52 protein-coding genes and 1 other annotated feature (1 of these 53 running past the window's edge) are annotated in these 57671 nt (G+C 44.5%); of the genes, 21 read left to right on the top strand and 31 right to left on the bottom strand.

The window, feature by feature from the left end; all coding sequences use genetic code 11:
* The 4 genes from R7E00_RS18035 to yjjX form a co-directional block, all read left to right on the top strand.
* Window positions 1–1220, top strand: the 3' portion of a protein-coding gene (locus tag R7E00_RS18035) for a lytic transglycosylase F (protein WP_315974890.1). Its footprint begins 262 nt before the window's first position; 1220 of the gene's 1482 nt are visible here — the last part of the coding sequence; the start codon falls outside the window, past its left edge; it ends in the stop codon at window positions 1218–1220.
* A gap of 325 nt (window positions 1221–1545) precedes the next feature.
* Window positions 1546–1872: a ribosome hibernation-promoting factor, HPF/YfiA family gene (gene hpf / locus R7E00_RS18030; RefSeq protein WP_005381889.1), complete on the top strand. Its 327-nt coding sequence runs from the start codon at window positions 1546–1548 to the stop codon at window positions 1870–1872.
* Window positions 1873–1980: 108 nt separating this feature from the next.
* Window positions 1981–2102, top strand: a sequence feature (Phe leader region).
* A 12-nt stretch (window positions 2103–2114) separates the two neighbouring features.
* On the top strand, window positions 2115–3293 hold the full coding sequence (gene pheA / locus R7E00_RS18025) for a prephenate dehydratase (RefSeq protein ID WP_017636154.1): 1179 nt from the start codon (window positions 2115–2117) through the stop codon (window positions 3291–3293).
* A gap of 24 nt (window positions 3294–3317) precedes the next feature.
* Window positions 3318–3851: an inosine/xanthosine triphosphatase gene (gene yjjX / locus R7E00_RS18020; RefSeq protein ID WP_025768441.1), complete on the top strand. Its 534-nt coding sequence runs from the start codon at window positions 3318–3320 to the stop codon at window positions 3849–3851.
* Window positions 3852–3961: 110 nt separating this feature from the next.
* Here the strand turns inward: yjjX and trpR are convergent, their stop codons facing one another.
* The gene (gene trpR, locus R7E00_RS18015) at window positions 3962–4270 is read right to left on the bottom strand and encodes a trp operon repressor (protein ID WP_005381892.1); all 309 of its coding nucleotides are present in this window, start codon (window positions 4268–4270) and stop codon (window positions 3962–3964) included.
* A gap of 13 nt (window positions 4271–4283) precedes the next feature.
* Window positions 4284–6230, bottom strand: a complete 1947-nt coding sequence (gene sltY / locus R7E00_RS18010; protein ID WP_031812891.1) for a murein transglycosylase — start codon at window positions 6228–6230, stop codon at window positions 4284–4286.
* A gap of 364 nt (window positions 6231–6594) precedes the next feature.
* Between sltY and ettA the strand changes: the two genes are divergently transcribed.
* The 3 genes from ettA (at window position 6595) to R7E00_RS17995 (ending at window position 9893) form a co-directional block, all read left to right on the top strand.
* Window positions 6595–8262: an energy-dependent translational throttle protein EttA gene (gene ettA / locus R7E00_RS18005; RefSeq protein WP_005381894.1), complete on the top strand. Its 1668-nt coding sequence runs from the start codon at window positions 6595–6597 to the stop codon at window positions 8260–8262.
* 230 nt (window positions 8263–8492) lie between these two features.
* Entirely contained in the window at window positions 8493–8852 is a 360-nt protein-coding gene (locus R7E00_RS18000) for a PilZ domain-containing protein (RefSeq protein WP_033906113.1), read from the top strand.
* A 39-nt stretch (window positions 8853–8891) separates the two neighbouring features.
* Entirely contained in the window at window positions 8892–9893 is a 1002-nt protein-coding gene (locus R7E00_RS17995) for a M23 family metallopeptidase (protein ID WP_005381900.1), read from the top strand.
* Between the two features lie 77 nt (window positions 9894–9970).
* On the opposite strand, the gene tyrA is transcribed toward R7E00_RS17995, so the two are convergent.
* The 3 genes from tyrA to nagZ all read right to left on the bottom strand — a co-directional run bounded on the left by tyrA (window position 9971) and on the right by nagZ (window position 13387).
* On the bottom strand, window positions 9971–11098 hold the full coding sequence (gene tyrA, locus R7E00_RS17990; protein ID WP_005381901.1) for a bifunctional chorismate mutase/prephenate dehydrogenase: 1128 nt from the start codon (window positions 11096–11098) through the stop codon (window positions 9971–9973).
* Window positions 11099–11119: 21 nt separating this feature from the next.
* Window positions 11120–12196: a 3-deoxy-7-phosphoheptulonate synthase gene (locus R7E00_RS17985; protein WP_005381904.1), complete on the bottom strand. Its 1077-nt coding sequence runs from the start codon at window positions 12194–12196 to the stop codon at window positions 11120–11122.
* Between the two features lie 207 nt (window positions 12197–12403).
* On the bottom strand, window positions 12404–13387 hold the full coding sequence (gene nagZ / locus R7E00_RS17980) for a beta-N-acetylhexosaminidase (protein ID WP_005381905.1): 984 nt from the start codon (window positions 13385–13387) through the stop codon (window positions 12404–12406).
* 99 nt (window positions 13388–13486) lie between these two features.
* On the opposite strand from nagZ, the gene R7E00_RS17975 reads away from it, so the two are divergent.
* The gene (locus tag R7E00_RS17975) at window positions 13487–14599 is read left to right on the top strand and encodes an anhydro-N-acetylmuramic acid kinase (RefSeq protein ID WP_262606250.1); all 1113 of its coding nucleotides are present in this window, start codon (window positions 13487–13489) and stop codon (window positions 14597–14599) included.
* 36 nt (window positions 14600–14635) lie between these two features.
* Window positions 14636–15565, top strand: a complete 930-nt coding sequence (gene murQ, locus R7E00_RS17970; RefSeq protein ID WP_047103912.1) for an N-acetylmuramic acid 6-phosphate etherase — start codon at window positions 14636–14638, stop codon at window positions 15563–15565.
* A gap of 51 nt (window positions 15566–15616) precedes the next feature.
* Here murQ and R7E00_RS17965 read toward each other — a convergent pair whose 3' ends face one another.
* Window positions 15617–15889 carry a hypothetical protein gene (locus R7E00_RS17965; RefSeq protein ID WP_005381911.1) on the bottom strand — a complete coding sequence of 91 codons (273 nt, stop codon included), beginning with the start codon at window positions 15887–15889 and terminating at the stop codon, window positions 15617–15619.
* Between the two features lie 114 nt (window positions 15890–16003).
* Window positions 16004–16345: a DUF2799 domain-containing protein gene (locus R7E00_RS17960; protein ID WP_005381912.1), complete on the bottom strand. Its 342-nt coding sequence runs from the start codon at window positions 16343–16345 to the stop codon at window positions 16004–16006.
* A 280-nt stretch (window positions 16346–16625) separates the two neighbouring features.
* Between R7E00_RS17960 and R7E00_RS17955 the strand changes: the two genes are divergently transcribed.
* The 4 genes from R7E00_RS17955 (at window position 16626) to R7E00_RS17940 (ending at window position 21279) form a co-directional block, all read left to right on the top strand.
* Complete coding sequence (locus R7E00_RS17955; protein WP_005381914.1) at window positions 16626–18110, top strand: carbon starvation protein A; 1485 nt, start codon at window positions 16626–16628, stop codon at window positions 18108–18110.
* A 193-nt stretch (window positions 18111–18303) separates the two neighbouring features.
* Complete coding sequence (locus R7E00_RS17950) at window positions 18304–19974, top strand: sensor histidine kinase (protein WP_005381915.1); 1671 nt, start codon at window positions 18304–18306, stop codon at window positions 19972–19974.
* A 31-nt stretch (window positions 19975–20005) separates the two neighbouring features.
* A complete protein-coding gene (gene btsR / locus R7E00_RS17945; RefSeq protein WP_005381917.1) occupies window positions 20006–20734 on the top strand; it encodes a two-component system response regulator BtsR in 729 nt (242 codons plus the stop codon).
* A 71-nt stretch (window positions 20735–20805) separates the two neighbouring features.
* Complete coding sequence (locus R7E00_RS17940) at window positions 20806–21279, top strand: low molecular weight phosphatase family protein (protein WP_033906110.1); 474 nt, start codon at window positions 20806–20808, stop codon at window positions 21277–21279.
* Window positions 21280–21325: 46 nt separating this feature from the next.
* Here the strand turns inward: R7E00_RS17940 and ispH are convergent, their stop codons facing one another.
* From ispH to murJ, 6 genes are all read right to left on the bottom strand, one after another.
* On the bottom strand, window positions 21326–22291 hold the full coding sequence (ispH, locus tag R7E00_RS17935) for a 4-hydroxy-3-methylbut-2-enyl diphosphate reductase (RefSeq protein ID WP_005381920.1): 966 nt from the start codon (window positions 22289–22291) through the stop codon (window positions 21326–21328).
* Window positions 22292–22315: 24 nt separating this feature from the next.
* A complete protein-coding gene (gene fkpB, locus R7E00_RS17930) occupies window positions 22316–22747 on the bottom strand; it encodes an FKBP-type peptidyl-prolyl cis-trans isomerase (protein WP_005381922.1) in 432 nt (143 codons plus the stop codon).
* 144 nt (window positions 22748–22891) lie between these two features.
* The gene (gene lspA, locus R7E00_RS17925; protein WP_005385948.1) at window positions 22892–23398 is read right to left on the bottom strand and encodes a signal peptidase II; all 507 of its coding nucleotides are present in this window, start codon (window positions 23396–23398) and stop codon (window positions 22892–22894) included.
* Between the two features lie 73 nt (window positions 23399–23471).
* On the bottom strand, window positions 23472–26300 hold the full coding sequence (gene ileS, locus R7E00_RS17920; RefSeq protein ID WP_017821497.1) for an isoleucine--tRNA ligase: 2829 nt from the start codon (window positions 26298–26300) through the stop codon (window positions 23472–23474).
* Between the two features lie 64 nt (window positions 26301–26364).
* Window positions 26365–27300, bottom strand: coding sequence for a bifunctional riboflavin kinase/FAD synthetase (gene ribF, locus R7E00_RS17915; RefSeq protein WP_005381933.1), 936 nt, complete (start codon window positions 27298–27300; stop codon window positions 26365–26367).
* Window positions 27301–27369: 69 nt separating this feature from the next.
* Window positions 27370–28932 (bottom strand): murein biosynthesis integral membrane protein MurJ, encoded by a 1563-nt coding sequence (gene murJ, locus R7E00_RS17910; protein WP_005381936.1) that lies wholly within the window; start codon window positions 28930–28932, stop codon window positions 27370–27372.
* Window positions 28933–29237: 305 nt separating this feature from the next.
* Between murJ and rpsT the strand changes: the two genes are divergently transcribed.
* Window positions 29238–29498 carry a 30S ribosomal protein S20 gene (gene rpsT, locus R7E00_RS17905; RefSeq protein ID WP_005381938.1) on the top strand — a complete coding sequence of 87 codons (261 nt, stop codon included), beginning with the start codon at window positions 29238–29240 and terminating at the stop codon, window positions 29496–29498.
* Between the two features lie 304 nt (window positions 29499–29802).
* Here the strand turns inward: rpsT and R7E00_RS17900 are convergent, their stop codons facing one another.
* Together R7E00_RS17900 and nhaR are read right to left on the bottom strand one after the other, a co-directional pair.
* On the bottom strand, window positions 29803–30111 hold the full coding sequence (locus tag R7E00_RS17900) for an ArsR/SmtB family transcription factor (protein ID WP_005381940.1): 309 nt from the start codon (window positions 30109–30111) through the stop codon (window positions 29803–29805).
* Window positions 30112–30399: 288 nt separating this feature from the next.
* Complete coding sequence (nhaR, locus tag R7E00_RS17895) at window positions 30400–31290, bottom strand: transcriptional activator NhaR (protein ID WP_005381942.1); 891 nt, start codon at window positions 31288–31290, stop codon at window positions 30400–30402.
* A gap of 386 nt (window positions 31291–31676) precedes the next feature.
* Between nhaR and R7E00_RS17890 the strand changes: the two genes are divergently transcribed.
* The gene (locus R7E00_RS17890) at window positions 31677–32822 is read left to right on the top strand and encodes a Na/Pi symporter (protein ID WP_025768431.1); all 1146 of its coding nucleotides are present in this window, start codon (window positions 31677–31679) and stop codon (window positions 32820–32822) included.
* Between the two features lie 147 nt (window positions 32823–32969).
* Window positions 32970–34112 carry a flavohemoglobin expression-modulating QEGLA motif protein gene (locus R7E00_RS17885; RefSeq protein WP_025768430.1) on the top strand — a complete coding sequence of 381 codons (1143 nt, stop codon included), beginning with the start codon at window positions 32970–32972 and terminating at the stop codon, window positions 34110–34112.
* Between the two features lie 70 nt (window positions 34113–34182).
* Here R7E00_RS17885 and R7E00_RS17880 read toward each other — a convergent pair whose 3' ends face one another.
* The 5 genes from R7E00_RS17880 to rppH form a co-directional block, all read right to left on the bottom strand.
* Window positions 34183–35034, bottom strand: a complete 852-nt coding sequence (locus R7E00_RS17880; protein ID WP_025768429.1) for a thymidylate synthase — start codon at window positions 35032–35034, stop codon at window positions 34183–34185.
* A 9-nt stretch (window positions 35035–35043) separates the two neighbouring features.
* Window positions 35044–35865 (bottom strand): prolipoprotein diacylglyceryl transferase, encoded by an 822-nt coding sequence (gene lgt, locus R7E00_RS17875; protein WP_005381948.1) that lies wholly within the window; start codon window positions 35863–35865, stop codon window positions 35044–35046.
* 87 nt (window positions 35866–35952) lie between these two features.
* The gene (locus R7E00_RS17870) at window positions 35953–36744 is read right to left on the bottom strand and encodes a sulfite exporter TauE/SafE family protein (RefSeq protein WP_005385965.1); all 792 of its coding nucleotides are present in this window, start codon (window positions 36742–36744) and stop codon (window positions 35953–35955) included.
* A 6-nt stretch (window positions 36745–36750) separates the two neighbouring features.
* Window positions 36751–38997: a phosphoenolpyruvate--protein phosphotransferase gene (gene ptsP / locus R7E00_RS17865; protein ID WP_005385966.1), complete on the bottom strand. Its 2247-nt coding sequence runs from the start codon at window positions 38995–38997 to the stop codon at window positions 36751–36753.
* Between the two features lie 2 nt (window positions 38998–38999).
* Window positions 39000–39521, bottom strand: a complete 522-nt coding sequence (rppH, locus tag R7E00_RS17860; protein WP_005381953.1) for an RNA pyrophosphohydrolase — start codon at window positions 39519–39521, stop codon at window positions 39000–39002.
* Between the two features lie 619 nt (window positions 39522–40140).
* Between rppH and mutH the strand changes: the two genes are divergently transcribed.
* Window positions 40141–40821, top strand: a complete 681-nt coding sequence (gene mutH / locus R7E00_RS17855) for a DNA mismatch repair endonuclease MutH (protein WP_005385968.1) — start codon at window positions 40141–40143, stop codon at window positions 40819–40821.
* A 15-nt stretch (window positions 40822–40836) separates the two neighbouring features.
* Here mutH and R7E00_RS17850 read toward each other — a convergent pair whose 3' ends face one another.
* Entirely contained in the window at window positions 40837–41148 is a 312-nt protein-coding gene (locus R7E00_RS17850) for a DUF6482 family protein (protein ID WP_005381772.1), read from the bottom strand.
* Between the two features lie 154 nt (window positions 41149–41302).
* On the opposite strand from R7E00_RS17850, the gene R7E00_RS17845 reads away from it, so the two are divergent.
* Window positions 41303–42337 (top strand): NADP(H)-dependent aldo-keto reductase, encoded by a 1035-nt coding sequence (locus tag R7E00_RS17845; protein ID WP_005381774.1) that lies wholly within the window; start codon window positions 41303–41305, stop codon window positions 42335–42337.
* A gap of 131 nt (window positions 42338–42468) precedes the next feature.
* Here the strand turns inward: R7E00_RS17845 and R7E00_RS17840 are convergent, their stop codons facing one another.
* The 7 genes from R7E00_RS17840 to xerD all read right to left on the bottom strand — a co-directional run bounded on the left by R7E00_RS17840 (window position 42469) and on the right by xerD (window position 51199).
* Window positions 42469–42720, bottom strand: a complete 252-nt coding sequence (locus R7E00_RS17840) for a hypothetical protein (RefSeq protein ID WP_005381776.1) — start codon at window positions 42718–42720, stop codon at window positions 42469–42471.
* Between the two features lie 528 nt (window positions 42721–43248).
* Window positions 43249–44583 (bottom strand): cyclic-di-GMP-binding transcriptional regulator VpsR, encoded by a 1335-nt coding sequence (vpsR, locus tag R7E00_RS17835; protein WP_017635067.1) that lies wholly within the window; start codon window positions 44581–44583, stop codon window positions 43249–43251.
* A 243-nt stretch (window positions 44584–44826) separates the two neighbouring features.
* Window positions 44827–46344: a lysine--tRNA ligase gene (gene lysS / locus R7E00_RS17830; RefSeq protein WP_005382861.1), complete on the bottom strand. Its 1518-nt coding sequence runs from the start codon at window positions 46342–46344 to the stop codon at window positions 44827–44829.
* A 34-nt stretch (window positions 46345–46378) separates the two neighbouring features.
* A protein-coding gene (gene prfB, locus R7E00_RS17825) for a peptide chain release factor 2 (RefSeq protein ID WP_100068604.1) occupies window positions 46379–47477 on the bottom strand; the annotation gives its coding sequence in 2 pieces (ribosomal slippage) (window positions 46379–47401 and window positions 47403–47477; 1098 coding nt in all).
* 173 nt (window positions 47478–47650) lie between these two features.
* Entirely contained in the window at window positions 47651–49390 is a 1740-nt protein-coding gene (gene recJ / locus R7E00_RS17820; protein ID WP_017821504.1) for a single-stranded-DNA-specific exonuclease RecJ, read from the bottom strand.
* Between the two features lie 43 nt (window positions 49391–49433).
* Complete coding sequence (gene dsbC / locus R7E00_RS17815; RefSeq protein ID WP_005381786.1) at window positions 49434–50222, bottom strand: bifunctional protein-disulfide isomerase/oxidoreductase DsbC; 789 nt, start codon at window positions 50220–50222, stop codon at window positions 49434–49436.
* A 59-nt stretch (window positions 50223–50281) separates the two neighbouring features.
* Window positions 50282–51199 (bottom strand): site-specific tyrosine recombinase XerD, encoded by a 918-nt coding sequence (xerD, locus tag R7E00_RS17810; RefSeq protein ID WP_005381788.1) that lies wholly within the window; start codon window positions 51197–51199, stop codon window positions 50282–50284.
* Window positions 51200–51356: 157 nt separating this feature from the next.
* Between xerD and fldB the strand changes: the two genes are divergently transcribed.
* A complete protein-coding gene (gene fldB, locus R7E00_RS17805) occupies window positions 51357–51875 on the top strand; it encodes a flavodoxin FldB (RefSeq protein WP_005381790.1) in 519 nt (172 codons plus the stop codon).
* Between the two features lie 85 nt (window positions 51876–51960).
* Here the strand turns inward: fldB and brnQ are convergent, their stop codons facing one another.
* Window positions 51961–53271 carry a branched-chain amino acid transport system II carrier protein gene (brnQ, locus tag R7E00_RS17800; RefSeq protein ID WP_005381792.1) on the bottom strand — a complete coding sequence of 437 codons (1311 nt, stop codon included), beginning with the start codon at window positions 53269–53271 and terminating at the stop codon, window positions 51961–51963.
* 330 nt (window positions 53272–53601) lie between these two features.
* Between brnQ and R7E00_RS17795 the strand changes: the two genes are divergently transcribed.
* Both R7E00_RS17795 and srmB read left to right on the top strand, forming a co-directional pair.
* Entirely contained in the window at window positions 53602–54321 is a 720-nt protein-coding gene (locus tag R7E00_RS17795) for a tRNA1(Val) (adenine(37)-N6)-methyltransferase (RefSeq protein WP_213972911.1), read from the top strand.
* 107 nt (window positions 54322–54428) lie between these two features.
* On the top strand, window positions 54429–55652 hold the full coding sequence (gene srmB, locus R7E00_RS17790; protein WP_005381797.1) for an ATP-dependent RNA helicase SrmB: 1224 nt from the start codon (window positions 54429–54431) through the stop codon (window positions 55650–55652).
* 109 nt (window positions 55653–55761) lie between these two features.
* Here the strand turns inward: srmB and yaaA are convergent, their stop codons facing one another.
* Together yaaA and R7E00_RS17780 are read right to left on the bottom strand one after the other, a co-directional pair.
* Window positions 55762–56538 carry a peroxide stress protein YaaA gene (gene yaaA, locus R7E00_RS17785; protein WP_005382848.1) on the bottom strand — a complete coding sequence of 259 codons (777 nt, stop codon included), beginning with the start codon at window positions 56536–56538 and terminating at the stop codon, window positions 55762–55764.
* Between the two features lie 110 nt (window positions 56539–56648).
* Window positions 56649–57671 (bottom strand): alanine/glycine:cation symporter family protein (locus R7E00_RS17780; RefSeq protein ID WP_318124456.1); only part of this gene is annotated, 1023 nt, incomplete at its 5' end.

The following is a 57671-nucleotide window of genomic DNA, read 5'->3' as shown; positions in this document are numbered from 1 at the left end:
TTATTCCTGTTGCCCGCGACCTGCTACTGCCAGCCTTAGAAAACGGTTCAGGAGACTTAGTTGTCGCCAACCTGACTATTACCGACACGCGCAAACAGAAAGTGGAGTTCAGTTCACCCATTCTCACTGACATTCAAGAGTGGGTAGTGACAAACAAAAGCACACCAACGATGACGAAAATCGAACAACTGAGCGGCAAAGAGATTTGGGTGCGCGCCAGCTCTAGCTACTTTGAAAGCATTCAGACACTAAATAAGAAACTAAACAAAAAAGGCTTACCGCCTGTTATCGTGCACTTTATTGAAGAAACACTTCAAGATTATGAGCTGGTCGGAATGCTCAACAATGGTTACGTCAGAGCCATTGTTCTCGATAGCCATAAAGCCAAGCTTTGGCTGAAAGTGATGGATGATATTCGGGTGCATAAAAAAATCCCTATCCGCAAAAATGGCAAAATTGCTTGGGCAATGCGAGAAAATAGTCCCAAATTAAAAGCCGTCGTGAATAAGTTCATCCAGAAGTCTCGCTCTGGGACACTACTCGGTAACGTTATTTACGGTAAATACATCGATAACACGGGATGGTTGAACAGAGCTCTTAACCCTAAGAAAATTGCTCAACTAGAAAAGCTCGCGGCGCTATTTTCACGCTATGGTGAGAAATACGATATCGACTATTTACTGATCGCTGCAATCGCTTACAAGGAATCAGGATTTAATAACGACCTAGTTGGAAGCCGAGGTGCCGTTGGCATAATGCAAGTCCTACCCAGCACCGCTCAAGATCCGAATATCAATATCAAAAATGTTCGACAATTAGAAAACAACATTCATGCTGGAGTGAAATACTTAGCTTTTTTGCGTAAGCAGTACTTCAGTGATCCTGATATCACTGCACAAAATAAACTCTACTTTACATTGGCGGCTTACAATGCGGGCCCCGGTAATGTAGAGCGTATTCGTAAGCGTGCAGCCCAACAAGGTTACGATCCTAATGTTTGGTTTAATAACGTGGAAGTCGTTATGCGGAAAAGTTTAAGCTCAACGGTTGGGTACGTCACAAGCATTAATCGCTACTACATAATATACAAACAACTAGAAAGTTTGGACCAAGTCAAAAGTCTAGAAAGGGTTTCACTAGCCCCAAAAGACCCCATTTTCATGATACCGCTACGAAAAGTCAGCCAAATGCCAGACAGTAAAAAGCCGCTTGTACAGTAAGCGGCTTTTTAAATGGATTCATTGGAAAGACTCAGTGATCGTCATCACACCTTACGTGTAGTTAAATTTTAACCACCTCAAATATTAGGCCGTAAAACTTCCCTAAAAACGAGGCCGTTTTCAGCTGAGTACTCTATCCAATCTACGGATTTACTAACCGATAACAAGCAATTTCACGATAAATCTCAGAAGTTCTTGAGTGAGATCACATTCATTTTTCATCATAAAAAACCCAAGCAAAATAATGATCTGAATCACATTTTTTTATGCTTAAAGCGGTAATCTGAACTCAACCCATGAGGGATGCAACAGAGGAAAAACACTTATGACAATGAATATCACTGGCAAAAACATCGAAATCACCTCTGCAATCCGAGCTCATATTGAGAGCAAATTTAAAAAACTGGAGAAATGGCAAGTAGACCTAATTGGTTGCCAAGCAACTTTCAGTGAGGAACCAAACAAACAGAAGAAATTCGAAGCGGTTATCAAAGTTCCTAAAGGCCAGCTCATTGCCTCAGCAACTCACGAAGATCTTTACGCAGCTATCAACGAAGTGGAGCAAAAACTAGAACGACAATTGAACAAGCTGACCCACAAACCTGAAGCTCGACGTGCAAGTAAGCCTGAGCTAGTGGAAGAAGAAGAGTAAACTGAACATATTGAGGAAATAGCGCCGAAAGGCGCTATTTTTTTGCTTGACGCTCTCCCCAGCCTTGCTTATTGTGTTTAAACACTCATAAATTAAGCACTATTTATGCATTTAACCTCACTGTTTATTTTTGACTTCTTTTTCCTCCCATAGTTGGAGGGGCGAACTCGTTTGTGAAAGAAAAGTCAAAAACAAACAGAAAGCCTCCCAAATCGGGAGGCTTTTTTATAAGGAAAGAATTGATGACTGACCAACCTATTTCCCTCGAAGAAATTCGTTTACGCTTGAATGAGTTGGATGACCAACTTCTCAGCTTGTTGTCTGAGCGCCGTAAACTCAGCATTGAAGTAGCCAAAAGCAAAGTACAAACCTCAAAGCCTGTTCGCGACGCCGTCCGTGAACAGCAATTATTGGTCAAGCTGATTTCTAATGGCCAAGATAAATACGAACTTGACGCGCAGTACATCACCAAACTTTTCCATACCATCATTGAAGACTCAGTTCTGCTTCAACAAAGTTATCTGCAAAATCTCGTTAACCCACAGCAAAGCCGTAAGCCACTTGCTCGCGTCGCATTTTTAGGAGCCAAAGGCTCTTATTCGCACTTGGCAAGTCGCGAATACTTCAGTCGTAAAAATACGGAGCTTATCGAGCTCAACTGCGAGCACTTTAAAGAAGTGACTCAAACGGTTGAATCTGGCCATGCTGATTATGGCGTTCTGCCAATCGAAAACACCAGCTCAGGCTCTATTAATGAAGTGTATGACTTACTACAACACACGACGCTTTACATCGTTGGAGAGCTAACTCAACCAATCGAACACTGCTTGGTTGCGAAAAAAGACATTCGTCTGGAAGATATTAAAACGCTGTATTCTCACCCTCAGCCACACCAACAGTGCAGTGAGTTTTTAAGCCGTATGAAAGGAGTAAAGCTGGAGTCCTGCGCGAGCACAGCAGATGCAATGCAGAAAGTCCAAGAGATGGATCGTGATGATGTAGCTGCAATTGGTAATGCATCAAGCGGTAAGCTATATGGCTTGCAAGCAATTCAAGGCAACATCGCAAACCAAACCGAAAACCATACTCGCTTTATCGTGGTTGCTCGTAAACCGGTTGAAGTTTCTACTCAGATTCCAGCAAAAACCACATTGATCATGTCGACCTCCCAAGAGGCAGGTTCATTGGTTGAAACACTATTAGTGCTGCAACGTTACGGCATCAATATGACCAAGCTAGAATCACGCCCAATTATGGGGAACCCGTGGGAAGAGATGTTCTACGTAGACTTGACATCACATCTTGCTTCGACAGAAATGCAACAGGCACTTGAAGAGCTAACAAAAATCACTAAGCACTTGAAAGTATTAGGCTGTTACCCGAGTGAGAACGTAAAGCCTACGCAAGTAAAATTGAGTTAATAGACACCAGTGAGTAAAAAGATCATGGCAACCCAAAAAGTCGTAATCGCATCGCTAAACCCAGCCAAAATTAATGCAGTTCAAAGTGCATTTCGTAATGCATTTCCGCATCAAGAGTTCAACTTCGTTGGCATCAGTGTACCGAGTGAGGTCGCAGATCAGCCCATGACGAATGAAGAAACTCATCGTGGTGCGCTAAACCGCGTTAAAAACGCAAAAGTAGAGATGCCAAACGCGGATTACTATGTCGGTCTCGAAGCGGGAATTGAAGCAAACGTGACGTTTGCTTGGATGGTGGTTGAGTCAGAGACTCACCGCGGTGAATCTCGTTCTGCAAGCTTAATGTTGCCGCCAAAAGTCTTGGAAAAACTCAAGGATGCGAATGAGTTGGGAGATGTAATGGACAAAGTGTTTGGTACTGATAACATCAAACAGAAAGGTGGCGCTATTAGCCTACTAACCCAAAACCAGCTAACTCGAAGCTCGGTCTATCACCAAGCCTTGATTCTGGCTTTGATTCCATTCACAAACCCTGAGCACTTTCCTTCAAATTTATAACACTCAGCCTATTCTCTAGATACGCAAAAGGGCGGATATTTCCGCCCTTTGTAATACGTTATCTTAGTCAATTGTAACACCAAGGCCTAAAAGCAAATTGGATATACTGTCTACTTAGATACCGCAACTTGTTCTAACAAGACTTTCAACTTGTCTTTTTCTTCATCAGATTTCGACTTTAGTTCGTTAGAACCACGAGTAATGGTGGCAATGCCCACACCAAGCATCTGACTGATCTGACGTTGAGATAATTCTCCTTTAAGAAGTTCGTTAATTATATTAACGCGTGATATTAATGACTCTCTCTCATCACGTGACATCAGCATTGTTAACAGCATGTCATCTTGCTGGGTGCCCATACTTGTTCGAATTAGCTCAATAATCTGTTGCCAGTCTTTGTACTCGGGTTCGTGCGACATCAAGTTACCTCACTCAATACTTGGTATTGATCTCATGTTGATTCAAGAACGCGCCATCGATACCCAAAAGATCACGATAGTATGTTTCAAACATCAAGATGTTTTGTACATAACCGCGCGTCTCTTTAAATGGAATTGCCTCAATAAAGGCATAAGCATCCACTTTTCCTTGGGTACGCTCTCGCCACGTTTTTACTCTGTTAGGACCTGCATTATAAGCAGCAAGAGCAAAAATACGATTATTATCGTAATCCTCTAATAAACCTTGCAAATAATGGCTACCAATTTCGATATTTTTTCCTACATTGTAGAGATCCTGCGTACCTTGATAACTCAACTTATATTTACGTGCCGTGTACTTCGCCGTCGCAGGCATGATCTGCATAAGACCACGAGCGCCAACTGGAGAGCGGGCTTCAACATCTAACGCACTTTCCTGTCGAGCGAGAGACATCATCGTGACGGGATCAATGTTGTGCTTTTTCGCATAAAAGTTAAACCACCAGCGGTGTGCTATTGGGAACCTAAGTTCGATATTATCCCACATCTGCGCTTGAATACTCGCGGTCACCGTTAGGTGATGCCAACGTTTAAATGATGCATAAGCCGCCAACATCGCCTTTTCATCTTTCCCTACGCGGCGCAGTAAGTGTGCCCATTCACTCTTCGCTGCTGCGATTTTATCCGTCGCGATCAACTCTTCGATACGAGCTAACGAGTCTTGATAGGGTTGAACAACTTTCTTATCCAACTTAACCGTATGCGTTGGATATTTGATTGATTGCCCGATTGCATTGGCGGCAGCCACACTGTAGAAGTTTCGTTGCCCAAGCAGAGTTGCTAAACGCTGTTTCCCCGCGATGTCATCACCTAACGCTATTTCACTTCTTCCAAGCCAATATTGCCAGCGTAGCGTGGCTTGTTCTTCTTTATTTAGAACAGCAATCCACTCTTGTACGCCTTTCCAATCTGCATTTTGAATCGCTAAGCGGATGCGCGTTTCAATCAACGGTAAGTACTGACTGGTTTTCGTTTTATCATCGCGCCATTTAGCTAATGACTCAGACTCCGTACGAGTCAATCGAAATGCAATATAGTCGGCAAGTTCTTGCGCTTTTTCTGGAGAAAACTTCTGTCCTTTAATGACAGCATCGTACGCACCTTGTGCTTGGCTAGTGTTCATGCGAGCCAACTTTTCTAACGCATATTCACTTTGCGCTCGATTAAAATCATTCGCAGGTTTTTTCTTCGCGAATTCCGCAACACTTGAAGGATTATCAAACAACGCTTTCATTTCTTTGGCTTGTTGCTTTGCCTGCGCTGATTTAGGCAGTTTGAGCAAGTAACTCATCAAACCGCCATTACGAGCATCAAACGCCAGTAACATACGCTGTAGAATCAGTTCATCGGTACGCTCACCCGCCTTGTCCCATGCTTCAAATAATGGGTCACACTCATCAGCAATGCTGATGCCACGTAACCACATATGTTCAGCCCCTTTAAACGCCGCGACTTTCTTGCCTTGCTTTAATTGAGCGACGTAGAAAATACATTGGTAACGCTCACCACTAGGAATGACTTTTTGAAACTCAGTAATGGTTTTCCAATCTTTTTGCTTATAAAGATGATTGAGGTATGGAGCGCGAACTCGACGAGAAAATGGAAAAGACTCGTGCTCAGAAATAAACTCGTTCACCTGTTGTGGTGACTTTTCCGGTAACTGTCTAATAAAAGTGCGGTAATCCACATAAGGCGTTAGTGGATAGTCAGAAATTTTAGGACGAATCGAAAGGTATCCGTCGATGTCATTTTTATCTAATAAATCTTGAGCTTGCTCATATACTTCGCGCTGCTTTTCCAAACTCAGCGCGGCATTAGCACTCAAACTCATAGCACACAACGCGGCGGCGCAGCATACGTTTTTAGCCAATTCAGATACGTTGAATCTCATTTGTGTCATTTTCCCCAGACATATACTGCCCTAAAGCCTAGTTTTGTTAGAGTTCATGTGATGTTAAGGCAATTTTCACACATGCATCTATTTACACAGAATGCAGATGTCCATGTAAAGCAACTTAGTGTATTAAAAATTGTACTCGTCAAATTTTTAAGACGATGGAGACAAAGCGTTTCTAACTCGCATAGAAAACACTTCGTCATTCTTAACGAATAACAAAAGTGTATACCCTAACCGTGTAAGTTTCCGGTCAGCTCAAAATAAGAAATCCATTCGTTAGGGAAATTCTTGCAATGCGGTAACAAAAACAAAGCACTTGGTATAAAATGATGGGTTTGAATGACAGTTAATTTAGGAACGATCGGCAATGGCTGAATACGTATATACCATGTCGCGGGTGAGCAAAATTGTGCCACCTAAGCGTCAAATTCTTAAAGACATCTCTCTGAGCTTCTTCCCTGGTGCGAAAATCGGTGTTTTAGGTCTGAACGGTGCAGGTAAATCCACACTGCTACGTATCATGGCAGGTATCGACACGGATATCGACGGTGAAGCGCGTCCACAACCTGGTCTAAACGTAGGTTACCTACCTCAGGAACCAGTATTAGACGAATCAAAAACCGTTCGTGAAGTTGTTGAAGAAGCGGTTGCTGACGTTGCTGACGCTCTGAAACGTTTGGACGCAGTCTACGCAGCATACGCTGAACCAGATGCAGACTTCGACGCACTTGCAAAAGAGCAAGGCGAGCTAGAAGCCCTTATCCAAGCGAAAGATGGCCACAACCTAGAAAATGCGCTTGAGCGTGCGGCAAACGCACTTCGTTTACCTGAATGGGACCAAAAAATTGCGCACCTATCAGGTGGTGAACGCCGCCGTGTGGCTATTTGTCGCTTGCTACTTTCTAAGCCAGACATGCTACTGCTTGATGAACCTACCAACCACCTAGATGCAGAATCAGTGGCTTGGCTAGAGCGCTTCTTAGTGGATTACACAGGTACCGTAGTAGCCATCACCCACGACCGTTACTTCCTAGATAACGCTGCGGGCTGGATCTTAGAACTGGACCGTGGTGAAGGTATCCCATGGGAAGGCAACTACACCTCATGGCTGGAGCAAAAAGACGCTCGTCTACAACAAGAAGCCTCCCAAGAGAGTGCTCGCCAAAAGACTATCGAGAAAGAGCTTGAGTGGGTACGTAAAAACCCTAAAGGTCGTCAAGCGAAGTCAAAAGCACGTATGGCTCGCTTTGAAGAACTGCAAAGCTCTGATCATCAAAAACGTAATGAAACCAATGAACTGTTTATCCCACCAGGTGAGCGTCTAGGTGATAAGGTTATTGAAGTGAAGAACCTGACCAAGTCATTTGACGGTCGAGTTCTGATTGATGACCTGTCATTCAGCATCCCTAAAGGTGCAATTGTTGGTATCATCGGTGCTAACGGCGCAGGTAAATCGACGCTATTCAAGATGTTAAGTGGTACTGAACAACCAGACTCGGGCACAATTGAGATGGGCGATACAGTAAAACTGGCATCGGTCGATCAGTTCCGTGACAGCATGGACGATTCTAAAACCGTATTCCAAGAGATCTCTGAAGGTGCTGATATCATTAAGATCAACAACTTTGAAATCCCAGCTCGTGCATACTGTTCACGCTTTAACTTTAAAGGCAGTGACCAACAAAAGATTATTGGTGAACTATCGGGTGGTGAGCGTAACCGTGTCCACCTTGCGAAGCTGCTTAAAGCGGGCGGTAACGTGTTGCTACTCGACGAACCAACCAATGACCTTGACGTTGAAACACTGCGTGCTCTAGAAGAAGCGTTACTAGAGTTCCCTGGTTGTGCAATGGTTATCTCGCACGACCGTTGGTTCCTTGACCGTATCGCTACCCACATCATTGACTACCGTGACGAAGGCCAAGTTAACTTCTACGAAGGTAACTACACAGAGTACATGGATTGGTTGAAGAAAACATTGGGTCCTGAAGCCGCAGAACCACACCGTATCAAATACAAGCGTATTGCGAAGTAATCGCAACCCACAAAGTTTGATTGTAATTTGTACAAAGGCCGCTATCATAGCGGCCTTTGTTTTCTTTGTTATAAAAAGAGCTCATTAGCCCGTCTCGTTCGTTAAGAACATGACATTGCACTTACGTCACTCTGTAGCGACTTCGACACTTTTCAAACAACAATCGAACATTTTTTGTTCGTATTGATATACTATTCAATTCTGTTTGACGACCTGACGAGAATATTCATATGACAGAGAGACGACGCTTTTCACGTATTCTCCATCAAGCTCCAGCTAAGATAGAACAACGTGACTTGGCAATTGAAGCTAGGATTCAAGATCTTTCCTTGCATGGTTTACTCATGAAAGTGGAAGAGACTGAGGCTTTGGATCCAACCCTTCCAGTCCATGTGACTTTTTCATTTGATCAATCCGAACAAGTGATTACGTTAAAAGCGCAAGTTGTGGATCTCTCTAAGTGTGAGATTAGGTTGAAGATCGCTAAGATAGACATCGAAAGCATTAGCCAACTAAAACGATTTATAGAATTGAATGTAGGCAATAACGACCTTCTGAATCGAGAGTTAGAGCACCTCTCTGGTTTTTAGGAGAAAAATAAATGAACGCCTATTTAAGTAACAATAACTATGTCTAAAAAAATCATCATGCAGATCCCGACGAAAGACGGCGATCAGCAGTTCTATTTGGGCCGCAGTTCGGTCCTAGCAGTATTTGCTTCAGTATTGGCATTACCCGCCGTCGTTGGTGGCGCGTGGTACCTTAATCAGCAGCAGATGCACAATAAAGACGAACTAACACAAATCATCGCCAAACTGGAAAGTGAAAAGGCCGAAGTGACGGCTCTTTACGAAGAACAGCTTGATACCAATCATTCGCTTTCCCAGTCTTTGACGGACAAAAACAATCAAATTCAGCTATTGGGCAAACGGGTATTCGACGTTGAATCGGTTTTAGGTCTCGCAGACGAAGAGTTGATGATCGATGAGAACAGCATGGGGTTAGAGGAGCGAATTGACGCAGCCGCTATCGATTCTGCTGTTCGCGCGACGATGTTCCGTTTGATACCAAATGACAGCCCAGTCACATACCAACGTATTTCTTCTTCTTACGGCAGTCGTATTAATCCGATTTCAGGTAAGAGGCATGTTCATACTGGTATCGATCTGACTTGTAAAAGAGGAGAAGAGATCCTGGCACCGGCTGACGGTGTGGTGGAAACCGTTCGCCCGAGCAATCGTGGTTATGGTAACTATGTCACCATTCGTCACTCATTTGGCTTTATGAGCTCCTTTGCTCATCTACAACGCTTCAAAGTGAAAAGCGGTCAGTTTGTTAGTAAAGGCGACATCATTGCTCAATGCGGTAACTCTGGCAACTCCACAGGGCCACACTTGCACTATGAAGTACGCTTCCTCGGACGAGCACTCAACCCTCAATACTTAATGGAGTGGACGCCAGAAAACTTCAACGACGTCTTTGAAAAAGAGAAAAAAGTGAAATGGGGACCTTTGGTTCAATTGATTGATAACGTTGTACGCCTACAAGTCAATTTAACCAATTCACCCTATCGCGATACCAGTATCAACACAGTATCAAGTGAAGATACGAGTAATACTGCGACGAACTGATTTGTCCATCAACACGAAAAAGAGCAGCTTACGCTGCTCTTTTTGTTTCGGACTCTGCACGGCTAAATGACCCGTGATTAGCCGCGATGAATATTATCATTCGCCTGTTTGAGTAAGTTTTGGCTCTCATTCATAAATTGTTGAGAATAAGTACCAAACCAATCACTCACCTGCTTAAAGCTTTCAATGAATCGCGCTTTGTCTCTGCTATCCAAAATCGCTACCGCATCACCTAAACGCTGATGGAATCGCTTGATCATATCGATATTCTCTTGAGAAGAGAAAATGATATCACCGTACAAGTTCGGATCCTGACCAAACAGTCGTCCCACCATCGCCAATTCAAGGCGGTAGATTGGCGAGCTTAACTTCAACAACTGATCGATGTTCGGATTCTCTTTGCTAAGGTGCATACCGTAAGCAAACGACGTGAAGTGGCGCAGCGCCTGAATCAACGTCATGCCATGATCGTGCTCTTGTGCATCGATTTGGCACAAGCTTGCGCCCCAAATCCCAAACTGTTGCAATAGCCATTGGTAATGCTCGTGACCACGGCCATCACAGTAAACAATAACCTGCTTGGCAAGGCTCGGAACATCTGGGCCAAACATTGGGTGCAAACCAACCACAGGACCTTGGTGCACATTCAACATTGCTTGCAGAGGCTTCGACTTGATAGAAGTCAGGTCACACAGAATGCAGTCTTGCGGCAAGTTCCCCAGTTTTTCGATCACCCCTTCCGTTAGATGAATCGGCACCGTGACCACGACTAAACCCGCGTTGTCTAGAATCTCATCCGCATGATCCCAGTCTTTACTGCCGAGAACTTTGACCTGGTAGCCCGACAATTTGAACATACGCCCAAACAGGCCACCCAATTGACCATTACCACCAATAATAACAACTGAGCGTAAATCAGGGTTCAAACACTTAAAACCGGAATCTTTCTCGCTGGCATAAGACTCACGCATTGTTCGACGCAGAATATCTTCAATAAGCTGTGGAGGAATTCCCATTTTTTCAGCTTCAGCGCGACGAGAAGCTAACATCGCCGCTTCGCGGTCTGGAGCATAAATTGGCAAACCATGTTCGCTTTTTACTTCCCCAACTTTCTCTACGAGCGCTAAACGCTGAGCCAATAGCTCCAACATTTGCTTGTCGACTGCATCAATCTGATCGCGTAATGCGTTAAGTTCAACTGCCATTGATGTTCCTTAAATCCTGTATTAATTAGCCTTTAGACGATTTTCTAAGAAAGGCACTAGCTCTTCATGTGCATGACGTAATAGTGCCTCAGTTGAATCCCAATTGATACATGCGTCAGTGATAGATACACCGTATTTCATCTCTTCAAGAGCTAAGTCAGAAGATTGATTTCCTTCATTGATATGGCTTTCAATCATAAGACCGATAATAGATTTATTGCCTTCACGGATTTGATGAATCACATCCTCCGCGACTAATGGCTGGCGACGGTAATCTTTACGTGAGTTGGCGTGACTGCAATCCACCATTAATGAAGCATCAAGACCAGATTTCGCCATCTCTTGCTCACACTCAGTGACTGATACCGAATCGTAGTTAGTTTGCTTGCCGCCACGTAAGATCACATGTCCATTAGCATTGCCCTGGGTGGTCAACAGTGCGACTTGTCCCTCACGGTTAATTCCCATAAAACGGTGGCTAGAGGACGCAGCTTGCATCGCGTTAATTGCGGTTGCCAAACTGCCATCGGTGCCATTCTTAAAACCGATTGGCATAGACAGGCCGCTTGCCATTTCACGGTGAGTTTGTGACTCCGTCGTACGAGCACCGATGGCTGCCCAGCTAAAAGTATCCGCCAAGTATTGTGGGCTAATTGGGTCTAGAGCCTCAGTCGCGAGCGGGATTTCCATCTCTGCCAACTCCACCAGAAGTTCGCGTCCAACATGCAGACCGTGTTCAATATCGAAACTGCCGTCTAGGTGTGGGTCATTGATCAGGCCTTTCCAGCCGACCGTGGTGCGCGGCTTCTCAAAGTAAACACGCATAACAATATACAGTTGGTCACTTAGTTGTTCAGAGAGTGCTTTAAGTCGCTTTGCGTAATCCTTCGCCGCTTCTACGTCGTGGATAGAACATGGACCGCATACAACAAGCAGGCGGTGATCCTTCTTGTGAATAATATTAGCGATAGTTTGACGAGACTCTTGAATAAAGCGACGTGCTTTTTCACTCAAAGGAAGCTTGGTTTTTAGTTCCTCCGGAGTAATAAGAACCTGTTCTTCGATAATATTAATATTGCTCAACTCACTTTTCTGCATAACTCTAACCTGTATATTTATTTTTACACCCAACCAAACCTTTGGTGAGACAACTAAGCTTTAACGACAAGATAACAGGCTAAAAAAGAAAAACAAGCGTACACAATAAAAAACATTTAGTGTAAACTTAGGTTTACAGTCAAATAAAAAGCCAAAGTATAATTAACTTTGGCTTCTCATCGCTGTTTTGAATCTTTTACAAGAGGTTTAGCTAGTCAAGCGTTTCATCGCTTCACTCGCCGCTTTCCACTCTTGAGATAGCTTAAGTTCGCTTGGAGAAAATGACTGTTTTTTCAGTAATCCATCCGCGAGTGGCACGGTTGAAACCGGTAAGTTGTCTAATACCTCAACGTGCGCTTCTCGTTTATTACACATTAACAACATATCGCAACCAGCTCTCAATGCTTGAGCACCTCGCTCGGCTGGGCTGCCCATAATCGCAGCGCCTTCCATGGTCAAGTCATCCGAAAAAACCAAACCTTTAAAACCCAATTGCTGACGCAGGACCTGTTTTAACCAGTATTCAGAACCGCTGGCTGGTTGAGCATCATAATGTGGGAAAATCACGTGAGCAGGCATCATGGCATCTAAAATACCGGCATCAATTTGCGCTTTGAAGATCGCCATATCTTGTTCAAAAATATCACTGCGCTCATCGTATGGTGTTTCTAGATGTGAGTCTGCAATCACGCCACCATGTCCAGGGAAGTGCTTGCCTGTCGTTGCCATGCCAACACTCTTCATTCCCTGCATATATGCAGTGCTATAGCGAAGAATGGTATCGGCATCTTCACCGAATGCGCGGTTACCGATCGCTTTACATTGATGGCCTTGGTCAAGTACCGGGGCAAAGCTTAAATCAATATCATGGGCAATCAGCTCTGCTGCCATTAACCAACCGCCCATACGAGCAAGCTCTTCACCATTTTGATGTTTAGCGTACTCATCAGCAGCAGGAATTAATGAGAAACCTTCACGAAAGCGCTGCACTCGGCCGCCTTCTTGATCCACACCGATCAAAAACGGGCGCTTAGCCGCCTTTCGGATGGATTGAGTAAGTGCTTGAAGCTGTTCGCTATCATGATAGTTGCGAGCAAATAGAATTAAGCCACCAACCGTAGGATGCTCCAAGATTTCTTTGTCTTCAGCGGTCAGTTCATACCCCGCAACGTCAACCCATAACGGTCCCATGTTTTCTCCTCAAAATCGGCTGAATATCTCGTATTCGATGAGGTTATTCGCTTCAGATTTGCTTTACAATAAGTGAATGAAGAATTGACGAGATCGGCTATGAAATTTAACGAACTGTACATTGGTGTGATGTCTGGAACGAGTATGGATGGTGTTGATACCGCTCTAGTTGAAATAAGCGATGAGCACGTTCGCCTGATTGCGCACGACGACTACCCAATGCCCGCAGCGCTAAAAGACATGCTGCTATCTGTTTGTACCGGTCAAGGAACAAATTTAAAAACCATAGGTGAACTTGACCACCAGCTCGGCCACCTATTTGCAGATGCTGTGTTACAGCTACTCAATAAGTCTGGTTACGTCGCAGAGCAAATTCGTGCGATTGGTAATCACGGTCAAACAGTGTTCCATCAGCCTACCGGAAACTTGCCGTTTACCACTCAATTGGGCGATGCAAACATTATCGCGGTCAAGACAGGCATTGATACGGTAGCGGATTTTCGTCGTAAAGACATGGCGCTAGGTGGACAAGGTGCCCCACTCGTCCCTGCTTTCCATAAAAGCATTTTTGCGATGCAGGATTCCACAACTGTGGTGCTTAACATTGGAGGCATTGCCAATATCTCGGTACTGCATCCAGAGCAACCAGTCATTGGCTATGACACAGGCCCGGGCAATATGTTGATGGACGCATGGTGTGCGCTGCATACTGGGCAAAGCTTCGACGAAGATGCACAATTTGCACTTAAAGGAACGGTAAACGCTGCTTTGTTGACTCAATTACTCAAAGAAGCTTACCTCGCCATGCCAGCCCCTAAAAGTACCGGACGAGAACTGTTCAATATTGACTGGCTGCATCAACAACTGGCCCATCACAATTTACCAATCGAAGACGTACAACGTACACTTTGCGAGTATTCTGCAATTACCATTGCCAACGAAGTCGACAAGTTTTCTCATGGCATCACACCTCAACTATTGGTCTGTGGCGGTGGAGCAAGAAACCCACTTTTGATGCAGCGACTAGCTAAGTTATTGCCACAATGGAGCGTTGCGACAACGGCAGAAAAAGGCGTTGATGGCGACTACATGGAAGCAATGGCGTTTGCTTGGCTTGCGCAGCGCCATATTCACGGCCTCCCTAGCAACTTACCGGAAGTTACGGGGGCAAGTCGTCTCGCTTCACTGGGTGTACTCTATTCAAAAAATTAAGGGCAATAGATCCTAAACAAAAAGGCTTAATTCATTATGACGAACGATGCACTTATCGCAGCTTTATCCCATCTGGTATCTGAAGGGCGAAACCCAGACACCATGGACATCGACTTGCTGCCTTCTCTCGATATTGTTCAACGCATCAACCAACAGGACAAACTCGTTCCTCTTGCCGTTGAAAAAGTGTTGCCTGAGATCGCTGAAGCCGTTGATAAGATCACGGAAGCATTTAAGGTCGGAGGTCGGTTGTTTTACATCGGTGCGGGTACCAGTGGTCGACTTGGCGTTTTGGACGCTTCAGAATGCCCACCAACTTTTGGCACAGATCCAGAGATGGTCGTTGGTATTATTGCTGGTGGAAAAGAGGCAATGTTCCGTGCAAAAGAAGGGGCGGAGGACGATCCAGCATTGGGTGAGCAAGATCTTAAAGAGAATACGCTAACACAACGCGATGTCGTCGTTGGTATTGCGGCAAGTGGACGAACACCTTACGTGATTGGTGGCTTAGAGTATGCGAACGAGCTTGGTGCCACCACTGTAGCACTATCTTGTAACCCTGACTCTCCGATTGCAGATATTGCTGATATTGCGATTAGCCCCGTTGTTGGACCTGAAGCGTTAACGGGATCCACTCGCTTAAAATCAGGGACGGCACAAAAACTCGTACTAAACATGCTCACTACCGCAAGCATGATTCGCCTGGGCAAAAGTTATCAGAACTTAATGGTAGATGTGAAAGCGACGAATGCAAAGCTAGTTGCAAGAGCGACTCGTATTGTTATGCAAGCAACAGATTGTACTAACCAAGAGGCTAAAACGGCGCTCAAAGAAACGGACTACGACGCCAAGTTAGCGATTTTGATGATTTTAACCGGGCTGGATAGAGAAAGCGCGACTGAGCAACTGAACGCCAAGCAAGGATATTTAAGAAAAGTCGTGATCGCGCAAACTAATCAATCTTAATCAATAAAGCGCCTCACTTATTTAAAAGTCAGGCGCCTTTTATGGCTCAATTTAGTAGTTCAATCGTTCAATGTGAGTAATACCGACTTTACCTTCAAGGTCACTGAACATATGAACCATTGCTGGGTATGGTTGTGCTCCAGGGTAGACAACTTCTGCATTACAGAAAAACGCATAGTTTTGTCCGGCTACGACTTGAGTAGCCACAACCAAAGGGGAGTATTTGACACCGACAAACCCCTCGATACCTTTAGCAAATACTTCTTTATTCTCTGCTGTGAGTTCATGAAATGGACTCCAGCCACCAGCCATTTGCGTTGACATAATGTGATTCCTTTTTTTCTGTGCTCACTATCAAGCAATGTGAACATAGTTTAATAAGGAAAATTTTGCCACATTTATGTGATGCAGACAGTGTAACAACGGCTTTATTGACTATTAATTTGAGTATTCATTCCAACCACGTTGCCATTCCATGCGGAATTTTTGCGCTTGCTCAGTACCTTCACAAACCCCTTCGTAATACTGACCAGATAACCCCATTTGATACGCAAAAGCAGGATTACAGTACTCACGTAAACCTTCTAAATAACCTTGGTCGTAGTCACTTTGCTTAACACTACCCAATTCACGAAGCTCGCTCATCGTGCGCGATGTGTGTCCGGTTATGCCATCTTGATATCCGATCTGATGCCAATCTCCCGACTTGGCAAGATCTGCTGTCGTTGCTGTGCATCCTGCAAGTAAAGCCAGTGCCAGACCTACCGTTACCTTTTTCATGGTTCTTCCTTAAGTAATTGTTTTCAAAAATAAGCTTACCACTAATTATTGGCGCTTGCCGCTGAGCTTGCAGATTTAACCACTGATGACTCAAATCAGCCGCTCAAGACTGTCATCAGCCTTTCGCCATTTTTAAAAACCGCTCAAGCAGCATATCGACCACTCAGTGCCCTATTCGACCACTCATCTACTAACCGAATGCATTTAACACAAGTGACGCATAACATGCATCCTGAGATTAAAAAATTACCCTACCCAACTAAGACCAAGGACAATTGCTATGATGTGGTTTCTAACCTGTGTCGCAGCCCTAATCGGCGGATATTTCATCTACGGCGCTTTCGTCGAGAAGATTTTCGGCATCAATGAAAAACGCCAAACGCCAGCTCACACCAAATCGGACGGTGTTGACTTCGTTCCAATGTCAACTAAGAAAGTTTACCTAGTTCAACTACTTAACATCGCAGGTGTGGGTCCAATTTTTGGCCCGATCATGGGGGCACTATACGGTCCTGCGGCGATGCTTTGGATTGTAGTCGGTTGTATTTTTGCTGGTGCAGTACACGATTACTTCTCAGGCATGCTTTCAGTGCGTAACGGCGGTGCATCTGTACCTACCATTACAGGTCGCTACCTAGGTAATGGCGCAAAACACTTTATGAATATTTTTGCCATTGTCCTATTGCTTCTAGTTGGCGTAGTGTTCGTTTCAGCCCCTGCTGGCATGATTACTAACCTCATCAATGATCAAACAAGCTTGAGTGTAAGCATGACAACGATGGTTATTGCTATCTTTGCTTACTACATCATTGCGACGATTGTTCCTGTCGATAAAATCATTGGTCGTTTCTACCCACTGTTTGGCGCCCTACTTATCTTTATGTCTGTTGGCCTAATGACAGCCGTTGCTTTCTCTAGCGAACACACAGTAATGGGTGACTTCCAAGTTTCGGACATGTTCTCTAACCTCAACCCAAATGACATGCCGTTATGGCCTGCATTGTTCATCACTATCGCATGTGGCGCTATCTCTGGCTTCCACGCGACTCAGTCTCCACTGATGGCGCGTTGTATGGAAAATGAGAAAAACGGTCGCTTCGTATTCTACGGTGCAATGATTGGTGAAGGTGTTATCGCGCTAATTTGGTGTGCTATCGCTCTGTCTTTCTTCGGCTCTCTAGACGCTCTATCCGAAGCTGTGAAAAACGGTGGTCCTGGTAACGTGGTATACAGTGCATCATTTGGTCTGCTAGGTGTATTCGGTGGTATCCTTGCGTTCCTGGGGGTGGTTATCCTACCAATTACGTCTGGCGATACAGCGTTCCGTTCAAGCCGCTTGATCCTTGCTGAATACTTCAACATGGAACAAAAAACGCTACGTAACCGTCTACTGATGGCACTTCCACTGTTCGTTATCGGCGGTATCTTAACTCAAGTAGACTTCGGCATTATCTGGCGCTACTTCGGTTTTGCAAACCAAACAACAGCGGTAATGATGCTTTGGACTGCGTCCGCTTACCTACTGCGTCACAACAAGCTGCACTGGATTACCACTATCCCAGCTATCTTCATGACCACGGTATGTGTCACGTTCATCTTAAACAACAGCTCGCTAGGTTTTGGTCTGCCAATGCAACTATCAACTATCGTAGGTATTGTGTTTGCCCTAGCTGTGACAGGTTACGTTATCAAAACCTCTAAGGGTAAAGGTGAAACTGAACTGGCTGACGAAGAGAAACCACAAGCCGTATCAGAAACAGCGTAATACTCGTCACATCTGAGTGACTAAGATAGGAGCCTGCCAATTGCAGGCTCTTTTTGTTTTATACCCAAGTCACTTTAAGGTTCAGAAAGCACAGCGCAGCATCATTTACTTAGCTGTTCTTATCTATCTGAGCCAAGCATCTTGAGGTTACTTAGGTATACAATAACAACATTGATTCTAGGTTAGGTTCACTATGGAACTGGTCATCTCCCTTTTACAACAGATGTGTGTGTACTTAGTTTTGGCTTACATGCTAAGTAAAACGCCAATCATCTTACCTTTGCTGAGTATTTCTTCGCGCTTAAGCCACCGCCTAATTTGTTACGTACTCTTCTCTGGCTTTTGTATTCTCGGCACCTATTTCGGTCTGCACATCAACGATGCTATTGCCAATACTCGTGCGATCGGCGCAGTTATGGGCGGGCTGTTTGGTGGACCTGTTGTAGGTTTCGCCGTCGGATTTACTGGTGGCATCCATCGATACTCTCTTGGTGGCTTTACTGACCTAGCCTGCGCAATTTCAACCACCGCCGAGGGCGTAATTGGTGGCTTGCTCCACGTTTACCTTATCAAGCGAAATAAAGGCGCATTGCTGTTTAATCCAAGCGTCGTATTCAGCGTCACGTTTGTTGCAGAAGTGGTGCAAATGATTTTGCTGCTCGCCGTCGCGAAACCTTTTGATCAAGCCTATGAACTGGTGTCCGCTATTGCAGCGCCTATGATCATCGCGAATTCATTTGGTGCGGCGTTGTTCATGAGTATCCTGCAAGACAGAAAAGCAATCTTTGAAAAGTTTTCTGCGACGTTTTCGCGTCGAGCGCTCACCATTGCTGATCGCTCAGTGGGAATTCTAAGCAACGGCTTCAACACCGAAAACGCAGAGAAAATCGCGCGTATTATTTACGAAGAAACCAAAGTGGGCGCTGTCGCGATTACTGACCAAGAAAAAATCTTGGCGTTTGTGGGTATTGGCGATGATCACCATAAACCAAACACGCCGATTTCATCGCAAAGCACATTAGACTCCATGGAGAAAAACGACATCATTTATCTTGATGGCGCGGAGCGTCCATACCAATGCTCCATTGCAAAAGATTGCAAGCTCGGATCTGCGCTGATCATCCCACTGCGTGCAGGGAAAGAGGTCATTGGTACCATAAAGCTGTATGAACCGAAGCGTAAATTGTTCTCGACGGCCAACATGTCGATGGCGGAAGGAATAGCCCAGCTTCTATCTAGCCAAATCCTTTATGGCGATTACCAACAACAACAAGCCTTACTCGCCCAAGCAGAAATAAAATTGCTTCACGCTCAGGTGAATCCACACTTTTTGTTTAATGCTCTCAATACTATTAGTGCGATTACTCGTCGTGACCCTGACAAAGCGCGCGAGCTAATCCAAAATCTATCGCACTTCTTCCGCAGCAATTTAAAGCAGAACATTAATACCGTGACGCTAAAGGAAGAGCTTGCACATGTAAACTCGTACTTGAGCATCGAAAAAGCGCGTTTTACGGACCGCTTAGAGGTTGAAATCGATATTCAACCTGAATTGCTGGACATCAAATTACCAAGCTTTACACTCCAGCCTTTGGTTGAGAATGCCATTAAGCATGGCATTTCAAACATGCTTGAAGGTGGTAAAGTTCATATATACAGCGAAGCACACCCACAAGGTCACTTGATTACCGTCGAAGACAACGCAGGCAGTTTTGAACCGCCAAAAGAAAACCACTCAGGGCTAGGTTTAGAAATTGTCGACAAACGTCTCACTAATCAATTTGGACGTGATGCAGCGCTAAAAATTACGTGCGAGCCACATCAATTTACTAAAATGAGCTTTATCATTCCCCCAAAATCATAAAAGCACGCTGAAGCAATAAAGGTAATGTTGGATGTTAACCGCACTCGTCATTGATGATGAACAGTTTGCTCGTGAAGAGCTAGCAGAGTTACTGGATGAAACAGGCCAAGTTGAGGTCGTGGGCGATGCCTCAAACGCAATCCTTGGCCTAAAAAAAATCAATGAACTCAAGCCTGATGTGGTGTTTCTCGATATCCAAATGCCTCAAGTCACGGGGATTGAATTACTTGGGATGCTTGATCCAGAAACCATGCCTTATGTGGTTTTTGTCACGGCTTATGATCAGTATGCGATTCAAGCATTTGAAGACAATGCCTTTGATTACTTGCTCAAACCTGTCGACCCATGCCGGTTAACTAAAACGGTCAAACGACTAAACAAAGTCATTAGCCAATCCGCCCTAACGCAACAACTGTCTGCTATTACACCTGACACGTTGGATCAGATACCGTGCATCGGACACAACCGCATCGTTATCATGGCCACCGACACGGTGGAATGTGCTTACAGTGATATCAGCGGCGTGCATGTACGCTCCACCAGCCAAACCGCGAGCACCCAACTGACATTAAAAACGTTGGAAGAGAAAACCCCTCTAGTCCGCTGCCATCGTCAATACTTAGTCAGTATTAAAGCGATTAGCGAAATCAAGTTACTGGAAAATGGGTTAGCGGAAATCATTACCAAAACAGGCTTTGAGATACCAGTAAGCCGCCGCTACTTAAAGGTGCTCAAAGAGATGCTCGGCATTAGCCACTAACACAAAAACTTCACACATCATCGCTGAGTTTCCGCTAGCGTATAAATAGGACGCTCTGAAAAGACGAGGCGATGATGTATAAAGTTTTATTCATATGTAAGCACAACGCTGGACGAAGCGTCCTCGCGGAGTCAATCGCAACCAATATCCTGCCAGCAGATTTTAGTGTCACCAGTGGAGGCTCACATCCCACAGGCAAGGTGCACCCAGTGGTGCAAAAATATTTAGATGACCACCAACTCCCCATTCCGCATATCCACACGCATTCATGGGAGGAGCGAACTCAGTTTCTTCCCGACATCGTTATTATTCTCTGTGATTCTTTACATCAAGAAACCGCTCCTCAGTGGCTTGCGGGGGGCGTTCGAGTAAACTGGCAAGTTGATGCTTTTCCGACCGATGGTTCTGATGAAGACATGTACGCACATTGCGAAAAGGTTGCTCAATCGCTTGAGCGAAGAATCACGAAGGTGTCTGATATGATTATCGATGGTTTAGGAAAAGACCAAATTCGTGATTACCTAAATGAGTTAAGAGAGATGTAAAAAAGGCGACACACAGGTCGCCTTTTGAATATTCGATAAATAGAGACTAATCCACTTGCTTGATTTGAAGTTCTTTAGGTACTTCAAAGAACATATTCTCTTCACGGCCAAGTACTTCATCAACCGCTTCGGCACCAACGAGTTCTTTGATTCGCTCTAGAATCTGATTAACGAGCTCTTCCGGAGCAGATGCTCCCGCAGTCACGCCGACCTTTGTTTTGCCTTCGAACCACTCAGGTTTGATATCTTCCGGACAGTCGGTTAAGTAGCCAGGTGTCCCTAGCTTTTCAGCTAGCTCTTTAAGACGTGTAGAGTTTGATGAGTTTTTAGAACCCACCACAACCATCACATCTACGTCACCAGCTAATTCACGTACGGCATCTTGGCGGTTTTGTGTCGCATAACAGATATCGTCTTTACGTGGACCTTGGATATCTGGGAACACGCGGCGTAGCTCTTCGATAACATCGGCAGTTTCATCGACAGAAAGCGTCGTTTGGCTTACGTAATGAAGATCGGATGGATCTTTCACAATCGCCTTCAGTTTCTCAACATCGGCTGGAGTTTCAACCAAGTACATACCACCGGTTTCACTGGCGTATTGCCCCATCGTACCTTCGACTTCAGGGTGACCTGCGTGACCAATCAGAACCACTTCCATATTACGACGGCTCGCACGCGCCACTTCCATATGCACTTTGGTTACTAAAGGACACGTTGCGTCAAATACGGTCAAATCACGCTGCTTGGCTTCCTGACGAACTGCCTGCGATACACCATGAGCGGAGAAAATCACAATGTTGTTGTCTGGCACTTCGTGCAGTTCTTCAACGAAGATAGCACCACGCTGTTTTAGACCTTCAACCACAAAACGGTTATGCACCACTTCATGACGCACATAAATCGGTGGCTGATACATCTCTAGCGCACGCTCTACGATGCTAATCGCGCGGTCAACACCAGCACAGAAACCACGTGGGTTAGCTAACAGGATTTTCATTTCATTGCTCATGGAAGTTATCTTTTATTTGGTTCGCTATTCTACTGACAAAATTTCAACTTCGAAAGTCACGTCTTGTCCCGCTAGAGGATGGTTGAAGTCCACAGTGACTGAATCGCCTGCAATCTCTGTAATAATGCCCGGGATTTCCATGCCATCAGGGCCACTGAAGGCCATGATTGTACCAACTTCCACTTCTGCATCACCTACAAATTTAGTGCGATCCATATAGTGAATATGATCAGGGTTTGGCATACCAAACGCGTCTTCTGCCTTTAGCTCAATCGCTTTTTGTGCGCCTGTTTCGAGGCCTATCAAGCACTGCTCAAAGTTTTCACTCAAGCTGCCATCACCCATAACAAATTTCGCTGGTTTACCCATGTTATGAGTACTATCTGCAACCGATCCGTCTTTCATTTTAATCGTAAAGTGAAGGGTTACTACCGATTCATTGGTTATTGTTGTCACGTTAATGCTTCCTTGTTCTTGGGTTATTACGCTGTCAGCTTGGTCTTTTTATACATTGATATGCTGATTGGCGCTCCAACATAATAAAAAGCGTCGCTCGAATCAACGGACGACGCTTAGGGTTATTCGATATACCGCAAAAGATTACTTGTCAGCGTCTTTTTTACGGAAGCCATCCAGAATAATCATTGCCGCACCAATACAGATCGCCATGTCAGCAAGGTTGAATGCTGGCCAGTGGTAGTTACCCCAGAAGAAGTCTAGGTAATCAACAACAAAGCCATGAACGACGCGGTCAAACACGTTGCCCACTGCACCACCAATAATCAGTGCATAAGCAATGTTGTTCCATTTTTCTTTTGCTGGAAGCTTGCTCATCCAGTAGGTCAAAAGACCCGTCACAACAAACGCGATACCTGTAAATAACCAACGCTGCCAACCGGCTTGATCGCTCAAGAAGCTGAATGCAGCACCGTAGTTATGAACATAAAGTAGGTTGAAGAATGGCAACACCTCAATTCGGTTTGCCCATCCGTAGCCCATGTTGTCCATCACCACCAATTTGATGCCAATATCTGCAATAAATACCAGAATTGCTAACCACAGCCAGCGAACTCCAGATTGCTTTAACGTCAGTGCTTTTTCACTCATTACTTTACCTACAAACAGCCCCAGTAAATACTGGGGCTGTTAATTTTAAAAAAAGTTCAGTCGTTCTAGGCAATTACGCGAATTTACGTACTTCACCTTCGCCGTCTACGTTAGACACACAACGACCACAGATCTTCTCGTGACCTTCAATTGTGCCTACGTCTGGCGTGTGGTGCCAACAACGGTCACACTTCTCGCCTTCAGCTGCTGCTACTTCTACAAACAAGCCTTCGATATCTGTGGCTTGTGCTGCATCCGTCTTCTCACCTAGAGGCTTAACTTTCGCCGCAGAGGTTAGTAGAACAAAGCGCAGTTCATCTTCAAGTTTGTTGATCTTCGCCGCTAGTGCGTCATCAGCAAATAGAGTCACTTCAGCTTGTAGTGCACCACCAATGGTTTTCTCTTTACGCGCATCTTCTAGAAGTTTGTTTACCGCACCACGAACCGCTTGGATCTCAGACCAGAATTCGTTGTTCAGCTCTTCACCTTCAGCAAGACCGAATAGACCGTCGAACCACTCACCAGTGAATACGAACTTGTCGCGTTGACCTGGCATTTCGTTCCAGATTTCATCTGCAGTGAACGACATGATTGGCGCCATCCAACGAACTAGCGCTTCTACGATGTAGTAAAGTGCAGTCTGACAGCTACGTTGAGCGTTGCCGCCACGTTTTGCTGTGTACTGACGGTCTTTAATTACGTCTAAGTAGAAAGAGCCCATTTCGATTGAACAGAATTGCATTAGACGCTGAGTCACACCGTGTGTGTTGTACTCTTCGTATGCTTTAACAATCTCTTCTTGTGCTGCTAGTGCACGACCAACCGCCCAGCGATCTAGCGCAACCATCTCTTCAACAGGAACGATGTCTGTTTCAGGGTTGAAGCCGCTCAAGTTAGCTAGGAAGAAACGCGCTGTGTTACGGATACGACGGTACGCATCTGCGCTGCGTTTTAGGATTTCATCAGAAACCGCAACTTCACCAGTGTAGTCTGTAGAAGCAACCCATAGACGAAGAATGTCAGCACCTAGCTTGTTGGTTACGTCTTTTGGCGCAACCACGTTACCGATAGATTTAGACATCTTACGACCCTGACCGTCAACCACGAAACCGTGTGTCAGTACTTGTTTGTAAGGTGCTTCGTCTTTCATCGCAATAGATGAAATTAAAGAAGATTGGAACCAACCGCGGTGTTGGTCAGAACCTTCTAGGTATAGGTCTGCACTGTTGCCGTTGTACTCTTCACGAGCATCAACAACAGAGAAGTGAGTGACACCTGAATCGAACCATACGTCTAGCGTATCTAGCACTTTTTCGTATTGGTCAGCGTCAGCACCTAGTAGTTCAGCGGCATCTACATCCCACCATGCTTGGATGCCTTTCTCTTCAACCAGCTTAGCGACTTTCTCGATCAGCTCTAGCGTGTTTGGATGAAGTTCTGCTGTTTCTTTATGAACAAACAGAGCAATTGGCACACCCCAAGTACGTTGACGAGAGATACACCACTCAGGGCGACCTTCGATCATACCTTCGATGCGGCTTTGACCCCACTCAGGCATCCACTCTACATTCTTGATTGACTCTAATGCTTTAGCACGTAGGCCAGCTTGGTCCATAGAAACGAACCATTGAGGTGTAGCACGGAAGATGATTGGAGTCTTATGACGCCAACAGTGTGGGTAGCTGTGCTCGTAAGCGTGGTGGTGTAGTAGTGCACCTTTTTCTTTTAGTACTTCTACTACTGCATCGTTCGCTTTAAATACGTGCTGACCAGCAAATAGCTCTGTATCTGGTAGGTAAACACCGTTTGAGCCAACTGGGTTTGCTACTTCTAGGTTGTACTTATTACCAACCGCGAAGTCTTCTTGACCATGACCAGGTGCAGTGTGAACAACACCAGTACCTGAATCAGTTGTAACGTGATCACCAAGGATCGCCGGTACAGTGAAATCGTAGAATGGGTGTTGGAATTGAGAAAGCTCAAGATCCGCACCTTTCGCAAAACCTAGGTTGTGGAAGTGCTCGATACCAGCACGGTCCATTACGTCTTTCGCCAGCTCAGCAGCAACGATGATACGCTCAGCGTTGTCGCCTTCTGTTTGGATAAGCACGTACTCTAGATCATCACGTAGACATACTGCGCGGTTTGCAGGCAGTGTCCAAGGTGTTGTTGTCCAGATAACGATAGATACGTCACCGTGACCTTCATGACCTTCTGTCAGTTCAAATTTAGATAGCAGTGCCGCTTCGTCAGCCGCTTTAAAACGAACGTCGATAGATGGCGATACTTTATCTTTGTATTCTACTTCCGCTTCAGCAAGAGCAGAACCACAGTCTGTACACCAGTGAACAGGTTTGAAACCTTTTAGCAGGTGACCATTGCTTGCGATCTTACCAAGAGCACGAATAATGTTCGCTTCAGTTGCGAAATCCATAGTGCGGTATGGCTTGTCCCACTCACCCATGATACCAAGGCGTTTGAAGCTCTCTTTCTGACCTTCAACCTGACCAGCTGCGTATTCACGACATTTCTCGCGGAATTCCGCTGCTGTCACTTTTTGGCCTGGCTTACCTACTTTCTTCTCTACCATTAATTCGATTGGTAGACCGTGGCAGTCCCAGCCTGGGATGTAAGGTGCGTCAAAACCTGAAAGTGTTTTGGATTTAATAATAATGTCTTTAAGAATCTTGTTTAGTGCGTGACCAATATGAATGTCACCATTTGCGTAAGGAGGGCCATCGTGCAATACGAATGACTTTTTGCCTTTCTTAGCTTTACGGATTTCACCGTAAAGATCTTCTTTGTACCAACGCTTAAGCATTTCTGGCTCACGATTGGCCAGGTTGCCGCGCATTGGAAACCCTGTTTCAGGTAAGTTCAGGGTATCTTTATACTCACTCATCGATTCTTAATTCCGTTATATTGGGCGAAAATTAGACATTATGTTGAACGGTGGAATAAACCGCTCAACGCTTAAGCTGACGCAGCCACACCCTTGCTGCTTCAGCATCCAATTCGATTTGTTGTTTAAGTGCTTCAAACGACTCAAACTTTTGCTCATCTCGAAGTTTATGCAAAAGTTCCACTTCTAGTTGCTTGCCATATAAATTGGCATGAAAGTCGAATAAGTGCACTTCTAACTGTTGGCGAACACCATTGACGGTTGGTCTTTGACCAATATTAGCAACACCACCAACTGGCTTATTTCCTAAGCCAAGCGCTTGAACAACATAGACTCCGGAAACCGGAGAAACACAGCGTTTCAAAGGAATATTTGCAGTAGGGAACCCAATGGTTCGACCTAGCTTTCTTCCATGAGAAACACGACCGCTGATGCTGTAGTTTCTTCCCAGCATCTGTTGCGCGGAATGCAAATCGTCACGCGCCAGCGCTTGACGGATAGCCGTACTGCTGACACGTAATTGTTGTAAACAAAAGCTCTGGGTACTTACGACATCAAAGCCGTATTTTTCCCCTGCTTCCTGCAGCATTGCAAAGTTACCTGTACGGCCTTTGCCAAAGCAGAAATCATCACCAACGACAAGAAACTTAACACCCAAACGCTCGACCAACAAGTCACGGATAAACTCTTCCGCGGTTAAACTTGCAAAATGGCGATTGAAATTGACACACAGTAAGCGGTCAATATCGAGCTTACTCAATTGCACGAACTTATCGCGTAATCGCGTCAACCTTGCAGGTGCCTTGTCTTTGGCAAACAGCTCCATCGGCTGAGGTTCAAAGGTCATCACAACAGAAGGCAAGGATAGCCTGTCCGCTTGCTCAGACACTTGCTGCAATACTTGTTGATGGCCTTTATGGACACCATCGAAATTGCCAATAGTCAGCACACAACCATGATGTCGCGGGTTGATATTGTGAATGCCTCTAATCAGTTCCATTGGATACTGCTTTCTGCCTCTGTTTTACTTTACACTGTGTGAAACTGACGGATTATATACTAATCACCCTCAGTCTGTCCCAGCTTTTAGGTCTTTTAAACGCGCACCAGTTAAAAATAGAACCACTAGGTAAACCACGGCTCCTAAACCGATCAACATCCCTAGCACCGCGCTTCGGTGAGCAAAGCTCCAGCCCAGCCATACTGACATATCTTCCAGTTGCCATAAGATTGCCGCCACCATCGCCGCGCCAGCAATAGCTAAACGTATAATAAAGAAGACGGTTCGCTTAGTGATTTGGTATACCTCTGCGATGTGCAGGCCACGATACAGCAGTGCCATATTCACAAATGCCGATAGTGCCGTCGCGATAGCCAAGCCAACGTAGCCATAGAAGTACGCAAAAATTGCATTAAATACCATGTTGGTCACCATCGCAATGATGCCGTATTTCACTGGCGTTTTAGTGTCTTGACGCGAGTAATAACCCGGAGCGAGCACTTTAATCAGCATAAAGTTCAACAAGCCTGAAGCGTAAGCAAAGAGTGACAATGATGCTTGATGTACGTCTTGTGGCGAAAACTCACCTCGCATGAATAACACCATCAACATAGGTTTTGCCAGTACCATCAAACCAAGCATTGCAGGAAGGCCAAGTAAGATCACCATGCGCACCCCCCAGTCCATGGTTTGTGCGAATCCTTCATTTTGTGCGTCAACATGTTTGCGTGATAATGCTGGTAAAATCACCGTTGCAATAGCAATACCAAACAGACCTAACGGGAATTCCAACAAGCGATCTGAATAGTACAACCAACTGATCGAACCGGTTTGCAGAAAGCTGGCAATAAAAGTATCAAACAACAAGTTGATTTGGCTTACCGACACACCGAACAAAGCAGGAATCATTAAGGTTCGGATCTTCACCACGCCCGGATCGCGCCAGCCCCATTTCGGCTTAACCATAACCCCCGCTTTAATAAGGAAAGGGATTTGAAATAAGAACTGAACCAAACCACCAAGGAAAACACCGATGGCAAGACCAATCTCTGGCTGTGACATCTGCGGCGAGATAAACCATGCTGCCAAAATGATCATTACGTTGAGGAAGACGGGAGTAAACGAAGAAACCGCAAACTTACCTAGTGTATTGAGAATGGCTCCCGATAGGGCAACAAAAGTGATGAACCATAAATAAGGAAAGGTAATCTTGAGCATCACGCTAGCAAGTTCGAACTTCTCAGCCGCGGGACCACCATGCATCCAGTCTAGGAACCAACCAAAACCAAACAGTGCAGTCACCACACCGGAACCTAGAACACCTAAGATGGTAACAATTGAGACTATCACCCCCAATGTGCCCGCTGCACGAGCAATGAGCTCCCGAGTTTTATCCATGTCGCCTTGAGCATGGCTTTCCGTTAAAACAGGTACAAACGCTTGGGAAAAAGCACCTTCAGCAAACAAACGTCGTAAAAAATTAGGAATTTTATTGGCGAAGAAAAAGACGTCTGCGCTTGCTCCTGCCCCCATTAAATTTGCCACTACAACATCACGAACTAGGCCAAGAACGCGGGAAATAAATGTCATAGCACTGACGATCATGCCAGACTTGAGTAGTCGTTTACTCACTGTAACCTCGGAATATCACCATAAGACAGCTAACCCTATACTGTTTCTCTGACAGGTGCTGTAAATAGACGTCAAAAATCTATCCGCGGGTTGTAAGGAATAAGTGTGCCTTTCGCGGATAATTATTAGCATTGGTATAAAAATGCTGTTAGAATCCCCGCCATCTTAACCGCGATAACCTCTCTTACCAAAATTTGTTTTGGCTTAGATCGGTTTTTGCACAAATCATTTGACATTTAAGCGCAAATGAGGGATATTCCTCGCCCTTAAATTGTCACAGAACTAAGTTTTTGGGAGTTAGACCCTTGGCAAATAGTAAATCTGCTAAGAAGCGCGCTATCCAAGCTGAGAAACGTCGTCAGCACAATGCTAGCCGTCGCTCAATGATGCGTACTTACATGAAGAAAACTGTTGCTGCTATCGAAGCAGGCGACAAAGAAGCTGCAACTGCTGCATTCGCTGTAGTTACACCTATCCTAGACCGCATGGCAACTAAAGGCCTTATTCACAAGAATAAAGCAGCTCGCCATAAGTCTCGTTTCGCTGCACAAATCAAAGCTCTTTAATAGAGTCCTGATTTTACAGTGAAGAAAAAACCGACCTTGTGTCGGTTTTTTTATATCTACAAAATTTTCTTAATAAAAAAAGCTGGCAATGCCAGCTTTTCTTTTTCTGAATGTCCCATTTAAAGACATCAGCTTATTCATTACCCATATAACGCTCAAACTAGAAAGCACTAATAAAACACTTGAGAACAAAGCAAATTGGTCGATGAGTAGTACCCTATCATCAAAAGTTTAACGCCACTCTCAAATATTCCAACAAGTTAGATTCACACTCTAAGATGAGCAGTATATTAGGACTATTTAATTAATGTTGAGCACTCTCAGCACAATAAAGACTATGCAGTGTTTTTATTAACGCTTTCACTTCATCACTCTTTAATGTGTAGTACACCGTTTGTGCTTCTTTCCTTGTCGTGACTAACTCATCACGGCGAAGCCAAGCAAGATGCTGAGATAATGCCGACTGGCTTAGCTCTAACTTTGCACACAGCTCTCCCACGGACAGCTCTTGGTTATGCAGCATACAAAGGATTTGTAGGCGTCTCTCGTTTGCCATCGCTTTGAGCAACACGACGGCTTTTGCGGAGTTCTGCTCCATTTCTTGTAGATTCATGTGTTGGACCTCTAGCTACAACTTACTTATTCCAACCCTGGCCAGCTTGTTGTGTTGCACTGATTTATATATCTAAGAAAATCAAGATACACTTCCAGAGTCTTCATTATTAGAACCTCTAATTTAGTTGTTAGTGATACACCAATATTATCCACCAAGGATTTTAATTGGTGCGCCATCAATAATTAATAGTTTTGCTCACTAAAACAAGTATCTTGCTTACTTAGATATTATTTAGAATTATATTTTTATTGATAGTAATCTATTTATTTACGCAACGATACGGGTTTACTCAAACATTTGACTGAAATCAGCATCACAAACATTTTTTACCGCGGGGTGTTGGATCATTCGTTCCGCAAAAATCACGTAGTACTCTTCTTTTAGCCCATCGACATGGCCAATTAGCTGTAAATTTCGGTCGTCTTCAATCTCCGACATGTATACGGTCGGTGCCAAGAAAATCACATCATCGTGGTACCGAGCAAAAGCTTTCATCAACGCAACATCATCAAACTCCCCTAGCACATTGGGTTGAAGGCCTTGACGATCAAACCATTGAATAACTTTACGCCCCATAGCCGTTCGGCTCGCGGGAATCAGAAGTTTTTTTTGTTCCAAGATCTCAGGGAATCGCACATTTTCAATTTCAGAAGAAGCAAAAAAGCTCATGCTACTTTCACCCAACTTTTTGCTATAAAGGCCAGGACTTTGAGTAGAATCAACGGGACAATCCGAAAGGATCATATCTAGCTTGTGCTGAGAAAGGCGTTCAAGTAGCAGTTCGTGGGTCGATTCATAACAGCGTAAATGAATACTGTTATCTTCCGGGACGGTCGTCATCAGTACTTTACTGACCAAGCGTTTAGATAATGCATCGGCTACACCAACTTCAAATAGAATGTTCGAGTGCTGGCTGTAATTGACGATATCTAACATCTCATAGCTCAAACCGAACATCCGGTCGGCGTACTTAAACACAAGCTGACCTAACTCAGTGGGCTCAACTGTACGACCATTGCGCTTGGTTAACTTTCCTTTCATGCGCTCTTCAAGCGCTTTAATCTGTCCTGTCACGGTTTGCGGTGTCAGGAAGAGCGCGTCAGCCGCCTTAGTTACAGAGCCCTGTTTGCACACCATCCAGAAATAATAGAGATGGTTGTAGTTTAGATGTGACATGATCGAGTCCCGAAAAGAAAGTGATACTTTTTATACCAAATGTGACAGAGACAAACAATAAACTCGACAAAACCATACAATACCTTACAAAAGTATAAGTTTTACCGAAAGTATAAAGTCAACACTGTCATAAAAGTTGAACTGAGGCGCATTTTCTCTACAAAAAAAACGCAAAAATCAAATAAAACGAAATCAAAATTTAACCATTAAAATCAATAGGTTAAAAATTAATTTTCTTCCTCTTTTACGCCATTATCAAAAAGAACAATAAAAATCTCTCACAGCAAGAAATCTGTAATATTACTGAAATATTTATTCTCTAACATCGCCCGCAGATTCAACTACAGACCGAAAAATGAACTGAAAGGTCAACGGAGAAAATTATGATGAACCAAGCTACTTCAACAGTGGCACCAATTTCGAGCACAGCTCGTTGGTTACGCTGGGCTAACTTGGCATTCATGTTATATCTGCTTCTTCTAGCAGTATCTATGGTTGGTAGTGGCTTTAAATGGGCAACTGGCGATCAAGCTAAGGTGCTATTTGAATTTGCCGCACACCCAGTTGCAGGTCTAATGATCGGCTTGGTGGCAACAGCCTTAATTCAGTCTTCAAGTACTGTAACGTCTATTATTGTAGGCTTGGTTGCAGGTGGCTTACCTGTAGAAACCGCTATCCCTATGGTGATGGGTGCTAACATTGGTACCACAGTGACCAATACGCTTGTGTCTCTTGGCCACGTGCGCTGTAAAGAAGAGTTCAAACGTGCATTTGCAAGTGCAACCATTCACGACTTCTTCAACTTGCTTGCTGTCGCTATTTTCCTTCCGTTGGAAATGATGTTCGGCATTTTAGAGAAAGTTTCTCACTGGCTTGTTTCTCCACTGCTTGCTACTGGTGATATGAGCATTAAAGGCTTCAACTTTATTAAACCAATTACAAAGCCAGTCGTAGGCGCAATTAAAGAGCCACTTTCTACCTTCGGTGATACTGTTGGCGGCGTCATGCTTATTGCTTTGGGTATTGCGACTATCTTCGTTGCAATCACAGTGATGGGTAAATTGATGAAGAGCCTAATGGTTGGTCGCGCACGTGAAATTTTGAAAAACGCCATCGGTCGTGGTCCTATTCACGGCATCGTATCAGGCTCAATCGTGACCGTTCTAGTACAATCTTCCTCAACCACGACAAGTTTAATGGTTCCGTTGGTTGGTACTGGCGTGTTGAAAGTACGAGATATCTACCCTTTCACTCTGGGTGCTAACATTGGTACTTGTATTACGGCACTACTAGCAGCGACAGCGGTATCTGGAGAGTTCGCAGTATTCGCACTTCAAATCGCTCTAGTCCACTTAGTATTTAACATCATGGCGACGCTGTTTATCTTTGGAATTCCATTCCTACGTGAGATTCCGGTTAAAGGCGCTGAGATGATTTCTGAAATGGCTATTAAGAATAAAGCTGTTGTTGGTGGCTACCTAATGTCAGTATTCGTTATTCTACCAGGTGCGATTCTAGCCCTAACAACGTAACAACAACGACATACCATCGCTTATTGTTTAGGCTCCACATCGTGGAGCCTTTTTTATGATAATTAAACTGTTCAAATCGATTGTCCGGTGATAATTTGAGCCACATCAGCATGCTTATGCTGAGCTATCTCATTTGGAGTCGACAACATGACGCAGCTTAATGACGCTATTTCTGATCAGCTACTCGCAATAGACGAAAACCTAACCCAACTGGTTGCTGATATTGATATCCTCAGTAGCGTGAATCCTCTTAATTATGCTCAAGAAAGAGAACGTTTCATTAAAAACAAATATTCTCAAGAGCCTAATTTTCAATATTCAATTACTAATGTAGATACTCACAGCGCAAAGCGACGTCTATATGAGCTACCTCTAGAAAACATTCAAGACACCCAATTGCAGAGGCTGTACGCAGATGTAATTCAGTCTTATGCAGATAAACTGGATCAAGTGAATACCATAGGTACGCAAGAGTTTCTTTATAACTCCTTACGCTATTATGGGGAACCGAGCGCCAAAGATATTGCCAACGCCCATTTCATATTGCACCTTCCTACAGAAGAAGAAAAAGAACCTCAGCACGATAGCCGTGCAATAGCACGTTTCATGCAAAATTTTGCTCAACGCAATGGGTATGAATGTGAAATACAGGTGTTGGACGGGATGTTAGCAAACGCACTAGTTTCAGGATCTAGAGTCAAAATTAACCACGCGGCGTACATCACCACTGATGAGCTGGAGGCTCTTGCACATCATGAAATGGGAGTACATCTCCTAACTACGCTTAACGGTCGTCAACAACCGCTAAAAGTCCTGAGCTTAGGTTGTCCTGCCAATACCAACACTCAAGAAGGGCTGGCTATATTATGTGAGTATCTGTCAGGACATTTCAGTATCAAGCGCCTAAGAACCTTAGCCTTACGAGTTCTGGCAGTAGAGTCGATGATCAAGGATCGCGATTTCCGCCATACGTTCATGCTATTAAAAGAACAGTATAAAGCTTCTGATCTTCAAGCATTTACAACGACTGCCCGAGTCTATCGAGGTGGAGGTTTAACGAAGGATTACTTGTATCTTAGAGGATTCCGAGAGGTGCTCAATGCCTATGATAGATTGGGCGATGACTTTTCACTATTGTTGTGCGGGAAAACAGAGCTGAAGTACTTTGAGCTTATCCGTTCATTAGTGAGTAAAGAAATATTCACTCAACCTAAGTTTATTAGCCCGGCACTGTCCACACCGATGCAGACCAACCCAATTCACCGTTATATTGTCAGTGCACTAAAATAATACCTTCTAAGTACAAAAAAGAAAAAAGCTCCATTCGGAGCTTTTTCTATATCTTGAAGAACGATACTCGTTACACTGAGAATGGGTAACGAATAGGATCGTGATGCTCGTACCCTTCAACCCAAAAGTCATCCAGTGTGACCCATGTTTCCAAATCTTCTAGAGATTTAATCTCTGGGTTGATATGGAACGTCGGCGCTTTTAATGGCTCACGTTTCAACTGAACATCGCGCATCAGTTCAAGCTGATCTTCATAAATGTGAGCATTCACAATCTTATGAAATGCCTGACCAGGTTTCTTGCCCGTAATTTGCGCCATAATCACCAAGAACACGTAAACTTGAACCATATTGAAGTTTAAGCCAAGCGGTACATCACACGAACGCTGAGTACTATTCAGGTAAAGCGTATCATCCAGCAATGAAAAATGGTGACTGTACATACAAGGACGCAAGCACCCCATGTGGAACTCACCCGGATTGTAGAAGTTCAAGATTTCACCGCGGTCATCAACACCACGCGTTAAGTCATCCACTATCTTACGTAGCTGGTCAACATGACCACCATCAGGTTTCGCCCAGGCGCGCCCTTGAACCCCATAGACACGGCCCATGTCGTCTTCACCTTTACGGTATGGGTTATTCAACCAGGCATCATTTAGGTTGGCATTGGCATCCCAGGTTTTCGTGCCCAGCTTACGAAAATCTTCCGCATTATCGTAACCACGAATATACCCTAATAGTTCTGCAACGGCCGCTTTCCAAAAACTTTTACGTGTGGTGACCAACGGAAATTGATTGTTCGCAACATCGTAGGTTAAATCCGCGTTGATTACGGTCAGGCAGCGCTTGCCTGTACGCTCATTTTCAACCCAAACACCTTGGTCAACGATGCGTTGACACAAATCTAAATACTGTTTCACACCAATACCTTACTTCGTCTTTTGTGGTAATTCGTCTTTGTAATGACCACGTTTGTATGCCCAAACCATCATGAGGACACCGATAACCACCATTGGCAGGGATAAAATCTGTCCCATGGAAATAAAGCCACCGAATAAACCCAAATGAGCGTCTGGTTCGCGCACGTATTCTACTAGGAAACGGAAGGTTCCGTAACCCGCAAGAAAGAGTCCTGAAACAGAACCTAGAGGACGAGGTTTCTTGATGAACCAATTCAAAATGAAGAAAAGGACGATACCTTCAAGCGCCATTTCATAAAGTTGCGATGGATGACGTGGCAGTGGACCGCCATTTGGGAAAACGATCGCCCAAGGCACATCCGTTACTCGGCCCCACAACTCGCTGTTCATGAAGTTACCTAAACGCCCCATACCCAAACCAAATGGCACAAGCGGCGCGATAAAGTCAGCAACACCGAAGAAAGTTCGCCCGTTTTTGTGTGCATACCAGAACATCGCGGTAATCACACCCAGTAAGCCCCCGTGGAAAGACATACCACCGGTCCACACTTTAAATAGATACAAAGGGTCAGCCAGGAAGAGCTCAAAATTGTAGAAAAGCACGTAGCCTACACGGCCACCAATCACCACGCCAAGGAAGCCTGCGAACAACAAATCAGAAACCTGCTCTCGTGTCCAACCACTTCCAGGCTTATCCGCACGTCGGTTAGCTAACCATAGAGCAAACATAAAGCCCACAAGGTACATCAAACCGTACCAACGAACCGAAACAGGACCAATAGAGATTAAAACCGGATCAATATTGGGAAATTCAATATATCCCTGAGACATAAATCATTCTCTTCTTATCACAACAAAATAAATATACCCAAGTAACCTCTAGATGCTTGGTTCAGCGAGAATGACTTGGGTGCAAACTTAGAGCAGCATGGTCGCTGCAACAAACATTAAGAACACCGCGAATATCTTTTTTAATACCGCAGTTGGAAGGTTAGTTGCCAGCTTCGCACCCACTTTTGTTGTGAGCATCGAGGCCATAGCAATCGCTAATAAAGCGGGAAGATAAACATAGCCAATACTGTATGAAGGTAAGCCTTCCACTTTATAGCCATGTAAGATGAAGCCGATCATACCAGAAATAGCAATCACGCAACCACAAACGGAGGATGAGCCCACCGCTTTACGCATCTCTATCCCATGTTTATTTAAAAATGGTACCGACAGTGAGCCACCACCAATACCAGCAAGGCTTGATACGACACCAATTCCCGTGCCGTAAACTACAGTCACAGGGCTGCTCGGCATAGGTTTACTGCTCGTAACTTTAATGGAACGAAACATTTGTACTGACAGGCAAAGAACAATGACACCAAACACTTTCGGCAAATAGTGTGTAGGGATCCACTCAGCAATATTGGCACCAACAAAGCCACCAATGACCACACCAGGCATCAACCATTTTACGACAAACATATCGACATTGCCGAGCTTAAGGTGATTCATCGCCGATGAGCCAGACGTGACAATAATACTCGCTAACGAAGTGGCTAAGGCCATGTGCATACTCATTTCTGGAGAGATCCCAGCAAGAGGAAGCAAATACAACAAGGCAGGAACAACAATCAAACCACCACCGATACCGAGTAACCCCGCCATCACACCCACAAAAGCGCCTAGCGCCAACAATAACAAAAATAAAGAGACGGTCACGATTTCCTACTTTTTACCTGCACGGATAAAGCCCGCAAAGCCCTGTTGAATGAAGAAGTCATGCATCATTTGATGAATGTCCTCCCCATAGGACTTTGTCATTGCTTGCTCCGCTAATTTTTCTAATTCTTCTTGTTGACTATGACGAATCAAATATTTCACCTTAGCCACGTTGGAGGTGTTCATACTCAAACTGGTATACCCTAACCCAAGTAAGAGAAGAGCGCCAAATGGATCACCCGCTAGCTCACCACAAATACACACGGGCACCTGATATTTATCACACACCTCATGGATTTGCTTAAGCGCTAACAGTACCGCAGGATGCATAGATTCATAGACATCCGCTACGCGCGAATTGTTCCTATCTACCGCTAATAAATACTGAGTTAAATCGTTTGTCCCGACAGAAACAAAATCAACACGGTGAGCAATCGTTGGCAACAGATACACCATCGATGGTACTTCAATCATGACCCCAATTTGTGGGAATTGAATTCTATCATCAAGCAAAACGGCTTCGCTGTGAGCTTGATTAATCAAGCTAATGGCATCGTCTAGCTCTTTTACCCCTGACACCATTGGCAATAAGATACTTAAGTTTCCGCTTTCTGCACTCGCTCTTAACATTGCACGCAGCTGGATCAAGAAAATGTCTGGATGATCCAATGTAAAACGAATGCCACGCCAGCCTAGAAACGGATTATCTTCTTCGATGGGCAAATACGGCAAAGGTTTGTCACCACCAATATCCAAAGTACGCATCACTACTCGTTGATTCGGATAGCTGTTAAGTATTGCTTGGTATTGATGATACTGCTCATCTTCCGAAGGAAAGTGATGCTGAAGTAAAAATGCAATCTCAGTTCGGTACAACCCAACACCATCAACACCTGTGTTGATGGCAATATTACTGTCTGCACTGAGTCCCGCATTCAGCATAATTTCGATATGGTGATTATCTTGCGTAACCGCAGGGAGTGCGAGGTCCTTGTTTACCATGGCAAACAGTTCAGACTCTTCGCTTACTAAGCTGCGATACTCTCGCAACAACTGGCGGTTTGGCTCTAAGAAGATCTCACCCGTATAGCCGTCGACTATCCCGAGTTTGCCATTCACCACATCCGGATTAATGTTGGCGCCCATGACTGCAGGGACCCCAAGAGCTCGAGATAAAATGGCAGCGTGAGAGTTTGCGCCTCCCTCTAATGATACGACGGCTAACAAAAACTCTTTAGGTACAGAAGCGAGCAAGGTGGCAGTGAGTTCGTTCGCCACCAAAATAATGGGACGATCAATTGCAGAATTTTCTTGCTCACTGTTGTGCAGAAAATAGAGCAGCCTTTGCCCTAACTCTCGGATATCTTGCGCTCTTTCACGCATGTATACATCCGACATTCTTGCAAATCGATTCGAGTATGACTCTACAACTTGGCGTAACGCCCAGTCTGCCCTATCTCCTTTTTCAATCTGCTTCTTCAAATCACCGCGAAGCATCGGATCATTCAGTAAGTGAGTAAACAGATCGAAGATCGCCAGCGCATCTTTGTTGATTTCACTGTCCAGCTTTTTCCGCATACGGCGAAAGTCATTTAACGCTCGCTCTATGGCCACCAGTAATGTCTCGTGCTCGCGTTCCTTATCTAACGTGGACGAAGGGAAAACATCCGATAAACTCGGCTGGGTATTGTCGAACCAAAACTCTCCAATCGCGACACCAGTAGACGCAGGCAAACCTTTTAATACCGTGGGTTTAGATGCTAACTGCCAATGCCCAAGATTCTGCGCATGTGCAATGAGCACCGCTAACTGAGCGGATAAGGTAACAAGAAACGATTCTTCCATTTCACTAAACAAGCGCGGCGTTTTTTGTTGGATCACCAACACACCTAAAACTTGTTTACGATGAATGATTGGAGTAGCTAAAAAAGAGTGGTAAATCTGTTCGCCGAGTTGAGGAAAGAATTTGAACTCGGGGTGTTTTGAGGCTTCGGCAAGGTTAAGGGGTTCAGCGCTTCGTTTTACCAACCCAACCAAGCCTTCATTGAAGTTGATATGAATACTATCACCTTCAAAAATAAGGCCTTGAGTTGCCATTAACTCAAGGCGCTGCATTTCTTCATTAGCAAGATAGATAGTACAGCACTCAGTACTAAGGGCAGCACAAGTCTCTTTCACCAATATATCGAGTGCCAGATGCACATCATCGACCCTGGAGACTTTCTCAACTATTTCCCTTAGCTGACTGAGCATGATTATCCTCTACGTTGCTTTTTTCTTTTCCCTTTCGCTTTTCTCTCTCGAAAAGGCATGGCTAAGGATGCAAATTCTTTCATCGCTCGTCGATAAACATCTCGCTTGAAAGAAACAACTTGCCTAACTGGATACCAGTAACTTACCCAGCGCCAACCATCAAATTCAGGGGATTTTCCGCGTTGCATATTAATGCGAGACTCATCGCATTCTAATCTCAGCAGAAACCATTTCTGTTTTTGGCCGATACAAACAGGCTTGGAGTCCCAACGCACCAATCGCTTTGGTAGCTTATATCTTAACCAATGACGACTTGTTGCAATGATCTTAACGTCTTTTTTCGTTAAACCGACTTCTTCGTATAACTCCCTGAACATGGCTTGTTCAGGGGTTTCACCTTCGTCAATCCCACCTTGTGGAAATTGCCATGAGTGTTGCCCGTATCGTTTAGCCCAGAAGACCTGACCATGGTTATTACATATCACAATACCAACATTAAGTCGGTAACCATCGCCATCTATCACTGGCTAACCTCTATGAATAAATTTTTTATTACCGTGATTTTTCCACATATCCCCATTACTAGCAAACTTACTGATGTGATATGAGCAAGATTTATTACCTTTTCACCATTTTTGGATATCTTTTAATCAAACCATACCTTATCAACACAAGAGTGAGACATTGCCCACATTTATTCACCTTTTCTGTGAATAACTTTGTGAAGAATTCAATTCAAATGAGTAATTCAGTTCAATCCCATCAAAAGCAAAACAGATGAAGAAACAAAAAAATAAACATAAAACATTGATAAAAAAGTATTTATTTTTAAAAACAACGATAATTCGATCTTCAGTTTCTTGATGATCTTTTCACCAAACTCAGATCGGTCAAAGATCCACCAACAGGCTATTTATCCACACTCACCTGCTATTCGTTTAGATGATTACAACAAAATCAACCCCAAAAATGCATTTTAACCCCTGTTTATTCATACAGACCCCGCCAGGATCTTATCAATACCTCCTCCACCTGTGGATAAGTTATGAATTGATCGTTCTTACACCGCCTCGGTGAAATCTTAAACAGTAGATTTGGTCGGAGTTTGATAAACTATATTTTTTGTAATACCACCTTGTAACTATGAAACCAGAACCACAAACAGAAGCAGAGCTATTGGAACGAGCGCATGATATGGCAGGACTCTGTTTTGCTGAGTTGGCCGCCGAGGCGAATATGATTGTTCCTGAAAACTTAAAACGTGATAAAGGTTGGGTGGGTCAATTACTCGAATGGCACTTGGGCGCTCCAGCTGGCAGTAAACCTCAACAAGATTTCGCAAAACTAGGGATCGAGTTGAAAAGTATTCCGATCAGTTACTCTGGCAAACCTTTAGAAACAACCTTTGTTTCTGTGGCGCCCCTCACTGGTGTTCATGGTCTTACATGGGAAACAAGTCATGTTCGAAACAAGCTATCTCGTGTCCTTTGGGTACCCGTAGAAGGAGAACGAGAAATCCCACTCCCTGAAAGACGTGTGGGCAGTCCACTCATTTGGTCACCAGATGAAGAAGAAGAACGGATTTTGCGAAATGACTGGGAAGAGTTAATGGAGATGATCGTCTTGGGAAGATTTGATCAAATTTCCGCCAGACACGGAGAAGCGCTGCATCTTCGCCCTAAAGCCGCAAATGCAAAAGCGCTCACCGAAGCATATAACTCAAATGGTAAGCCGATGAAAACTCTGCCCCGAGGCTTTTACCTTAGAACACAGTTTACTGAACAGATCTTACTCAAGCACTACATTAACACTCAACCAGAATAAAACTATATCAGCTATTTAGTGCGTCACGAGCGATAACTCAATATCGCAGTATGAGGCTGCCTCTTCAGTGCCACATTCGTCATACGCATTGCGCAGCCTTAAATACGCTTTATCGACCCCTAGCCTCAATAGTTCTTCTTTTACTAAGTCTAGAGAGCCAAAATGTATCGGGTCTTCACCGTCTTTAATCGGCTCAAGTTGATGCTTGTACTCCACAGCTAAAAGATAGTCAGAGACATCAGAACACCCAATCACAAATACTTTGGGAGTTTTATAAGTATCTTTATGTGGACCATGTAGCCACATGTCCAATTGATGCTTCTGCATAACATACCTCCTTCACACGATCATTTAAGTGTAGTTAGGCTAACTGTAGCTTTCGAGTTTGCTCTTCCTTTATACGTAAATCATTTGCGATTGCGGCTACAAATCCCCTATATTGGAGTCACTTATTTAGTCGGTAACTCTTCAAGGACGTGATATGCAATACACAAAACTACCGCACTCATCACTTGAGATCAGTAAAATCTGCCTCGGCACTATGACGTTTGGCGAGCAAAACACAGAAAAGGACGCCTTTGAACAGCTCGACTTTGCCCTCGATCATGGGGTGAACTTCATCGATACCGCAGAGATGTACCCTGTACCGCCAAACTCGGAAACACAAGGGCTCACCGAGCAATACATCGGTAATTGGTTAGCAAAAAGCGGCAAAAGAGAGAAAGTAGTACTGGCAACAAAAGTGGCAGGCCCTCGCAATGTTCCTCACATCAGAGACAACATGAGCCTTAATCGTCGCCACATCCATACAGCAATTGATGACAGCCTTAATCGTCTACAAACCGATTATGTCGATTTGTACCAACTACATTGGCCGCAGCGTCAAACCAACTGCTTTGGTCAACTCAACTACCCATACCCTGACAAACAAGAAGAAGTCACGTTAATTGAAACGTTGGAAGCGCTTACTGAATTAGTGAATGCAGGTAAAGTGCGCTATATCGGCGTATCCAACGAGACGCCGTGGGGTGTGATGTCGCTATTGCGTTTGGCAGAAAAACACGATTTGCCAAGAATTGTCTCCATTCAAAACCCATATAACTTATTGAACCGCAGCTTCGAAGTTGGCTTGTCTGAAATCAGCCATTACGAAGGCGTTCAGTTACTTGCCTACTCTCCTTTGGCATTTGGCTGCCTGAGTGGTAAATACCTAAACGGGGCAAAACCTGAAGGCGCTCGATGCACTAAGTGGGAGCGTTTTGCGCGCTACTTCACTCCGCAAGGTGTTAAAGCGACCGAAGCTTACGTCAATTTAGCTCAAGAGCATGGTCTAAACCCTGCACAAATGGCGCTCGCGTTTGTCAATCAGCGTCCATTTGTTGCTTCTAACATTATCGGAGCAACAAACCTAGACCAATTAAAAGCCAATATCGACAGTATTGATTTGCAACTTAGCGACGAACTACTTACTGAAATTCAAGCAATAGGTACAACTTACTCGAATCCTTGCCCTTAACAGTACCACCTTCAAACGAAAACAGCTGATCTTCAAGATCAGCTGTTTATCCAATGAAGTCATACTTCATATAAAAAGTTAAGCGTGTTGAATGACTCGTTAGCAACTCAGTCAGCCCAACACGCTAACGATTACGTCATTATTCGCGACGTTAAGACTCGACGAAGGTGACGAACTCGACGTTCAACTTTTACTGCATCCGGAACATTGGCACGTGTAGAACGACCATCGCGATCTAAACCAATATCCCTCAATAGATGAACATTCGTCCATGGAATATCATGAGCAGTTCGGCGTATGGTACGCTGCCATTGCTTTTCTTCGCGTTTAAGGTCTGCTTTCAATAGCAAAGTGGCCAATTGTAAGTAAATAGAGTGACGCATAATATTTTCTCCGATTATCGATGTATTCGACTGGGAAAAATAGTGCGTAAAATGAACAGAAATATTCTGTTGATACTAAGCCGCTACTTTCCCGCAGCCTAGTAATAAATATGATAGGTTACGGATTAATTTTTATCTTGTGAGCCAGTGGTATTGGTATCATCCGATTTAAGGGTTATCGGAGCGATAGGCATACGATCAGCGCAAGCAGTGGTGTTAACAACGTAATGTTTCATCTTGCGCCTCCTAGCTAAAAATTAATCCGTTTATGAAAGGTATAACTCATTGAGTTACGGTTAAATTGTAAGCTTTGATGAATATATATCAAACATTTTTTGCCTTTTTGATTAAAAACAAATCAATACACCGCAATTTAGTTTCATATACTTTTATGTATAACATATTCACCTGAGGAATATATAAATTTGCGGATTTTATAAATCAAACCAAACAAAAATAAAAAGAGCGGCTCTGTGGCCACTCTCTTTTATTGTATTTATTCGCCTATTTAACACAGGGAAAGGCCAACTACATGGCTTGTTCGGAAATCAAGTTATGTTTATTAAGTAGTCGATACATGGTTGCACGCGAAACTCCGAGCTCTTTCGCCGCATTTGAAACTTGACCAGAATGAGATTCCAAAACAACCAGCAACGCATCACGTTCACTCTTCTCTCGGATTGATTTCAAGCTGCGCTTTGAGTCATTACGTTGAGGTAAATCTAAATGATGCTCTTCAATCATTACGCTGTCGGACATTAATACCGCTCGCTTCACTTGGTTCATCAGCTCACGCACATTTCCAGGCCAGAAATAACGTGTCAGTGCCTTGAATGCATCCTCAGAAAAGCTTTTTGCTTGCGAGTTGTACTCTTTTGAGAACTCTTGTAAGTAGAAACGAGCCAGCAATGCGATGTCACTCGCACGTTCTTTCAAGCTAGGGACATTGATGCGCAGAACGTTGATGTAATGGTAAAGCTCTTCATTGAAGTCACCGTCAATCAAAGCTTTTTCAACATCTGACGAGTTAGCAGCAAGAATACGCACGTTAACCGCTTTTACGCCATCTTTGGTATCAATGGTGCCTTCTTGCAAGAATCTCAGCAGATTCATTTGCTGCTCTTTTGAAATGGTAAGAATGTCATTAAACAACACGGTGCCACCATCTGCTTGTTCAAGCAGGCATGCTTCCATATCTTCATCGGCGTTAATACCAAATACTTCAGCTTGGAAACGTTGTTCATTGAGTGCGCGACAGTTAATTGCCATAAACGGTTTATGAGAGCGTGAAGAGACTTTATGGATGGCCCTAGCAACCGCCTCTTTACCAGTCCCACTTTCCCCTGAAATCAGAATGCTGACGTCCGTTGGACCAATGCGCTTCACTTGATCGCGTAAACGTTTCATCGGGATAGATTCACCGATCAAACCCATATCTAAACTGCTACCAAAACTAGGCCAAACTTTTTTCTCCAATTTAAGCATGCCAAGCTGGTGACCTATTGTGCTTAATAACTGTGCATCTGGGATCGGCGCTGTGAAAAAATCGATACAAAAGTTAACAATGAACTGGCATATGGTGTCAGTGCCAAGCTGAGATTCACGAATAAACGCTAACCAACGTACGTGTTTGTGAGAGCTGACTAAGTTCGCCAAACCATTCAAGCTGAACTCGTCATGGCTGAGATCAACAATACCGATACATGGACCAATATCTTCTAACAGCGTATTAGCTTTGCGTAAGTCACCTACTTGGTGACACTTCCAGCCCACTTGCTCCAGTACCGATAACCAAGGCTCATAAGTACCGCCAACTACCACAAGCGATCCCGGGATGGAATCCATCTTAAACTGCCCAGCCATTCTCTAACCCTTTTTCATTGTTAATAGAAATTTTGTGCCACAAACTTATCTTTGCGAGCGGGTAACATTATCGAGACTCCGCCCCCTCACGTCTGTCTCAGTATTAAGACTATGCAATAGATTGAGATTTGGCGAATGTTTATTTGCATATCCCATTAAAAAGCAAATGCAACAACTTGAATTAGCTTAACTAAAAGGCAAAAAAAAACCACCCGAAGGTGGTTTTTTACTCATCCTATCGAATTACGCTTGCGGGCGCATTGCAGGGAATAAGATCACGTCACGGATAGTGTGCGTGTTAGTCAGTAGCATAACCAAACGGTCGATACCGATACCTTGGCCTGCTGTTGGCGGTAGGCCGTGCTCTAGAGCAGTGATGTAGTCTGCATCGTAGAACATTGCTTCGTCGTCACCAGACTCTTTCGCTTCAACCTGTGCTTTAAAGCGTGCATCTTGGTCTTCCGCATCGTTAAGCTCTGAGAAACCGTTCGCTACTTCACGGCCACCGATAAAGAACTCAAAGCGGTCTGTAAAGAACGGGTTGTCATCGCTACGACGAGCTAGTGGAGAGATATCTGCTGGGTAGCCAGTGATGAACGTAGGCTGCATTAGCTTAGGTTCTGCTGTTTCACCAAAGATCTCTTCAAGAAGCTGACCACATGTCCAGAAAGGTTCTACTTCAACGTGAACAGATTTCGCGATAGAAACCATTAGATCACGGTTTTGTAGGTCTTCTTCTGTTAGCGCTTGGATTTGCGCGTGGTCTGGGTTGTAGTGCTTGATTGCTTCGAACATGCTCATACGAGTGTAAGTACCACCAAACTCAACCGTTTCATCACCGTAAGGCATTGACGTTGAACCTAGAACTTCTTGCGCCACTGAGCTTAGTAGTTCTTCAGTTAGGTCCATCAGATCTTTGTAGTCTGCGTACGCCATGTAGAATTCCATCATTGTGAATTCTGGGTTGTGGCGTGGAGAAAGGCCTTCGTTACGGAAGTTACGGTTGATTTCGAATACGCGATCAAAACCACCAACAACTAGACGCTTCAGGTATAGCTCTGGCGCGATACGTAGGTACATTGGCATGTCTAGTGCGTTGTGGTGCGTGATGAATGGACGCGCACTCGCACCGCCAGGGATAACGTGCATCATTGGCGTTTCAACTTCCATGAACTGCTTAGAGATCATGAAGTTGCGGATTGCAGACATTACTTTAGAACGTACTACGAACGCTTGACGAGAGTCTTCGTTAACGATCAGGTCAACGTAACGTTGGCGGTAACGCATCTCTTGGTCAGTTAGACCGTGGAACTTTTCTGGAAGTGGACGTAGTGCTTTGGTTAGCAACTCGTACTCTTCCATGTTCACGTATAGGTCACCCTTACCAGACTTATGAAGTGCACCTTTAACACCGATGATGTCACCGATATCTAGACCTTGGTATTTTTCTTTAAGTACTTTTTGAACCGCTTTGTCAGCATAAGCTTGGATACGGCCAGAAGTTTCTTGAATTACCAAGAATGGACCACGTTTAGCCATGATACGGCCAGCGATTGCTACTACGTGGTTAAGCTCTTCTAGCTCTTCCTTCGTCTTTTCACCGAACTCTTTCTGAAGGTCGCCCGCTAGTGCGTCACGACGGAAGTCGTTTGGATGGCCGTTCGCTTTGCAGCTCTTTCGGATTGCATCCAGTTTAGCGCGGCGTTCAGCAATCAGCTTATTTTCTTCTAGTACAGTTTCGTTTTGAACAGCATCAGTCATTTTCGATGTATCCTGTTTTTGTCGGTGAAAAGCTTTATAGACCTGATTTCAGGCTAGCTTCAATAAATTTGTCCAGATCGCCATCAAGAACCGCTTGAGTATTACGGTTTTCAATGCCCGTACGGAGGTCCTTAATACGTGAGTCATCCAATACGTAAGAACGGATCTGGCTACCCCAGCCAATGTCAGACTTAGCGTCTTCATTAGCTTGTTTTTCCGCATTTTGCTTTTGCAATTCAAGCTCAAATAGCTTCGCTCGAAGCTGTTTCATTGCCTGATCTTTGTTCTTATGTTGAGAACGGTCATTCTGACACTGAACCACTGTGTTCGTAGGTACGTGCGTAATACGTACCGCAGATTCTGTGGTGTTTACGTGCTGACCACCTGCGCCTGACGCACGGTAAACGTCAATACGTAGGTCGGAAGGATTAATGTCGATGTCGATGTTTTCATCAATCTCTGGATAGATGAACGCAGAAGCAAATGACGTATGGCGACGACCGCCTGAATCGAACGGAGATTTACGAACAAGACGATGAACGCCCGTTTCAGTGCGTAACCAACCGTACGCATACTCACCAGAGATGCGAACTGTTGCCGACTTAAGACCCGCTACTTCACCTTCAGAGACTTCAATCACTTCAGCTTTGAAGCCCTTCGCTTCTGCCCAACGTAGGTACATACGCAGCAGCATGTTAGTCCAGTCTTGTGCTTCTGTACCACCAGAGCCTGCTTGCAAATCGATGTAACAATCAGAGCTATCGTGGTCGCCAGAGAACATACGACGGAATTCAAGCTTTTCTAGCTTCTCTTCCAACTCAGCAAGTTCTGGTTCAATTTCGTCAAATGTTTCTTGATCTTCTTCTTCTACAGCCAGCTCAAGAAGACCTTCTACATCTTCCACACCTTGCTCTAGTTGATCAATGGTTTCAACAACCGCTTCTAGTGATGCACGCTCTTTACCCAGTGCTTGCGCACGCTCAGGTTCGTTCCATACATCTGGTTGTTCAAGTTCTGCGTTGACTTCTTCTAGACGCTCTTTCTTCGCGTCATAGTCAAAGATACCCCCTCAGGACATTTGTGCGCTGAGACACGTCCTGCAGACGGTTTTTAATTGGATTGATTTCAAACATGTTTACTCAACATTTTAGAATAGAATTTAACCGAGAAATTCTACTGAAAAATGTGACGGAGATACAGGAAAATTTCGGATGAGAAATCAGATTGCGGTGAGAGAGAGCACGGTCATAAAATTTTACGCCCACTTAGGGGCAACCGTACTCTATAAGAAAGGTTGATCTAGGTATTACTTAGCTTCGATATGGTCGATCATCAATTGCAATGATTGATTACCACGAAATTCATTCACATCCAGCTTATACGCGAGACGTACTGTTTTAACCGATGCATCTGGCCATCGACGTAGATCAACATTGAATGCAATACCGTCGATCATCACATTGGTAGGGTGACCTTTATAAAGCGGCTCTAACATCAATTTAAGATGCTTCTCACCCACCAGCTTTTGATGCAGTACTTTAAACTCACCATCAAAGATTGGCTCTGGGAAAGCTTGTCCAAAAGGGCCACCCGATCGCAGCTGTTCAGCAACGTGCATAGAGAACTCTTCCGGCTTAAGTTCACCATCTGACATGATCACGCCTTTTAGCGCCGCTTCATCGAGTTCCTTTTTTACCACTTCATCAAACAAACGACTGAAACGCTCAAAATCCTGCTCTTTAATCGTTAAGCCTGCTGCCATGGCGTGTCCACCAAACTTGATGATCAAACCCGGATTTTGCGTGTCGATGAAATCCAACGCATCGCGCATGTGTAGCCCCGGAATAGAACGACACGAGCCTTTAATCGTCCCTTCTCCGCCATCAGCAAATGCAATGACTGGACGGTGAAACTTCTCTTTAATACGCGAAGCCAAAATACCAATCACACCTTGATGCCAATCACGTTGGAACAAGGCTAGGCCATAAGGAAGCTCATTGCCTTCACCAAACTGAAGGCGCTCACAGAAAGCCATCGCTTCTTGCTTCATGCCTTCTTCAATCTCTTTACGAGTTTGGTTCAAGCCATCCAATTCACTTGCCATGCGACGAGCAGCGTGGATGTTGTTACACATCAGCAGTTCAACACCGAAAGACATGTCATCAAGACGACCTGCAGCGTTAATACGTGGACCTAAAGCAAAGCCAAAATCGGACGCAACTAAACGACGCGCATCGCGCTTCGCGACCTCAATTAACGCTTGGATGCCGGGACGTGCTTTGCCCGCACGAATACGTTGCAAACCTTGGTGTACAAGAATGCGGTTGTTTTCATCCAATGGAACGACGTCGGCGACGGTACCCAGTGCAACAAGGTCAATCAATTCCATCAACTTGGGCTCTTGCATCCCCTGTTCTGCAAACCAATTGTGTTTTCGCATATGAACGCATAGTGCCATCATGAGATAAAACGCGACCCCTACACCCGCAAGCGCTTTAGATGGAAAGCTACAGCTCTCAAGGTTTGGGTTCACCATTGCATCCACATCAGGCAACACTTGTCCTGGTAAGTGGTGATCGGTAACGAGCACAGTAATGCCATTTTCTTTTGCGTAACGCACGCCTTCGATTGATGAGACGCCGTTATCCACCGTCATGATCATCTCAGCGCCAAGCTCTAAGGCTTGGTCAACGACTTCTGGGCTTAACCCATAACCGTCTTCAAAACGATTTGGCACTAAGTAATCCACATTGTGACTACCAAGCATACGCAGCGCGAGTACTGATAATGCTGAGCTTGTCGCACCATCAGCGTCAAAATCACCGACAACGATGATGCGTTTTTGTTCTTTTATCGCCTGAAACAAAAGATCGACAGCTTGCTCAATCCCCCCGAGTTTTTGATATGAATGCAACCCACGGGCCGACGTTTCTAATTGTGAAAGATCCGTTATCCCACGGTTGATGTAGATACGTTTAAGAATCGGAGGAATGGAATCAGGAAGAAGGGAAAGATCTGGTTCAGGACGTCGTTGAATTTCTATCATGCTTGAAAGAGCCGACAACTTTGCCGGCTCTGCTCCTAAAGGATTATAGTTGCTTTAAACGTTTCAATAGCTCTGCAGGTGGTAGGTAGCCACCAACCATTTCGCCATTCGGTAAGAAGATTGCTGGCGTACCAGAAATACCCAATTGGCGACCTAGATTGTAATGCGCCTGGATGGTTTCTTTACACTGTTTCAAGTCTTTCGCAGGGTTATCAAATGTACGATTCACTTTCGCGTTGTGCATTGCCGACGCCGGATCTTCAGCACACCAAATCGTTGCCATTTGCTCTGCCACAGGGCCAGTTGCACCTTGGCGAGGGTATGCCATGTAACGCACTGTAATACCTAGATCATTATAGCCTTGCATTTGGCTATGCAGACGCACACAGTAACCACAGGTGATATCAGTGAATACGGTCACAACATACTTTTCATCGTCGGCTTTGTATTCGATCATGCTATCGGAGAACTGAGCAATTTTCTCGGCGTTAAGCGGCGCTTGACGCTCTGCTATGACATCTTTGTAACTGCCATCATCATTAATGGCATAAAGCGTACCGGCGATAAAATGGCTACCATCATTTGAAGCAAACAGGATCCCGCCATTGGTTTGAATTTCCAATAAGCCAGCGACGTCTGATGGTTGAATATCAACGATAGATAAACCAAGCTTTGAGAACTTAGTCTTTAATGCTGCTTCATCAAAGCCACTTTGTGCAGCTGGCGCCACTTGTTGTGCAGGAGTCTCCGTTTGAGCCTGACTTTCTTCTGCACCACAAGCGGTAACAAAAAATGGTAAAGTCAGCAGAGTTAGTCGGCGTAATACGCTCATGAAATTCACCTTAATGTAAAATCGTTTTTCCAAGAAGACATGGATGAATCTAACCATTGTTATGCTCTTGGGTGGTGTTGACTGTGGATCTGCTTCAATCGTTCAGTCGCCACGTGAGTATAAATTTGCGTGGTCGATAAGTCACTATGTCCTAAAAGCATCTGTACGACCCTGAGATCTGCGCCATAGTTCAATAAATGCGTGGCAAAGGCATGACGCAGTACGTGCGGCGACAGCTGATCAGTATCAATCCCTGCTATCAAAGCATAGTATTTAATACGGTGCCAAAACGTCTGACGAGTCATTTGTCTTGCGCGTTTACTAGGAAAAACAATATCAGATGATGTATCACCAAGTAACGCAGGGCGCCCTTGTTGAATGAACGTCTCGATCCAATCGACCGCGTTTTCCCCCATAGGAACCAGGCGTTCTTTACCACCTTTACCAGTCACGCGCACCACCCCTTGGCGCAAGCTAACATTTTCCATGGTCAAACTGACAAGCTCTGTCACACGCAACCCTGTCGCGTAGAGTAGCTCTAGCATCGCTTTATCGCGCAATTCTATAGGGTCATTCGGGTCTGGCGCTTCGAGCAACGCGTCCACTTGCTCTTCACTAATATCTTTGGGTAAACGTTGTGGCAGTTTAGGGCTAACCAAGAGCGCACTCGGGTCATCAGCGCGCACCTTCTCACGATGCAGGTATTGAAATAAACGACGAATAGCCGACAACATACGCGCACGGGACGTCTGTTTGTAATCTAAATCTACAAGGTGGCTTTGATATTCTTGCAAGCCAGACAAACTGATGAAATCAAGACGGTATCGATGTTTTTCCATCCACACGAGCAGCTTCATTAAATCGTTTCGGTAGGAAGCCAACGTGTTCTCTGATAGGCCACGCTCCATCCACATCGCATCTAAGAATTGCTCAACAAGCGAAAAATCTTGTTGATTGACAGGCTGTTGTGCCGTCATGAATGCTTCCTTATCTGTTTATATTTACAGTATTTAGATTAAAGCACCTGCCAATCCAATACCATAAAAAATCATCCCACATAGGATATTCGCTGCAATCTTCCTCAATTTATGGTTAGAATCTTCCACAACAGCAACACAAATAACGACGAATATAATGAAAATCGGACTCTTTTACGGCTCAACGACCTGCTACACCGAAATGGCAGCAGAGAAAATTCGTACCCTTATTGGTGAAGACCTTGTCGACATTCACAATGTGAAAGAGACACCGTTATCACTAATGGCGGACTACGACTTATTACTCCTTGGCATCTCAACTTGGGATTTTGGTGAAATTCAAGAAGATTGGAACGCGATTTGGCAAGACATCGCGACCACGCCACTGAAAGGCAAAGTTGTAGCGCTGTTTGGCCTGGGTGACCAAGAAGGTTACGGAGAGTGGTATTTAGATGCGATGGGCTTACTTCACGATGAATTACAAGCCACAGGCGCAACCTTTATCGGTTACTGGCCAAATGAAGGCTACGAATTTGAAGCATCGAAAGCATTGATCGAAGATGGCAGCAAGTTTGTTGGACTTGCGTTAGATGAAGACTCACAGTACGAACTGAGTGATGAACGCATCGAAAAATGGTGTGAACAAGTTCTTGTGGAATTCCACGACACGCTTTAATAGCGCAAACACGTCATCATTAAAAAGTAAAAAGCCCGATGAAGTAATTCATCGGGCTTTTTATTATCTTGATAACGCGAAGTGATTACGCGGTTTCTTGTGCTAGCTCTGGGCGAGGTTTCGCGATGAAGAACATGCACACGATAGCCGCAAATGTTGGAAGCACCCAACCCATGCCGACTTCGAATAGTGGCAACATGTTAAACGCAGAAACATCAATACCCGATACTTTTGCCGCATCAACCAACGCAAACAACAGAGATACAAGCAGTACCGCGCGGTAAGCAAAACGTGGATTTGGCAGTTTGCTGCGCACAAATGTTAGTGCAACCAACGCAATCGCCACAGGGTACAGCGCAAACAATACTGGCACTGACAGAGAAATCAGCTGTGCAAGACCAACGTTTGCAACCAATGCACAAACAGAACCATTAATCAGTACCCATTGCTTGTATGACAGTGGTGTTTTCGAGCTGAAGAAATCTGAACACGCAGAAATCAAGCCAATCGCGGTTGTCAGACACGCTAGCAATACGATGACAGACAGAACGATTTGACCGTATGGACCAAACAACGCTTGAACGTATTGGCTAAGCACTAGGCCACCATTATCAGCACCAGCAGCAACCGTTGCACTCGTCGCACCTAAGTAAAATAGTGAGATGTAAACAAACGCAAGACCAGCAGCAGCAATACAACCTGCATAGATCAGATATTTAGTAGTTGCAGAGCGCTCAGTAATGCCTTTACCGCGCAGTGCATCAACCATCAGCATACCAAACATCAATGACGCGAACGTATCCATTGTGTTGTAGCCTTCTAAGAAGCCTTTGGTCAGAGGCTGCGTTAGGTATTCACCGTGCGCGCCAATCATATCGCCCTGAGGATCAAGGAAGACAGCGACAGCAAGAATGATCAAACCAACGAACAATGCTGGTGTCAGTACTTTACCGATAAGATCGATCAAACGGCCTTGGAACCATGAGAACATCATCGCTGCGATAAAGAAGATCACTGAGAACGCTGTCAGATGCGTTTGTGACGCCTCAAGGAAGAAAGGTTTCACCGCCATCTCGTAAGCCACTAGGCCAGTACGAGGCGCTGCAAACGCAGGACCAATGATGATGAAAATCAGTGCTGCCATAAGAACTGCCGCTTTTTTCGGAAGATCTTGCGTCAAGTGATCCCAAGAACCACCAGCAACAGCAATAGCAACGATAGTAATAAGAGGTAGACCTACCGCTGTTAGCAAGAAACCAAACATAGCTGGCATTAAGTTTTCACCCGCTAGCTGACCCGCTAGAGGAGGAAAGATAATATTGCCCGCACCTAAAAAGAACGCAAATAGCATAAAGCCTACTGCGATAATATCTGTTAGTTTTAACGTCTGCTTCACAGATAACCCTTGTCTTTTAATTAATGAATGTTGTGTATGCGTAGACCACTTTTTGTATACCTAAAGTCAATAAGTACACGTGGTTCAATCTATAAAATTTTCGCCGCATAATGACGAAAGACTCATCATTTGGCAACCTTTAAGAAAAAAACACCATATTAATTTAGTTTTCAAACTTAAAAGCAGTGGATATAACCAGATCCAAATAACAGACCAGTTCTTTATCTCGATCAATTAACAATACAATTTAATAACCAACAAAACAACAATCTATACAATTAATAAACAATAGAGCAATCCACTTAATTATTGAGCAAATATAAAACAATCATGAAGAACAAAAAACTGAAAACTAAAGGCTTCAATTTTAAGCAATTTTGTATTGAGGGCGGCGAGAGTGGTATGCCAGTCAGCACAGATGGGGTAATGCTTGGTGCTTGGATTCAAAGCCCTAACGACGCTAAAATTCTCGATATTGGGACTGGCACTGGCCTGCTTGCCCTGATGTGTGCTCAACGCTTTACGGAAGCTGAAATAACCGCGGTCGATATCGAATTAACAGCCGTTGCTGCCGCGCAAAAAAATACGGCCCAGTCTCCTTGGTCAGATCGTGTAAGTGTGCATCACACCGACATACTGCACTTTACGCCGACACATCCATTCCAACGCATCATTTGTAACCCGCCCTACTTCAACAGCGGCGAGCAATCGAAACACAGTCAACGTGCAACCGCGAGGCACACAGATACGCTAGGCCATAACGTATTGCTGCAGCGTTGCTATCATTTGCTTGATGACGAAGGGAGAGCTAGTTTTGTGTTGCCAATCACCGAAGGCGAGCAGTTCATTGAGCTAGCATTAAACCAAGGTTGGTATCTATCGAGGATCTGTCGTGTGCAACCATCAGAAAAGAAACCAGTACACCGATTGTTATTTGAACTGTCAAAACGACCTTGCGATTCGCAAACGTCACATTTAGTTATCCGTTCAAATGACCGCTATAGTGATGATTTCATCCAGTTAACTCGCGAGTTTTATCTTAAGATGTGAAATAACATGTGATCCTTATCACCAATCACTTTATAATGTGCGACCTTTTTGTATTCTATGCTGTTGTGGCGAACCATTAACCAAGCTTTGCTTGTGGAGAACTCATTGTGATCAGAACCTTTGCTGAACTTGATCTAGACCAAAACCTACTTGAAGCCATTGAAGAGATGGGTTACGAACGCCCAACAAAAATTCAGGCAGAAGCGATTCCACAAGCGTTGGACGGTCGTGACATTCTAGCGTCAGCGCCAACAGGAACTGGTAAAACGGCCGCCTTCGTCCTGCCAGCATTGCAATACTTGCAAGACTTCCCTCGTCGTAAGCCTGGGCCTGCGCGTATTTTGATCCTAACGCCTACTCGCGAACTGGCGATGCAAATTGCCGATCAAGCACGTGCTTTGGCAAAAAATACCAAACTCAACATTTTCACCATCACTGGTGGTGTTCAGTACCAAGAGCACGCCGACATCCTTGCAACAACGCAAGACATTGTGGTTGCGACACCTGGCCGTTTAAAAGAATACATTGATGCAGAACGTTTTGATTGTCGTGCAATCGAATGGTTAATCCTTGATGAAGCAGACCGTATGCTAGATATGGGTTTTGCTCCTACTGTCGATCGCCTATCGAACGAATGTCGCTGGCGTAAGCAAACCCTTCTGTTCTCAGCAACGTTAGAAGGGAAAGGCGTAGAAGGCTTTACCGCTGATCTGTTGAATGACCCTGCAGAGATCGACGCAAAATCACCTCTGCGTGAGCGTAAGAAAATTGCTCAGTGGTATCACCGAGCTGATGATGCTGAACACAAACTAGAATTACTAAAACACATTATTACTCAGCAAGCTGAGCGCACTATCGTCTTTTTAAAGACTCGTGAGCGTTTGGCTGAGCTACGAGCGCAGCTTGAAAGTGCACAGATTCCATGTTCTTGGATTCAAGGTGAAATGCCGCAAGATCGTCGTAACAATGCGATTTCTCGCTTCCGCGATGGAACTGTGAATGTGCTGCTCGCGACGGACGTTGCTGCGCGTGGTATCGATCTTCCGGATGTATCACACGTTATCAACTACGACATGCCGCGCACGGCTGATGTTTACCTTCACCGTATCGGCCGCACGGCTCGCGCAGGTAAAAAAGGTAACGCTATCTCAATCGTAGAAGCACACGACCAACCAATGATGGATCGCGTTGCGCGCTACGTGAAAGAAGACATCAAAGAGCGTTTCGTGAAAGAGATGCGTCCTAAACACAAAAAGCCTGTGTTTAAGAAGAAAAAGAAAAAAGACGACAAGAAAAAAGTAGCGAAAAAGAAAACCGCTAAGAAGAAGTAATCTTGTTGGGGCCAAGTAGCTCAAGCTAGAAAATAACAAAGGGTTGGCAATGCCAACCCTTTTTCGTTTGTGCTGATAGAGATTAACGTCGATTACGTCTCAATCAGCTTTATTTTTGCTCTTCGCGTTTAAATACTAACTCTGTTGGCGTCGATTCATCTTCCACAAAGTAGTAACCCGCCGTATCAAACTTAGTCAGGTCTGCAACGCTCTCAACACGGTTTTCAATGATGTAACGCGCCATCATACCGCGCGCTTTCTTCGCGTAAAAACTGATGACCTTGTATTGACCATTCTTACAATCTTTGAATACTGGCGTGATCACTTGCGCATCTAAATTCTTTGGCTTAACCGCTTTAAAGTATTCATTTGATGCAAGGTTGATAAGGACATTATCACCTTGAGCAGAAATCGCTTCGTTAAGCTTGTCCGTAATTACATTGCCCCAAAACTGGTACAAGTTCGTACCCTTGTCGTTTGCAAGCTTGGTACCCATTTCAAGACGGTATGGCTGCATCAAATCAAGTGGTTTTAGTAAACCATAAAGACCCGATAGCATACGCAGATGATCTTGAGCATATTCGAAGTCCGCTTCAGATAAACTTTCGGCGTCTAGACCTGTGTAAACGTCACCTTTAAATGCAAGAATGGCTTGTCGTGAGTTTTCCGTGGTAAACGTTTCACTCCATTCTTGGAATCGGCCCACATTTAAATCGGCAATCTTGTCGCTCACTTTCATTAAAGAGGCAACATCAGCAGGAGTCAGTTTGCGGCAAACATCGATAAGCTCTTTTGAGTATTCGACCAACTCAGGTTGAGTAAATTTTTCTGTCGCTAACGGAGACTCGTAATCAAGAGTCTTCGCTGGAGAAACTACGATAAGCATGACTTTCCCTTCTCTAATTTTGTTTTTAATAGGGTACAAAAAAAGCCATGCATTGTCTGCATGGCTTTTTACATCGTACTAATAGCTTTCAACTATGAGTGATAGCTCACTTAGTCTTTTTTATCGTTGTACCAAATGCCTTCTTCAAGCTGAGATTTCAGCTCTGGGAAGTCATTCGCATCAAATGTTGGCACTTTGCCTTCACCAAGCTGGCGGTTGTAATCTTTTGCCAGTTTAATCACGATGCCAGATAGCAAGATGATCGCCACCAAGTTGACTATCGCCATCAGACCCATAGAGACGTCAGCAAGCGACCATACGACTGGTAACGAAGCTAGTGCACCAAACATCACCATACCAAGAACAATAACGCGGAAAATGCTTAAGCCCGCTTTATGATTGTGCTCTAGGAAGATTAAGTTCGTTTCAGCGTACGAGTAGTTTGCAATGATTGAAGTAAACGCAAAGAAGAAGATTGCCACAGCAACAAAGATGCCGCCCCAATCGCCAACTTGTGAGCTCAATGCACGCTGAGTTAGCTCGATACCCGTCACTTCTGTTGCTTGACCGACATACTCACCAGACATCAGGATGATAGCCACTGTCGCAGAACAGATAACGATCGTATCCATGAACACGCCTAGCATCTGTACGTAACCTTGAGACGCTGGGTGTGGTGGGTAAGGTGTTGCTGAAGCTGCCGCGTTAGGTGCAGAACCCATACCTGCTTCATTCGAGAATAGACCGCGCTTGATACCGTTAATCATTGCCTGTGCAATTGCGTAGCCAAGACCACCTGCTGCTGCTTCTTGCAGACCAAATGCACTCTTAAAGATAAGCATCAATACATCAGGTAACTTCTCTAGGTTAGAGAACATGATGAACAGCGCTAGGGCTAGATAAAGTAGTGCCATGATCGGAACGATCATCTCAGCAACTCTTGCGATACGCTTGATGCCACCGAAAATAACAATTGCAGACAGTAAAACAACGGCAATACCGACATACAGGTTATTCCAACCAAATGCGTTGCTCATTGCATTGGCAATTGAGTTAGCTTGTACGGCGTTGAATACCAAACCAAAAGCGATGATTAGGAAAACTGAGAACAACACGCCCATCCAACGCATGCC

The organism is Vibrio sp. Vb1755, from assembly GCF_033338635.1.
GTDB lineage: Bacteria > Pseudomonadota > Gammaproteobacteria > Enterobacterales > Vibrionaceae > Vibrio > Vibrio alginolyticus.
The sequence above is the reverse complement of the archived record's forward strand: the minus strand, read 5'-3'. Positions and strand labels throughout refer to the sequence as shown.

Bases quoted from the DNA above. Each gene is read 5' to 3' on its own strand.
- hpf (WP_005381889.1), top strand. From the start codon at position 1,546: ATGACAATGAATATCACTGGCAAAAACATCGAAATCACCTCTGCAATC.
- pheA (WP_017636154.1), top strand. From the start codon at position 2,115: ATGACTGACCAACCTATTTCCCTCGAAGAAATTCGTTTACGCTTGAAT.
- yjjX (WP_025768441.1), top strand. From the start codon at position 3,318: ATGGCAACCCAAAAAGTCGTAATCGCATCGCTAAACCCAGCCAAAATT.
- trpR (WP_005381892.1), bottom strand. From the start codon at position 4,270: ATGTCGCACGAACCCGAGTACAAAGACTGGCAACAGATTATTGAGCTA.
- sltY (WP_031812891.1), bottom strand. From the start codon at position 6,230: ATGACACAAATGAGATTCAACGTATCTGAATTGGCTAAAAACGTATGC.
- ettA (WP_005381894.1), top strand. From the start codon at position 6,595: ATGGCTGAATACGTATATACCATGTCGCGGGTGAGCAAAATTGTGCCA.
- R7E00_RS18000 (WP_033906113.1), top strand. From the start codon at position 8,493: ATGACAGAGAGACGACGCTTTTCACGTATTCTCCATCAAGCTCCAGCT.
- R7E00_RS17995 (WP_005381900.1), top strand. From the start codon at position 8,892: ATGTCTAAAAAAATCATCATGCAGATCCCGACGAAAGACGGCGATCAG.
- tyrA (WP_005381901.1), bottom strand. From the start codon at position 11,098: ATGGCAGTTGAACTTAACGCATTACGCGATCAGATTGATGCAGTCGAC.
- R7E00_RS17985 (WP_005381904.1), bottom strand. From the start codon at position 12,196: ATGCAGAAAAGTGAGTTGAGCAATATTAATATTATCGAAGAACAGGTT.
- nagZ (WP_005381905.1), bottom strand. From the start codon at position 13,387: ATGGGACCGTTATGGGTTGACGTTGCGGGGTATGAACTGACCGCTGAA.
- R7E00_RS17975 (WP_262606250.1), top strand. From the start codon at position 13,487: ATGAAATTTAACGAACTGTACATTGGTGTGATGTCTGGAACGAGTATG.
- murQ (WP_047103912.1), top strand. From the start codon at position 14,636: ATGACGAACGATGCACTTATCGCAGCTTTATCCCATCTGGTATCTGAA.
- R7E00_RS17965 (WP_005381911.1), bottom strand. From the start codon at position 15,889: ATGTCAACGCAAATGGCTGGTGGCTGGAGTCCATTTCATGAACTCACA.
- R7E00_RS17960 (WP_005381912.1), bottom strand. From the start codon at position 16,345: ATGAAAAAGGTAACGGTAGGTCTGGCACTGGCTTTACTTGCAGGATGC.
- R7E00_RS17955 (WP_005381914.1), top strand. From the start codon at position 16,626: ATGATGTGGTTTCTAACCTGTGTCGCAGCCCTAATCGGCGGATATTTC.
- R7E00_RS17950 (WP_005381915.1), top strand. From the start codon at position 18,304: ATGGAACTGGTCATCTCCCTTTTACAACAGATGTGTGTGTACTTAGTT.
- btsR (WP_005381917.1), top strand. From the start codon at position 20,006: ATGTTAACCGCACTCGTCATTGATGATGAACAGTTTGCTCGTGAAGAG.
- R7E00_RS17940 (WP_033906110.1), top strand. From the start codon at position 20,806: ATGATGTATAAAGTTTTATTCATATGTAAGCACAACGCTGGACGAAGC.
- ispH (WP_005381920.1), bottom strand. From the start codon at position 22,291: ATGAGCAATGAAATGAAAATCCTGTTAGCTAACCCACGTGGTTTCTGT.
- lspA (WP_005385948.1), bottom strand. From the start codon at position 23,398: ATGAGTGAAAAAGCACTGACGTTAAAGCAATCTGGAGTTCGCTGGCTG.
- ileS (WP_017821497.1), bottom strand. From the start codon at position 26,300: ATGAGTGAGTATAAAGATACCCTGAACTTACCTGAAACAGGGTTTCCA.
- ribF (WP_005381933.1), bottom strand. From the start codon at position 27,300: ATGGAACTGATTAGAGGCATTCACAATATCAACCCGCGACATCATGGT.
- R7E00_RS17900 (WP_005381940.1), bottom strand. From the start codon at position 30,111: ATGAATCTACAAGAAATGGAGCAGAACTCCGCAAAAGCCGTCGTGTTG.
- nhaR (WP_005381942.1), bottom strand. From the start codon at position 31,290: ATGTCACATCTAAACTACAACCATCTCTATTATTTCTGGATGGTGTGC.
- R7E00_RS17890 (WP_025768431.1), top strand. From the start codon at position 31,677: ATGAACCAAGCTACTTCAACAGTGGCACCAATTTCGAGCACAGCTCGT.
- R7E00_RS17885 (WP_025768430.1), top strand. From the start codon at position 32,970: ATGACGCAGCTTAATGACGCTATTTCTGATCAGCTACTCGCAATAGAC.
- lgt (WP_005381948.1), bottom strand. From the start codon at position 35,865: ATGTCTCAGGGATATATTGAATTTCCCAATATTGATCCGGTTTTAATC.
- ptsP (WP_005385966.1), bottom strand. From the start codon at position 38,997: ATGCTCAGTCAGCTAAGGGAAATAGTTGAGAAAGTCTCCAGGGTCGAT.
- mutH (WP_005385968.1), top strand. From the start codon at position 40,141: ATGAAACCAGAACCACAAACAGAAGCAGAGCTATTGGAACGAGCGCAT.
- R7E00_RS17850 (WP_005381772.1), bottom strand. From the start codon at position 41,148: ATGCAGAAGCATCAATTGGACATGTGGCTACATGGTCCACATAAAGAT.
- R7E00_RS17845 (WP_005381774.1), top strand. From the start codon at position 41,303: ATGCAATACACAAAACTACCGCACTCATCACTTGAGATCAGTAAAATC.
- R7E00_RS17840 (WP_005381776.1), bottom strand. From the start codon at position 42,720: ATGCGTCACTCTATTTACTTACAATTGGCCACTTTGCTATTGAAAGCA.
- vpsR (WP_017635067.1), bottom strand. From the start codon at position 44,583: ATGGCTGGGCAGTTTAAGATGGATTCCATCCCGGGATCGCTTGTGGTA.
- lysS (WP_005382861.1), bottom strand. From the start codon at position 46,344: ATGACTGATGCTGTTCAAAACGAAACTGTACTAGAAGAAAATAAGCTG.
- recJ (WP_017821504.1), bottom strand. From the start codon at position 49,390: ATGATAGAAATTCAACGACGTCCTGAACCAGATCTTTCCCTTCTTCCT.
- dsbC (WP_005381786.1), bottom strand. From the start codon at position 50,222: ATGAGCGTATTACGCCGACTAACTCTGCTGACTTTACCATTTTTTGTT.
- xerD (WP_005381788.1), bottom strand. From the start codon at position 51,199: ATGACGGCACAACAGCCTGTCAATCAACAAGATTTTTCGCTTGTTGAG.
- fldB (WP_005381790.1), top strand. From the start codon at position 51,357: ATGAAAATCGGACTCTTTTACGGCTCAACGACCTGCTACACCGAAATG.
- R7E00_RS17795 (WP_213972911.1), top strand. From the start codon at position 53,602: ATGAAGAACAAAAAACTGAAAACTAAAGGCTTCAATTTTAAGCAATTT.
- yaaA (WP_005382848.1), bottom strand. From the start codon at position 56,538: ATGCTTATCGTAGTTTCTCCAGCGAAGACTCTTGATTACGAGTCTCCG.